This window comes from Microbispora sp. CL1-1 (genome assembly GCF_012034195.1).
In the GTDB taxonomy this organism is placed as follows: domain Bacteria; phylum Actinomycetota; class Actinomycetes; order Streptosporangiales; family Streptosporangiaceae; genus Microbispora.
Genome location: NZ_JAATEK010000027.1, coordinates 1 through 54,913, shown reverse-complemented (window position 1 = coordinate 54,913; position 54,913 = coordinate 1). Strand labels below are relative to the sequence as shown.

60 protein-coding genes are annotated in these 54,913 nt (G+C 69.7%); 37 read left to right on the top strand and 23 right to left on the bottom strand.

Annotated features, from left to right (window positions below; translation table 11 throughout):
* Window positions 1–590: 590 nt before the first annotated feature.
* Window positions 591–2,219, bottom strand: a complete 1,629-nt coding sequence (locus HCK04_RS27145; protein WP_142650228.1) for a cellulose-binding domain-containing protein — start codon at window positions 2,217–2,219, stop codon at window positions 591–593.
* Between the two features lie 742 nt (window positions 2,220–2,961).
* Between HCK04_RS27145 and HCK04_RS27140 the strand changes: the two genes are divergently transcribed.
* Genes HCK04_RS27140 through HCK04_RS27130 form a run of 3 tightly spaced genes read left to right on the top strand, consistent with a single transcriptional unit; the run spans window position 2,962 to window position 5,275 of the window.
* A complete protein-coding gene (locus tag HCK04_RS27140) occupies window positions 2,962–3,213 on the top strand; it encodes a hypothetical protein (protein WP_142650227.1) in 252 nt (83 codons plus the stop codon).
* Between the two features lie 39 nt (window positions 3,214–3,252).
* Window positions 3,253–4,128, top strand: coding sequence for an NUDIX hydrolase (locus HCK04_RS27135; RefSeq protein WP_142650226.1), 876 nt, complete (start codon window positions 3,253–3,255; stop codon window positions 4,126–4,128).
* 46 nt (window positions 4,129–4,174) lie between these two features.
* Entirely contained in the window at window positions 4,175–5,275 is a 1,101-nt protein-coding gene (locus tag HCK04_RS27130; RefSeq protein ID WP_142650225.1) for an ionic transporter y4hA, read from the top strand.
* Window positions 5,276–5,338: 63 nt separating this feature from the next.
* On the opposite strand, the gene HCK04_RS27125 is transcribed toward HCK04_RS27130, so the two are convergent.
* A complete protein-coding gene (locus HCK04_RS27125; protein WP_142650224.1) occupies window positions 5,339–6,019 on the bottom strand; it encodes a TetR family transcriptional regulator in 681 nt (226 codons plus the stop codon).
* A 242-nt stretch (window positions 6,020–6,261) separates the two neighbouring features.
* Here HCK04_RS27125 and HCK04_RS27120 point away from each other — a divergent pair, with 242 nt between their 5' ends.
* The 10 genes from HCK04_RS27120 (at window position 6,262) to HCK04_RS27075 (ending at window position 16,350) form a co-directional block, all read left to right on the top strand.
* A complete protein-coding gene (locus HCK04_RS27120) occupies window positions 6,262–8,619 on the top strand; it encodes a xanthine dehydrogenase family protein molybdopterin-binding subunit (protein WP_142650223.1) in 2,358 nt (785 codons plus the stop codon).
* Between the two features lie 20 nt (window positions 8,620–8,639).
* Window positions 8,640–9,434 (top strand): N-acyl homoserine lactonase family protein, encoded by a 795-nt coding sequence (locus tag HCK04_RS27115; RefSeq protein WP_142650222.1) that lies wholly within the window; start codon window positions 8,640–8,642, stop codon window positions 9,432–9,434.
* 6 nt (window positions 9,435–9,440) lie between these two features.
* Window positions 9,441–10,337 (top strand): FAD binding domain-containing protein, encoded by an 897-nt coding sequence (locus tag HCK04_RS27110; RefSeq protein ID WP_142650221.1) that lies wholly within the window; start codon window positions 9,441–9,443, stop codon window positions 10,335–10,337.
* On the top strand, window positions 10,334–10,882 hold the full coding sequence (locus HCK04_RS27105; protein WP_142650220.1) for a (2Fe-2S)-binding protein: 549 nt from the start codon (window positions 10,334–10,336) through the stop codon (window positions 10,880–10,882). The genes HCK04_RS27110 and HCK04_RS27105 overlap by 4 nt, the downstream gene beginning before the upstream one ends.
* Window positions 10,883–10,967: 85 nt before the next feature.
* On the top strand, window positions 10,968–12,146 hold the full coding sequence (locus tag HCK04_RS27100) for an ABC transporter substrate-binding protein (RefSeq protein WP_142650219.1): 1,179 nt from the start codon (window positions 10,968–10,970) through the stop codon (window positions 12,144–12,146).
* A 101-nt stretch (window positions 12,147–12,247) separates the two neighbouring features.
* The gene (locus HCK04_RS27095) at window positions 12,248–13,123 is read left to right on the top strand and encodes a branched-chain amino acid ABC transporter permease (protein ID WP_168066303.1); all 876 of its coding nucleotides are present in this window, start codon (window positions 12,248–12,250) and stop codon (window positions 13,121–13,123) included.
* A complete protein-coding gene (locus tag HCK04_RS27090; RefSeq protein WP_142650217.1) occupies window positions 13,123–14,055 on the top strand; it encodes a branched-chain amino acid ABC transporter permease in 933 nt (310 codons plus the stop codon). Before HCK04_RS27095 ends, HCK04_RS27090 begins: the two co-directional genes overlap by 1 nt.
* Window positions 14,052–14,819, top strand: a complete 768-nt coding sequence (locus HCK04_RS27085) for an ABC transporter ATP-binding protein (protein WP_142650216.1) — start codon at window positions 14,052–14,054, stop codon at window positions 14,817–14,819. Before HCK04_RS27090 ends, HCK04_RS27085 begins: the two co-directional genes overlap by 4 nt.
* Window positions 14,816–15,541, top strand: a complete 726-nt coding sequence (locus HCK04_RS27080) for an ABC transporter ATP-binding protein (protein WP_142650215.1) — start codon at window positions 14,816–14,818, stop codon at window positions 15,539–15,541. Before HCK04_RS27085 ends, HCK04_RS27080 begins: the two co-directional genes overlap by 4 nt.
* Window positions 15,538–16,350, top strand: coding sequence for a sulfurtransferase (locus HCK04_RS27075; RefSeq protein WP_142650214.1), 813 nt, complete (start codon window positions 15,538–15,540; stop codon window positions 16,348–16,350). The genes HCK04_RS27080 and HCK04_RS27075 overlap by 4 nt, the downstream gene beginning before the upstream one ends.
* An 84-nt stretch (window positions 16,351–16,434) precedes the next feature.
* Here the strand turns inward: HCK04_RS27075 and HCK04_RS27070 are convergent, their stop codons facing one another.
* The 3 genes from HCK04_RS27070 to HCK04_RS27060 form a co-directional block, all read right to left on the bottom strand.
* Window positions 16,435–17,280, bottom strand: a complete 846-nt coding sequence (locus HCK04_RS27070) for an MBL fold metallo-hydrolase (RefSeq protein ID WP_142650213.1) — start codon at window positions 17,278–17,280, stop codon at window positions 16,435–16,437.
* A 72-nt stretch (window positions 17,281–17,352) separates the two neighbouring features.
* Window positions 17,353–17,775 carry a nuclear transport factor 2 family protein gene (locus tag HCK04_RS27065; protein ID WP_142650212.1) on the bottom strand — a complete coding sequence of 141 codons (423 nt, stop codon included), beginning with the start codon at window positions 17,773–17,775 and terminating at the stop codon, window positions 17,353–17,355.
* Window positions 17,776–17,880: 105 nt separating this feature from the next.
* Window positions 17,881–19,299 carry an MFS transporter gene (locus tag HCK04_RS27060; RefSeq protein WP_205830763.1) on the bottom strand — a complete coding sequence of 473 codons (1,419 nt, stop codon included), beginning with the start codon at window positions 19,297–19,299 and terminating at the stop codon, window positions 17,881–17,883.
* Window positions 19,300–19,426: 127 nt separating this feature from the next.
* Here HCK04_RS27060 and HCK04_RS27055 point away from each other — a divergent pair, with 127 nt between their 5' ends.
* Window positions 19,427–20,377, top strand: a complete 951-nt coding sequence (locus tag HCK04_RS27055; protein ID WP_142650211.1) for a sigma-70 family RNA polymerase sigma factor — start codon at window positions 19,427–19,429, stop codon at window positions 20,375–20,377.
* Here HCK04_RS27055 and HCK04_RS27050 read toward each other — a convergent pair.
* The 3 genes from HCK04_RS27050 to HCK04_RS27040 all read right to left on the bottom strand — a co-directional run bounded on the left by HCK04_RS27050 (window position 20,374) and on the right by HCK04_RS27040 (window position 23,162).
* The gene (locus HCK04_RS27050; RefSeq protein WP_142650210.1) at window positions 20,374–21,936 is read right to left on the bottom strand and encodes an FAD-dependent monooxygenase; all 1,563 of its coding nucleotides are present in this window, start codon (window positions 21,934–21,936) and stop codon (window positions 20,374–20,376) included. The two genes, HCK04_RS27055 and HCK04_RS27050, sit on opposite strands and share 4 nt — an antisense overlap.
* Window positions 21,933–22,406, bottom strand: a complete 474-nt coding sequence (locus HCK04_RS27045) for a MarR family winged helix-turn-helix transcriptional regulator (protein ID WP_142650209.1) — start codon at window positions 22,404–22,406, stop codon at window positions 21,933–21,935. The genes HCK04_RS27050 and HCK04_RS27045 overlap by 4 nt, the downstream gene beginning before the upstream one ends.
* 78 nt (window positions 22,407–22,484) lie before the next feature.
* The gene (locus HCK04_RS27040) at window positions 22,485–23,162 is read right to left on the bottom strand and encodes an alpha/beta hydrolase (protein WP_205830762.1); all 678 of its coding nucleotides are present in this window, start codon (window positions 23,160–23,162) and stop codon (window positions 22,485–22,487) included.
* 142 nt (window positions 23,163–23,304) lie between these two features.
* Between HCK04_RS27040 and HCK04_RS27035 the strand changes: the two genes are divergently transcribed.
* Window positions 23,305–24,516 carry an MFS transporter gene (locus HCK04_RS27035; RefSeq protein WP_205830761.1) on the top strand — a complete coding sequence of 404 codons (1,212 nt, stop codon included), beginning with the start codon at window positions 23,305–23,307 and terminating at the stop codon, window positions 24,514–24,516.
* Here HCK04_RS27035 and HCK04_RS27030 read toward each other — a convergent pair.
* Complete coding sequence (locus tag HCK04_RS27030) at window positions 24,513–24,992, bottom strand: hypothetical protein (RefSeq protein ID WP_240971846.1); 480 nt, start codon at window positions 24,990–24,992, stop codon at window positions 24,513–24,515. The two genes, HCK04_RS27035 and HCK04_RS27030, sit on opposite strands and share 4 nt — an antisense overlap.
* A gap of 80 nt (window positions 24,993–25,072) precedes the next feature.
* Here HCK04_RS27030 and HCK04_RS27025 point away from each other — a divergent pair, with 80 nt between their 5' ends.
* Window positions 25,073–25,921, top strand: coding sequence for a PIG-L family deacetylase (locus HCK04_RS27025; RefSeq protein WP_260617418.1), 849 nt, complete (start codon window positions 25,073–25,075; stop codon window positions 25,919–25,921).
* Between the two features lie 37 nt (window positions 25,922–25,958).
* Here the strand turns inward: HCK04_RS27025 and HCK04_RS27020 are convergent, their stop codons facing one another.
* Complete coding sequence (locus HCK04_RS27020; RefSeq protein WP_142650208.1) at window positions 25,959–26,219, bottom strand: hypothetical protein; 261 nt, start codon at window positions 26,217–26,219, stop codon at window positions 25,959–25,961.
* Between the two features lie 280 nt (window positions 26,220–26,499).
* On the opposite strand from HCK04_RS27020, the gene HCK04_RS27015 reads away from it, so the two are divergent.
* The gene (locus HCK04_RS27015) at window positions 26,500–26,745 is read left to right on the top strand and encodes a hypothetical protein (RefSeq protein WP_142650207.1); all 246 of its coding nucleotides are present in this window, start codon (window positions 26,500–26,502) and stop codon (window positions 26,743–26,745) included.
* A gap of 61 nt (window positions 26,746–26,806) precedes the next feature.
* On the opposite strand, the gene HCK04_RS27010 is transcribed toward HCK04_RS27015, so the two are convergent.
* Window positions 26,807–27,757 carry a WYL domain-containing protein gene (locus HCK04_RS27010; protein WP_142650206.1) on the bottom strand — a complete coding sequence of 317 codons (951 nt, stop codon included), beginning with the start codon at window positions 27,755–27,757 and terminating at the stop codon, window positions 26,807–26,809.
* A gap of 60 nt (window positions 27,758–27,817) precedes the next feature.
* On the opposite strand from HCK04_RS27010, the gene HCK04_RS27005 reads away from it, so the two are divergent.
* Window positions 27,818–28,357 carry a DinB family protein gene (locus tag HCK04_RS27005; protein WP_142650205.1) on the top strand — a complete coding sequence of 180 codons (540 nt, stop codon included), beginning with the start codon at window positions 27,818–27,820 and terminating at the stop codon, window positions 28,355–28,357.
* 2 nt (window positions 28,358–28,359) lie between these two features.
* Window positions 28,360–28,974 (top strand): GNAT family N-acetyltransferase, encoded by a 615-nt coding sequence (locus tag HCK04_RS27000; RefSeq protein ID WP_142650204.1) that lies wholly within the window; start codon window positions 28,360–28,362, stop codon window positions 28,972–28,974.
* 191 nt (window positions 28,975–29,165) lie between these two features.
* Here the strand turns inward: HCK04_RS27000 and HCK04_RS26995 are convergent, their stop codons facing one another.
* Entirely contained in the window at window positions 29,166–29,900 is a 735-nt protein-coding gene (locus HCK04_RS26995) for an alanyl-tRNA editing protein (protein WP_142650203.1), read from the bottom strand.
* Between the two features lie 222 nt (window positions 29,901–30,122).
* Here HCK04_RS26995 and HCK04_RS26990 point away from each other — a divergent pair, with 222 nt between their 5' ends.
* From HCK04_RS26990 to HCK04_RS26975, 4 genes are all read left to right on the top strand, one after another.
* On the top strand, window positions 30,123–30,347 hold the full coding sequence (locus HCK04_RS26990; RefSeq protein ID WP_142650202.1) for a hypothetical protein: 225 nt from the start codon (window positions 30,123–30,125) through the stop codon (window positions 30,345–30,347).
* Window positions 30,348–30,379: 32 nt separating this feature from the next.
* Entirely contained in the window at window positions 30,380–32,389 is a 2,010-nt protein-coding gene (locus HCK04_RS26985) for an ABC transporter ATP-binding protein (RefSeq protein ID WP_142650201.1), read from the top strand.
* A gap of 297 nt (window positions 32,390–32,686) precedes the next feature.
* A complete protein-coding gene (locus HCK04_RS26980; RefSeq protein WP_142650200.1) occupies window positions 32,687–33,316 on the top strand; it encodes a polysaccharide deacetylase family protein in 630 nt (209 codons plus the stop codon).
* 51 nt (window positions 33,317–33,367) lie between these two features.
* Window positions 33,368–34,552 (top strand): endo-1,4-beta-xylanase, encoded by a 1,185-nt coding sequence (locus HCK04_RS26975; RefSeq protein ID WP_142650199.1) that lies wholly within the window; start codon window positions 33,368–33,370, stop codon window positions 34,550–34,552.
* A 269-nt stretch (window positions 34,553–34,821) separates the two neighbouring features.
* Here HCK04_RS26975 and HCK04_RS26970 read toward each other — a convergent pair whose 3' ends face one another.
* Window positions 34,822–36,279 (bottom strand): MDR family MFS transporter, encoded by a 1,458-nt coding sequence (locus HCK04_RS26970; protein ID WP_142650198.1) that lies wholly within the window; start codon window positions 36,277–36,279, stop codon window positions 34,822–34,824.
* A 413-nt stretch (window positions 36,280–36,692) separates the two neighbouring features.
* Here HCK04_RS26970 and HCK04_RS26965 point away from each other — a divergent pair, with 413 nt between their 5' ends.
* Complete coding sequence (locus tag HCK04_RS26965) at window positions 36,693–37,784, top strand: molybdopterin-dependent oxidoreductase (RefSeq protein ID WP_260617417.1); 1,092 nt, start codon at window positions 36,693–36,695, stop codon at window positions 37,782–37,784.
* Between the two features lie 47 nt (window positions 37,785–37,831).
* On the top strand, window positions 37,832–38,236 hold the full coding sequence (locus tag HCK04_RS26960) for a hypothetical protein (RefSeq protein WP_142650196.1): 405 nt from the start codon (window positions 37,832–37,834) through the stop codon (window positions 38,234–38,236).
* Here HCK04_RS26960 and HCK04_RS26955 read toward each other — a convergent pair.
* On the bottom strand, window positions 38,126–39,304 hold the full coding sequence (locus tag HCK04_RS26955; protein ID WP_205830760.1) for a hypothetical protein: 1,179 nt from the start codon (window positions 39,302–39,304) through the stop codon (window positions 38,126–38,128). The two genes, HCK04_RS26960 and HCK04_RS26955, sit on opposite strands and share 111 nt — an antisense overlap.
* A 96-nt stretch (window positions 39,305–39,400) precedes the next feature.
* On the opposite strand from HCK04_RS26955, the gene HCK04_RS26950 reads away from it, so the two are divergent.
* Window positions 39,401–40,075: a TetR/AcrR family transcriptional regulator gene (locus HCK04_RS26950; protein ID WP_168066302.1), complete on the top strand. Its 675-nt coding sequence runs from the start codon at window positions 39,401–39,403 to the stop codon at window positions 40,073–40,075.
* Here the strand turns inward: HCK04_RS26950 and HCK04_RS26945 are convergent.
* Both HCK04_RS26945 and HCK04_RS26940 read right to left on the bottom strand, forming a co-directional pair.
* Window positions 40,003–40,224: a hypothetical protein gene (locus HCK04_RS26945; RefSeq protein ID WP_142650194.1), complete on the bottom strand. Its 222-nt coding sequence runs from the start codon at window positions 40,222–40,224 to the stop codon at window positions 40,003–40,005. The genes HCK04_RS26950 and HCK04_RS26945 overlap by 73 nt on opposite strands.
* On the bottom strand, window positions 40,221–40,889 hold the full coding sequence (locus HCK04_RS26940; protein ID WP_142650193.1) for a sigma-70 family RNA polymerase sigma factor: 669 nt from the start codon (window positions 40,887–40,889) through the stop codon (window positions 40,221–40,223). Before HCK04_RS26940 ends, HCK04_RS26945 begins: the two co-directional genes overlap by 4 nt.
* Window positions 40,890–40,989: 100 nt before the next feature.
* Here HCK04_RS26940 and HCK04_RS26935 point away from each other — a divergent pair, with 100 nt between their 5' ends.
* Entirely contained in the window at window positions 40,990–41,475 is a 486-nt protein-coding gene (locus tag HCK04_RS26935) for a peroxiredoxin family protein (RefSeq protein ID WP_142650192.1), read from the top strand.
* A 75-nt stretch (window positions 41,476–41,550) separates the two neighbouring features.
* On the opposite strand, the gene HCK04_RS26930 is transcribed toward HCK04_RS26935, so the two are convergent.
* The gene (locus HCK04_RS26930) at window positions 41,551–42,273 is read right to left on the bottom strand and encodes a hypothetical protein (protein ID WP_142650191.1); all 723 of its coding nucleotides are present in this window, start codon (window positions 42,271–42,273) and stop codon (window positions 41,551–41,553) included.
* Window positions 42,274–42,342: 69 nt separating this feature from the next.
* Between HCK04_RS26930 and HCK04_RS26925 the strand changes: the two genes are divergently transcribed.
* Entirely contained in the window at window positions 42,343–42,987 is a 645-nt protein-coding gene (locus tag HCK04_RS26925; protein WP_142650190.1) for a winged helix-turn-helix transcriptional regulator, read from the top strand.
* On the opposite strand, the gene HCK04_RS26920 is transcribed toward HCK04_RS26925, so the two are convergent.
* A complete protein-coding gene (locus HCK04_RS26920; protein ID WP_142650189.1) occupies window positions 42,984–43,685 on the bottom strand; it encodes a peptidase E in 702 nt (233 codons plus the stop codon). The two genes, HCK04_RS26925 and HCK04_RS26920, sit on opposite strands and share 4 nt — an antisense overlap.
* Window positions 43,686–43,811: 126 nt before the next feature.
* Here HCK04_RS26920 and HCK04_RS26915 point away from each other — a divergent pair, with 126 nt between their 5' ends.
* From HCK04_RS26915 to HCK04_RS26890, 6 genes are all read left to right on the top strand, one after another.
* Window positions 43,812–45,488 carry a TIGR02569 family protein gene (locus tag HCK04_RS26915; RefSeq protein ID WP_168066301.1) on the top strand — a complete coding sequence of 559 codons (1,677 nt, stop codon included), beginning with the start codon at window positions 43,812–43,814 and terminating at the stop codon, window positions 45,486–45,488.
* Between the two features lie 90 nt (window positions 45,489–45,578).
* Entirely contained in the window at window positions 45,579–46,199 is a 621-nt protein-coding gene (locus tag HCK04_RS26910; protein ID WP_142650187.1) for a hypothetical protein, read from the top strand.
* A 570-nt stretch (window positions 46,200–46,769) separates the two neighbouring features.
* Complete coding sequence (locus HCK04_RS26905) at window positions 46,770–47,123, top strand: hypothetical protein (RefSeq protein ID WP_142650186.1); 354 nt, start codon at window positions 46,770–46,772, stop codon at window positions 47,121–47,123.
* Window positions 47,116–47,379 (top strand): hypothetical protein, encoded by a 264-nt coding sequence (locus HCK04_RS26900; protein WP_142619170.1) that lies wholly within the window; start codon window positions 47,116–47,118, stop codon window positions 47,377–47,379. The genes HCK04_RS26905 and HCK04_RS26900 overlap by 8 nt, the downstream gene beginning before the upstream one ends.
* A 55-nt stretch (window positions 47,380–47,434) precedes the next feature.
* Window positions 47,435–47,857: a hypothetical protein gene (locus HCK04_RS26895; RefSeq protein ID WP_205830758.1), complete on the top strand. Its 423-nt coding sequence runs from the start codon at window positions 47,435–47,437 to the stop codon at window positions 47,855–47,857.
* Window positions 47,858–48,141: 284 nt separating this feature from the next.
* Complete coding sequence (locus HCK04_RS26890; RefSeq protein WP_168066299.1) at window positions 48,142–48,282, top strand: hypothetical protein; 141 nt, start codon at window positions 48,142–48,144, stop codon at window positions 48,280–48,282.
* Here the strand turns inward: HCK04_RS26890 and HCK04_RS26885 are convergent.
* Complete coding sequence (locus HCK04_RS26885; protein WP_142650185.1) at window positions 48,279–48,755, bottom strand: NUDIX domain-containing protein; 477 nt, start codon at window positions 48,753–48,755, stop codon at window positions 48,279–48,281. The genes HCK04_RS26890 and HCK04_RS26885 overlap by 4 nt on opposite strands.
* Before the next feature lie 212 nt (window positions 48,756–48,967).
* Here HCK04_RS26885 and HCK04_RS26880 point away from each other — a divergent pair, with 212 nt between their 5' ends.
* Together HCK04_RS26880 and HCK04_RS26870 are read left to right on the top strand one after the other, a co-directional pair.
* A complete protein-coding gene (locus tag HCK04_RS26880; protein WP_142650184.1) occupies window positions 48,968–49,939 on the top strand; it encodes a hypothetical protein in 972 nt (323 codons plus the stop codon).
* A 464-nt stretch (window positions 49,940–50,403) separates the two neighbouring features.
* On the top strand, window positions 50,404–51,729 hold the full coding sequence (locus HCK04_RS26870; RefSeq protein WP_142650183.1) for an ATP-binding protein: 1,326 nt from the start codon (window positions 50,404–50,406) through the stop codon (window positions 51,727–51,729).
* A gap of 98 nt (window positions 51,730–51,827) precedes the next feature.
* Here the strand turns inward: HCK04_RS26870 and HCK04_RS42760 are convergent, their stop codons facing one another.
* Both HCK04_RS42760 and HCK04_RS42755 read right to left on the bottom strand, forming a co-directional pair.
* Complete coding sequence (locus HCK04_RS42760; RefSeq protein ID WP_240971845.1) at window positions 51,828–52,073, bottom strand: HAD hydrolase-like protein; 246 nt, start codon at window positions 52,071–52,073, stop codon at window positions 51,828–51,830.
* A gap of 80 nt (window positions 52,074–52,153) precedes the next feature.
* A complete protein-coding gene (locus HCK04_RS42755) occupies window positions 52,154–52,537 on the bottom strand; it encodes an HAD hydrolase-like protein (RefSeq protein WP_260617416.1) in 384 nt (127 codons plus the stop codon).
* A 347-nt stretch (window positions 52,538–52,884) separates the two neighbouring features.
* Between HCK04_RS42755 and HCK04_RS41410 the strand changes: the two genes are divergently transcribed.
* The gene (locus tag HCK04_RS41410; protein WP_185949039.1) at window positions 52,885–53,520 is read left to right on the top strand and encodes a hypothetical protein; all 636 of its coding nucleotides are present in this window, start codon (window positions 52,885–52,887) and stop codon (window positions 53,518–53,520) included.
* 79 nt (window positions 53,521–53,599) lie between these two features.
* On the opposite strand, the gene HCK04_RS43780 is transcribed toward HCK04_RS41410, so the two are convergent.
* Both HCK04_RS43780 and HCK04_RS26855 read right to left on the bottom strand, forming a co-directional pair.
* Window positions 53,600–53,842, bottom strand: coding sequence for a helix-turn-helix domain-containing protein (locus HCK04_RS43780; RefSeq protein ID WP_168066297.1), 243 nt, complete (start codon window positions 53,840–53,842; stop codon window positions 53,600–53,602).
* 697 nt (window positions 53,843–54,539) lie between these two features.
* On the bottom strand, window positions 54,540–54,913 hold a 374-nt coding region (locus HCK04_RS26855), incomplete at its 5' end, for an RloB family protein (RefSeq protein WP_205830757.1).

The following is a 54,913-nucleotide window of genomic DNA, read 5'->3' as shown; positions in this document are numbered from 1 at the left end:
TGCAAAGCCTCATCGAGCACCGCCCGGGATCGCATGCAACGGGGGATATGTCGAGAACGAGTCGAGGGTGCCGCCCGCGTGACACCGCACCGGCACGACACCCTCAACGTGATGGCGGCCCGGCCGGCCCAGATGGGCGGCGCGTCGCCGTCTGTTCCGCCTGCCGTCCCGAACCGGCAGGCGGAAGCCTCAGCCACGGCTCCGCTGTCCCTTTCGGGAGCACCGCGAGCACATCCGCTCGATGTCAGCCGGGGTCGGCATGCGTCCCCGGATCAAGCGAGGCTCGGCCGGGCACCTCCGGGTCGGCATGATGCGTAGAGCCCCCGCCCACCGTCTGTCCGCGTACGGGATGGTGGGCGGGGCGCCCTGCCGGTGACCCCGGTTACGGCAGGCGGGGCCGGGTCGTGGCCAGCCGCAGAGCGCATGCCACCGCCGGCGACCGAGCCGAACGCGGGACTGCTCCAATGGCTACCGGTCCCGACGTGATCCGCCGACGACGAACGGCTGTCGGCCGACCCGATCTGCCAGCGGCCAACGGCCAACGGCCGGGCCGCTACAACGGCCCGGCCGTACCCTCGGGGGACGACGGGTCAGGACGTGACCGGCCTGCCGCCGAAGGTCACGATGAGGTGGCCGTCCGAGGCGAAGGACCAGCCGAGAGCGCCGGTGTAGGAGGAACACCGGGATCCGTTCGAGCCCGCCCAGAACTGGTTGGAGCTGTCCACGTTGCCGACGGTCTTGTCGTTGGACCCGCTGCCGCTGCGGCAGGAGGTGTTGCCGCGGAAGACCGAGGTGCCGGTGTCGAAGGAGAAGTTGCGCTCGGCGTTGTCGATGCCGGCGTTGTCCGAGATCGTCATCGTGCCGGGGTTGCTGTTGTAGGTGAACCCGTGGTGGCCGTTGCGATAGGCGATGTTGCGCCGGACCACGTGGTTGACGGCGATCTTGTCGCCGCCGAGCTTGTAGCCGTTGCGGTCGCCGTTGCCGGACTGGCCTCCGTTGCTGAGGGTGCCGTTGTTGTAGGCCAGGGAGTCCTCGATCGTGACCGGTCCGATGGCTCCGGTGTCCGTCTTGGTGTAGAGGTCCCAGCCGTCGTCGATGTTGTTGTGGGACACGTCGTAGCGGAAGACGTTGCCCGTGCCGGTGGTGAGCTTGGCGGCGAAGCCGTCGGCGTCCTCGCCGTCGGAGTCGGCGTTGTCATGCGACTCCGAGCTGAGGATGAGGTTGTTCGACGGCCACTGGTCGCGCGGGGTGTCGGAGGCGATCCGCCCGAGCTGCAGCCCGGTGTCGCGGTTGTAGCGGGTGATCGTGCGCTCGACGATGTTGTTGCTGCCGCCGATGTAGATCCCGTTGTCGCCGGCCCGCTCGACCACGATGCCGTACACGTGCCAGTACGAGCCGTTCAGCGTGAGCCCGCGGTTGGACGACGACTCGCTCTGCGCCGAGAAGTTCAGCACCGGAGTCTCGCCGGGGTAGGCGGACAGGGTCTTGCGGGCGTTCGAGGTGCCGTTGTTGCCCGGCGCGATGGTGATCGTCTGCGTGAAGTCGTAGCGCCCGCCGCGCAGGTAGATCGTGCCGCCGGGGGCGACGCGGGTGATCGCCGCGGTGAGGGTCGTCGGGTCCGACTGCGTCCCCGCCGCGCCGTCCCTGCCGTTCGGCGACACGTACAGCGCACCGCTCGACGGCGTGGGCGAGGGCGTGGGTGAAGGCGAGCGCGTGGGCGTGGCGGAGGGCGAGGGCGAGGGCGTGGCGGAGGGCGAGGGTGAGGGTGAGGGCGTGGGGGTCGGCGAGGGTGAGGAGGTGGTGACGGAGCCGGTGCAGGTGACGCCGTTGAGCGTGAACGACGCAGGCTTGGGGTTGGACCCCGACCAGCTGCCGTTGAAGCCGATGGACACCGACGCGCCGGTGGCGATGGCCGCGTTGTAGTCCACGTTCGTGGCCGTGACGTTCTGCCCGCTCTGACTGAAAGTGGCCGACCACCCGGTGTCCACCTTCTGACCACTCGCCGGGAACGCGAACCCCAGACTCCAGCCGTTGATCGCGCTGCCCAGGTTCTGGATCGTGATGGCGGCGGTGAACCCACCCGGCCAGTCGTTGGTCGTATAGGTCACGGCACACCCGGTGGCGGCCTGCGCCGCCGGGGCGACGGCCACACCGGCCAGGGCGACCACACCGGCCAGAGCACCGATAACCCCGGCACCCGTTCTGGTTCTGCTTGTCACAACCGAGCTCCTTGCAGGTCACGCAGGGCCCCTGACCGAGGGAAGACTCCCGACCCCACAAGGCTTTTCGTGCACCCGAACGACATCCACACCCGGACGTCCACACCCAGGAACACCGCACAGCAACGTACGACCCCACCGATCACCGGTCAACGACACCCCATAGCGGCAACCGCGTACACCGGCCCCCACAAGCACAGAAACCACCGGAGACGGCACACCGGAACCCGGGAGCGGGTGAAACGTTCAGGCGAGAACGAGGAAAGCAAGGGCGGCGGCAGCCGCGGGTGGGCTCGAAGGGCCCGAGCGCAGGCACGGCGTTTCACCGGCTGCGCGCCGACGGAGACCTCGGCGCTCGACCCCAGGTCGACACGCTCACCGGGCTGCCGCCGCCACGCCTGCGCCGTCCCCTGCCGGGATCGATGGACCGGCAGGGGACGGCGACGGGCAACGGTCACCGCCACCCGCGCCGATGACGGCGCGAGACGGAGGAGAAAAGTGGGAGGACAACGCCCGCTCCTCCGGCCGCAGGAAGCGGGCGCCTCTCCAGATATGACATCTCCTGATTCTCCGGACAATGGGGGAATCACGAGTGAGGGCTCAAACGCTAACGGGCTAGGGACTCCAGGCCAGAAAGGATCGCTTACCGGTTAATAACGATCGGCCTACGACCCCGTCACGCACTGGCGATCAACAAGGCCCCATGGGTCAACTTCTCTGGAAACGGCCTGACGGGAGAGACATGTCCGGTTGGCACCACTCAGCTCCTCTTCCCCCTGTATGGCCGCCGGACCGGTTCGAGGTCCGCTCGATCCGGCCCGTCCCGGACGGCGAAGCGGCCGATCGCTATCACTTCCCGCAGACCGCCCACGAGGCCGCCACGCGCCTACGGGAAGTACGTTTCGCGACACAGATCCAGGTCGTCCGCATCATGGACGGAGTGACCCTCTTCGATCTGACCGCAGGGGTGGAGGTCCCTCTCGAACACTGGTGACCCTTAGAGCGCCTCGGCAGGCTGCGGCAAGATGGGTGCATGACGGCGAAGGACGGCGACGGCTGGGCCCTGTGCTCACTGGGACACCAGCACTGGGGGCTGTACGGCGCCGCCGGCCTGCTCACCGTGCACCACACGCTCGACGGCATGCCGTACGTGCTGATGCAGAAGCGTTCCTGGTGGAGCCATCACGGCGGGACGTGGGGCCTGCCGGGCGGCGCGCGTGACAGCCACGAGGACGCCATCGCCGGCGCGCTGCGAGAGGCCCGCGAGGAGGCGGCGCTCGACTCCGAACTCGTCCGGGTGCGCGGGCTCTACGTCGACGACCACGGCGGCTGGTCGTTCCAGACGGTGATCGCGGAGGCCGAAGGGCTGCTCGACGCCTCGCCCGCCAACGGCGAGAGCGCGGACATGCGCTGGGTGGCGGCCGACGAGGTCCCGGCGAGGGAGCTGCACCCCGGCTTCGCCGAGTCGTGGCCGAGGATCAGGCCCGCGCTGAGCCCGGTGGTCGTCGTGCTCGACATGGCCAACATCATCGGCGCGCGGGCCGAGCACGGCTGGTGGAAGGACCGGGCAGGCGCCGCGAACCGCCTGCTCAACGAGCTGGTCCCGCTCTGCGAACAGGGCATCGGCGAGATGCCCGAAGGCGTGCCGGCCCTGACCCGGTGGTTCCCGCGCATGGTCGCGGTGCTCGAAGGGGCGGCGACCGGTGCCGCCGACTCCGGGCCGGTGACCGGGGACCTGACGGTCGTGGCGGCGGGAGGCAGTGGGGACGACGCGATCGTGGAGGCGGTGCGCGACATGCGGCCCTGGGAGACCACGCTCGTCGTCACCGCCGACCGCGGGCTGCGCGAGCGGGTGACGGCCCTCGGCGCCGTGGTCGCCGGTCCCCGCTGGCTGCTCAAGCAGCTCTGAGCTGAGACTTTTATACCATTCGTCCCATTTGGGCAGGATAAAGCATGTGATCCTGCTCTTCCGCCGACTGGCCGCCACCTGGACCGTGACCGTCCCGATCCTCGCCGTGGCAGTGCTCGCGCTGGCGTGGGGACGGACCATTCCTCTCGTCGTCGTGGTGATCGCGGCGCTGTTCCTCGCGGTCTCCGTGCTCGCGGCCGTGCACCACGCCGAGGTCATCGCCCATCGGGTGGGCGAGCCGTTCGGGTCGCTCGTGCTCGCCGTGGCGGTCACCGTGATCGAGGTGGCCCTGATCATCAGCCTCACCGCGTCCGGGGGCCCGGCCGCGTCGTCGCTCGCCCGCGACACCGTCTTCGCCGCCGTGATGCTCACCTGTAACGGGATCGTCGGCCTGTCGCTGCTGGTCGCGGCCCTGCGGCGGCGGGTGGCGGTGTTCAACGCGGAGGGGACGGGAGCCGCGCTGGCCACCGTCGCCACCCTGTCCACGTTGAGCCTCGTCCTGCCGACGTTCACCACGAGCAGCCCCGGCCCCGCCTTCGCCCCGGCCCAGCTCGCGTTCGCGGCGCTCGCCTCGATCGCGCTGTACGGCCTGTTCGTGCTCACCCAGACCGTGCGGCACCGCGACTACTTCCTGCCCGTGGAGACGGACGAGGATGGCGGAGAGGCCGCCGAACACGCCAGCCCGCCGAGCACGCGGGCCACCGTGGCCAGTCTGGCGCTGCTGCTGAGCGCGCTGGTCGCCGTGGTCGGCCTGGCGAAGGTCGAGTCTCCCGCGATCGAGACGGCCGTGAGCGCGGCGGGCCTCCCGCAGTCGGCCGTGGGCGTCGTGATCGCGCTGCTGGTGCTGCTGCCGGAGACCCTCGCGGCCGTGCGCGCGGCCCGGCGGGCCCGGGTGCAGGTCAGCATGAACCTCGCCTTCGGCTCGGCCATGGCCAGCATCGGGCTCACCATTCCGACGATCGCCGTCGCGTCGTTGTGGATGAAGGGCCCGCTGCTGCTCGGGCTCGGCCCGACGCACATCGTGCTGCTCGGCATCACCGTCGTCGTGGCGACGCTGACCGTGATGCCCGGCCGGGCCCACCTGCTGCAGGCGTGCGTGCACCTCACGCTGTGCGCCGCCTTCCTGCTCCTCGCGGCGAGCCCGTGAGCCCGTACGCCCGTGAGCCCGTGAACAGCGGAGGGCATGTCCTCGAAGGCCGATCGAGCAGGTCTACCGTACGGGCGTGGTGGTCAGCACCCGGAGCAGGATGTCCACCACGTGCTCGGTGCGTTTGCCCACGAAGGCGGGGGTCCACGCGCGGTACCCCATGCCGGCGAGCATGGTCGCGTCGTGCTCGAGAGGGAAGAAGCACAGCGCCACGATGCTGATCAGCAACTGGTCGGGCTCGACTCCCGGACCGGGCGGCGGCGACAGCGCCGCGAGGAACCCGCGCACGCTGCTTTCGTAGGCGGCCGAATGGCGCGGCTCGGTCGCCCGGCCGCTGCGGGTCATCTCGAGGGCGTCGCGCGCCATCAGCTGCACGAACGTGGGGCGCGCGAGCAGGAACCGCAGATAACCGCCGACCAGCACCTCCAGCCCGCGGCGGAGCCCGTCCTCCTCCTTCAGCACGGCCGTCGCCGCCCTGCCCAGCTCCTCCAGCGCGCGGTTGCGCTCCTCGAACAGCCGGTCGATGACCGCCGCGTACAGGGTCGCCTTGTCGCCGAAGAAGTAGCCGGGCAGCGTGCCCGAGACCCCGGCCGCCTTGCCGATCGCGGCCATGCTCGCCCCGTCGTAGCCCTCCCTGGCGAAGACCTGCTCGGCCGCGTCCAGGATCGCCTGCCGGGACCGGTCGGGATCACGACGCCGCACCTTGCCGTCCACGGCCGACCCATCGCGATTCTTGACGGTCACCCGGGCTCTCCTTTCACAGCGGACGGGGGTGCGCGGCCTCGATCACCCTAACGTGCAGAATTTCCGACACAGCCGGTAGGCTATGTATGCTGTTCCTGTTCGAGCAAACAGGAACGGACTCCGCTGCCGGACTCGCTCCGGTCAAAATCACTGATCAACCCAGATGATCACGACCTCACGAGCATGGCCGGCAGGCGTGACTACAACTATCAGACCGAACTGTTAGATCCTCGGAAGGGGACATGAGCGAGCGGCTCACCGGTTCCGGCCCCAGCGAGCGGGCACTGGGCGCACGCCTGACGCGGCTGGAGGACGCACGGCTCCTCGCCGGCGCGGGGAGGTTCCTCGCCGACGTCACCGTGCCGGGGATGACGCACGCGCACTTCCTCCGCTCGCCCCACGCGCACGCGAGGATCGTCTCCATCGACACCAGCGCGGCCCGGTCGCTGCCCGGGGTGCACGCGGTGCTCACCGCGGCCGAGCTTCCGCACCGGCCGCTGGTCGACTCCGTCGCCGTACCCGGGCTGGTGAAGACCCCGCAACCGGCCCTCGCCTCCGACCGGGTGCGCTACGTGGGAGAGCCGGTGGCGATCGTGCTCGCCGGCAGCAGGGCGGTGGCCGAGGACGCGGCGGAGCTGATCCGGGTCGGCTACGCGCCGCTGCCGGCCGCCACCGACCCGCTCGCCGGACAGCACGGCCGGGCCGAGCCGCTCTTCGAGGACATTCCCGGCAACGTGATCTACGCGGGCAGCCGGACGTACGGGAACGTGGACGACGCCTTCGCGTCCGCCGCACACGTCGTCACCGGGCGGTTCACCACCGGCCGCTTCATCGCCGCGCCGATGGAGACCCGCGGCTGCCTGGCGGACTACGACGCGGCCGGCGACCGGCTGACCGTGCACTGCTCCACCCAGTCGCCCCACCTGCTGCGGCGGAAGCTGGCGCACTGCCTGGAGATGGGCGAGGGCCGGATCAGGGTGCTCGTCCCCGACGTCGGCGGCGGCTTCGGCCAGAAGATCCCGGCGGCCCCCGAGGAGATCGCCGTCGCGCTGGCCGCGCGGGCCACCGGCCTTCCGGTGCGGTGGGTGGAGGACCGGCAGGAGAACATCACCGCCGCCCCGCACGCCAAGGACCAGATCGTCGACATGGAGCTGGCGCTGTCGGCGGACGGCGCGTTCGAGGCGGTCCGCGCACGGATCGTCGGCGACTGCGGGGCCTACTCCTTCAACAGCGCGAGCGCGCTCATCGAGTGCTACCTGTCGGCCGGGCTGCTGCCCGGGCCGTACCGGATCCGCAACGTGGCCTGGGAAGTCACCGCGGTGCTGACCAACAAGTCCCCGATCTCCCCGTATCGGGGGGTCGGCTGGACGGCGAGCCACTCCGCGCGGGAGGTCCTGATCGACCGGGCCGCCCGGCTGCTCGGCCGCGACCCGCTCGACCTGCGCAGGCAGAACCTCGTCCGGGAGTTCCCCTACACCTCGGCCACCGGGATGGACTACGACAGCGGGAGCTACGTCGAGTCCCTCGACAAGGCGGCCGGCCTGATCGGCTACACCGGCCTGGAGGAGCGCCGCGCGGCCGCCCGCGAGCGCGGCCGCTACCTGGGCGTCGGCGTCAGCCCGTACGTCGAGCCCAGCGGCTGGGGCACCGCAGGGGCGCTGCAGTCGTCGTGGTCCTTCGCCTCGCACGACCACGTGCGGGTCACCATGGAGCCGTCCGGCGAGGTGACCGTGGCGGTCGGCACGCCGTCCCAGGGGCAGGGGCACGCCACGGTTCTGGCCCAGGTGGTGGCCGGCGTGCTGGGCGTCGACCCGGCGATGGTGACCGTGCTGGCCGACGACACCGCCGCCGTCCCGATCAGCACGGCGGGCACGAGGGCCAGCCGGACCGCCACGGTCATCGGCGGGGCGCTCACCCTGGCCGCCCGCGACCTGCGGGACAAGCTCGCCCGCCTCGCCGCCGGCCTGTTCGAGTGCGACCCCCGCGACCTGGAGTTCGACCAGGGGCACGTCCGGGTCCGCGGCGTGCCGGCACGGAGCGTGCCGCTGGCCGAGCTGGCCGGCCGGGCGCACTTCGATCCCGCCGTGCGCGAGCACCTCCCCGAGCCCGACCTGGTCGCCAACCGCTTCTACGACCCCCCGGCCACCTACTCCAACGGCTGCGTGGCCGTGGTCGTCGAGGTCGATCCGCTCACCGGCGACGTGGCGGTGGTGGACGCCGCGGCCGTGGAGGACTGCGGCACGATGCTCAACCCCCTCATGGTCGAGGGTCAGGTCCTCGGCGCGTTCGTCCAGGGCGTCGGCGGCGCGCTGTACGAGCACGTCCCCTACACCGCCGACGGCGTGCCGCTGGTCACCTCGTTCACCGACTACCTGCTGCCGACCGCCGCCGAGATCCCCCTCGTACGGCTCGGGCACTGTTGCTCGCCGTCTCCGCTCACCGTCAACGGCAGCAAGGGAATGGGCGAGTCCGGAGTGATCGCGACGCCGGCCGCCGTGGCCTGCGCCGTCGCCGACGCGCTCGCCCCCTTCGGCGTCGAGGTGGACCGCACCCCGCTGACGCCCGCCTACGTGTCCGGCCTGCTGCCCCGCCCCTTCTGATCCCCGACAAGGAGACAACGTTGTTCACGATCGAGCCCATGGTCGTCGCCTACGGACCGCACAGGGAGAAGAGCCGCTTCACCTACATGCACAACGCGGGCGTGGCCATCGACATCCCGTACGTGTCCTGGCTGGTGCGCGGCAAGGACCTCAACGTGCTGATCGACGTGGGCTGCAGCGCCCGGGACTACGCCGAGCACATCCGGCCCAAGGACCGCCAGCTCGTGCACGTCGGCCAGGTCTTCGCCGACGTGGTCGACGTCAAGCCGATCACCGAGCACCTGCGCGACCGCGGCCTGGCCCCGCGCGACATCGACTTCGTCGTCCTGTCCCATCTGGACTGGGACCACTGCATGACGATGGACCCGTTCACGGAGAGCACCGTCTACGTGCAGCGCAGGGAGTGGGAGACCACCCCGTCGCACGAGATGTTCGCCACCTCGTTCGCCCCCAAGGAGCACTACGACAAGATCGCCGAGGGGAACCTGGAGCTCCTCGACGGCACGCACAAGATCGCCGAAGGGCTCGAGCTCATCCTGTCCCCCGGGCACACCTTCGGCGGCCAGTCCGCGATCGTCAAGACGAGCGAGGGCACCTTCGTCATCGCCGGCATGTGCGTGCTGAAGGAGAACTTCTACCCCACCGAAGAGCAGCAGGAGCACTTCAAGGTCATCCCGCCGGGCGGCCACACCGACCTGTTCGAGTCGTACGAGACGATGCTCAAGCTCAAGGAGATCGGCGGCGACAACGTGCTGCCGCTGCACATGTCCGAGGCCTGGGACATCACCCGCATCGGGTCCCCGATCGGAGCCTGACCCCCGATGAGACCCGCCGCCTTCGACTACGTGCGCCCGCGTTCGCTGGAGGAGACGCTCGCCCACCTCGCCGGGAATCGGCACGCCCGGGTGCTCGCCGGCGGGCAGAGCCTCGTGCCGCTGCTCAACCGGCGGGCGGCGCGCCCCGGGACGCTGGTCGACATCAACGCCGTCGCCGGCCTGGACGTCCTGCGGTGGGACGACGACGCGCTCCACATCGGCGCCACCGTACGGCAGCGCCGCGTGGAGCTGGACGCGGACGTGCGCGCCCGGATTCCGATCCTCTCCGAGGCGACGGCGTTGATCGGCAGGATCGCCATCCGCAACCGGGGCACGATCGTCGGCAGCCTGACGCACGCCGACCCGTCCGCGGAGCTGCCCGCGGTGGCCGTGGCCTGCCGGGCCGAGGTGAGCATCGCGTCCGCGGCCGGGCTCAGGACGTGTCCCGCCGGCGAGTTCTTCCTCGGGGCGAACCACACGTCGCTGGCCCTGGGCGAGATGGCGATCGGCGTGCGGTTCCCGCTCCCGCCGCCGCGCACCGGCCAGGCGTGGGTGGAGTACAGCCGCAGGCACGCGGACCTGCCGTTGGTGGGCGTCGCCTGCGAGCTGACGCTGACCGCCGGCGGCGTGATCGCGGACGCCGCCCTCGTCTGCGCCGGGGTCGGGCCGCGTCCGTGGCGCGTGCCCGCGGCGGCCTCGCTGATCGGCGCCGCTCCGGAGGCGTCTGCGGAGGCGTCCGCGGCGTCTCCCGAGGCGTTCCGGGCGGTGGCGAGGGCCGCCGCGGTCCAGTGCGAGCCGTACGGCGACGCCCGCACCGACGCCGCGCACCGGCGGCGGCTGGTGTACGCGCTGACGCTGCGGAGCCTGGAGACGGCCTGGTCCCGGGCGGGTGAGCAGCGGTGACCACCGGTCCCGGGGAGCGTGACGAGCGGATTCTCGTCCGGCTGCGCGTCAACGGCGTGGAGCACGCCGTACGGGCCGAGCCGCGCGAGAGCCTCGCCGAGCTGCTGCGCGAGAAGCTGCGGCTCACCGGCACGCATGTCGGATGCGAGCAGGGGGTGTGCGGCGCGTGCACGGTCCTGCTCGACGGCGCGTCGGTGCGGTCCTGCCTGCTGCTGGCCGTCCAGGCGGATGGGCACGAGGTCACCACCGTGGAGGGCCTCGCCTCCGGCGCTTCGGCCTCCCATCCGCTGCGGCGCGCCTTCACCGACAACCACGCCCTGCAGTGCGGGTTCTGCACCCCCGGGGTGCTGATGACGGCGTACGAGCTGCTCAGCACCCGGCGGGGGCTGTCCGAGCGCGACATCCGCGTCGCGCTGTCCGGCAACCTCTGCCGGTGCACCGGCTACCAGGGCATCATCGCCGCCGTACGGCAGGCGGACGAGCAGTGGGAACGCGACGTTCCCGATCAGCAGCACACCGATCAGCAGCGACCCGATCGGCAGTGACCCGGTCAACAGTGACCCGGTCAACAGCGACCCGATCAACAGCACACCGATCGGCAGCACCCCGATCGGCAGCACTAGGAGAAACATGAAGACAAGGCATGGGCTCGCCGCCGCACTCTCCACCGCGGTCCTGGTGGCCGGCTGCTCGGCCGGCGCGGACTCCGGCGGCGGCGAAGCAAAGACGATCAAGGTCGGCACGCTGTTCTCGGTGACGGGCCCGGCGGCGAACGTCGGCGACAAGATGCGCAAGGGCATCGAGCTCGCCATCGACCAGATCAACCAGCGGGGCGGCATCGACGGCAAGAAGATCGAGTGGAAGTTCTACGACCCGGCCGGCGACACGGCGACGGCGGTGTCGCAGACCCGCAAGCTGCTGACCAGTGACAAGGTCGACGTCGTGGTCGGCGGCGGCAGCGCCAGCGGCATCGCGCTGGCCATGGCGCAGCTCACCGAACCGGCGAAGAAGCTGTTCGTCGCCACCGAGGGCGCCCGCAACATCGTGCAGCCGGAAAGCGCGCACGCGCTGACGTTCAAGGCGACCTTCAACGACACCGTCGTCATCCAGAAGATCATCGAGTTCTGGAGGGCCAAGGGCGTCTCGCGGGTCGCGATGCTGCCCGACACCACGGGCTTCGGGCAGTCGGCGCTGGAGGTGGCCAAGCAGGAGGTCCCCGCGGCCGGCATCAAGATGGACGTCGCGTCCTTCGACACGGGCACCAACGACTTCACCCCCACGCTCGGCAAGCTCGCGGCCGGCAAGCCCCAGGCCTACCTCGCCTGGACCACCGACAGCTCGGGCGTCGCCTTCATCAAGAACGCGCGGGCGCTGGTGCGCGACGACTCGGTGCTGATCCAGCACGGCCACGGCTTCGTGGACGACAGGTACATGCGGCAGGCGGGGGAGGCGAGCGTCGGCACCGTGCTGGCCTCCCCCAAGCTCCCCGTCTACGACCTGCTGCCCGACTCCGACCCGCAGAAGAAGACGATCGGCGACTTCGTCACGGCCTACCAGGCGAAGTACCAGGAGCAGCCCAACGTCTACGCGGGCCAGGCGTACGACGCCATGATGATCACCGCCGAGGCCATCGAGAAGGCGGGCACCACCGACGGCCCGGCGCTGGCCAAGGCGCTGGAGAACCTGGGCGAGTACGTCGGCCTCACCGGCGTGTTCCGGTACAGCGCCCAGGACCACAGCGGCCTCGCCTCCGACGGCGTGACGATGATCAAGTGGGATGGCACGCGCTTCGTGCCCGCCGGGAGCTAGGTCGTGTCCGGCGTGGTTCGCCCGAGCGGAGACCTGGCGGGGGGCCGGACGACCCGGCCCCCGCTCTCCCGCGCCGGGTGGGAGGCCCGGTGGGAGGCCCGGTGACCCTGCTGCTCCAGGTCCTGTTCGCCGGGCTCAGCGTGGGCGCGGTGTACGCGCTGGTGGCCGTGGGCTTCGGCGTGGTCGCCAACGGCACCGGCGCGGTGAACTTCGTGCAGGGCGAGTTCGTCATGCTGGGCGGCGTCATGGCCGGGATCGTCAACGAGTGGCTGCGACCGCCGCTGGTCGTGAGCCTGCTCGCCGCCCTGGCCGTCGGAGTGGCGGCCGGCCTGCTGACGGAGCTGGCGGCCGGTCGTTTCTCCCGCTCCCACAACGCCGACGTGATCACCCTCGCGACGATCGGGCTGACGTTGGTGATCAAGGCGGTGGTCCTGCTGGCCACCGGCGCGCGCACCTACCAGCTTCCCCACTTCCTCGGGGAGGCGCCGCTGCACGTCGCCGGAGCGGTCGTCGACACCCAGGCGCTGTGGAACCTCGCGGTCGTCGTGGTGGTCGCCGCGGCGCTGTCGGCGTTCTTCCGGCGCACCCGCCGGGGCACGATCCTGCGGGCCGCCGCCGACGACCCCGAGATGGTCGCCTCCCTTGGCGTGCCGTTCCGTACGACCGCCCGCTGGGCGTTCGTGCTCGCCGGGGTGCTGGGCGCGCTCGCCGGGGTCGGCCTCGCACCGCTGTCGGTGATGTCCTACGACTCGGGGACCCTGCTCGGGCTCAAGGGGTTCGCCGCCGCGATGCTCGGCGGGCTGGGCAACCTCTACGGCGCCCTGGCCGGCGGGCTGCTGCTCGGGCTGACCGAGGCCGTGGTCGCCGGGTACGGCTCGGCCACCTACAGCGACGCGGTCGCGTTCGTCGTCCTGCTGATCGTGCTGTTCACCCGGCCCACCGGCCTGTTCGCGCAGCGGAAGGCGGTGCGCGTCTGATGGCCGTCTCGCGTGTCCTGTCGCCGCCGGTGGCGACCGGCGTCCTGCTCGTGGCCCTCCCTCTGGTGTTCGTCTCCGACTACGCGCACTCGGTGCTGGTGCAGTTCTGCGTCATGCTGCTCCTGCTCACGGGGCTCGACTTCATCAACGGCCACGCCCGGATGATCTCCCTGGCGCAGGCGGGCCTCTACGGCCTCGGCGCCTACACGGCGGGCATCCTCAGCGCGCGCTCGATCCTGCCGCCGGTCCTGGCCTTCGTGTGCGCGCCGCTGCTGGTCACCGTGGTCGCGCTGCTGATCGGGTCGGCGTCGCTGCGGCTGCGGGCCACGTACTTCACGATGGCCACCCTCGCGGCGGGCTACGTGCTCTATCTGCTGTTCGGCCGGCTGACCTGGCTGACCGGCGGGCCCAACGGCCTGCTCGGCATCCCGCCGCTCGGCGAGGCCGTGAGCGGGACCACCGCGATGTACGTCCTGGCCGCCGCGCTCGCCTTCCTCGGCGTGCTCGTGGCGCACAACGTGGCGTCCTCGCGGGCGGGCCGGGCGCTGCGGGCGCTCGGGTCCTCCGAGCCCGCCGCCGTGGCGAGCGGGGTGCCCGCCTACCGGCTGAGGCTGTTCGCCTTCGGCCTCAGCGGCTGCTACGCGGGGGTGGCCGGAGCCCTGCAGACGTTCCACGACACCTTCGTCAGCCCCTCGTCCTTCGGCTTCTTCACAGCGGTGCTGTTCGTCGTGGGCCTGACCGTCGGCGGCGCGGGCCGTCCCACCGGCCCGCTGATCGGCGCGGCGCTGCTGACCGGCCTGTCCCAGCTCGGCACCGAGTACGCCGGGTTTGAGTCGCTGATCGTGGGCGTGGTGTTCCTGGTGGCCGTCCAGGCGTTCCCCGACGGCGTCGGCGGCCTGACCGCGCGCCTGGCGCCGAGGAGGGCCCGATGAGCGAAGGACTGGTGATCACGGGGGTCTCCAAGAGCTTCGGCGGGGTCAGCGTGCTGAACGACGTCAGCCTGACCGTGCGGCCGGCCATGGTGACCGCGTTGATCGGCCCCAACGGAGCCGGCAAGAGCACCCTGGCCAACATCGTCTCCGGCTTCGAACGCCCCGACCGGGGCAGGATCGAGGTGGCCGGCCGCGACCTCACCGGACAGCGTCCGGAGCTGCGCGCCTCGGCAGGGCTGGCCCGCACCTTCCAGAACCTGGAGATCTTCAAGGGCCTCACGGTGCTGGAGAACGTCATGATGGGCGCGTACGGCCGGGGCGGCAGCGGGCTGGTCGGCGCCCTGCTCGCGCCGCCGGGCGCGCGGCGGGAGGAACGGCGGCTGCGCACGGCCGCCCGCGAGCTGCTGGAGCGGTTCGGCCTGGCCGACTCGGCCGACGTGCCGGTGGAGTCCCTGCCCTTCGGCCAGGCCAAGCTCCTGGAGCTGGCCAGGGTACTCGCCCTCGACCCCCACGTGGTCGTGCTCGACGAGCCGGCCGCCGGGCTGCCCGCGACCAGCGCGCGGATGGTGGGCGAGCAGGTGACCCGCATGGCGCGGGCGGGCGTGGCCGTGCTGCTCATCGAGCACAACATGCAGCTCGTCATGGAGGTCTCCGACCACATCGCGGTGCTCGACCACGGCGAGCTGCTGACGGTGGGCGACCCGGCGGAGGTACGCGCCGATCCCCGCGTCATCGAGGCGTACCTGGGAGAGGGGACACCATGACGGCCGCGCTCACCATCCGCGACCTGCGTGTCGCCTACGGCCGCATCGAGGTGGTCCACGGCGTCTCGTTCGAGGCCGCCACCGGCCGGGTCACCTGCCTGCTGGGAGCCAACGGCGCGGGCAAGACCACCACCATCCGGGGCCTGCTCGGGCTGCAGGCGGACCGCTCCGGCGTGGTGAAGGTCGGCGACACCGACGTGAGCAGGCACGAGGCGCACAAGATGGCCGGGTTCGGCATCGCGTACGTGCCCGAGGGGCGGCGCGTCTTCGCCCGGCTGTCGGTCCGCGACAACCTGCGCATGGGAGCGGCGACCCGCCCCCGGAGCTGGCGGAGCGACGACGAGCTGGACCGGGTGCTCGGCACCTTCCCGGAGCTCGCCGGCCGGCTGGACGCCCCGGCCGGGCTGCTGTCCGGCGGCCAGCAGCAGATGCTCGCCATCGGCCGGGCGCTCATGGCCCGGCCGACCCTGCTCATCCTCGACGAGCCGTCGATGGGCCTGTCGCCCAAGCTCGTCACGCGGATCTACCAGGCGCTGGCCCGGCTGCGCGACGAGGGCCACACCATCCTGCTGGTCGAGCAGAACGCCAAGCTCGCGCTGGACCTCGCCGACCACGCCTACGTGCTGGAGACCGGCCGCATCGCCGAATCCGGCCCGGCCGCCGACCTGTCCTCCTCCACTCGCGTCCGCGACATCTATCTCGGCACAAAGGAGCAATCATGACGTTCATCGGCACCGCCGAGCTCGCGGCCCGGCTGACCGACCCGGGTGTCCGGATCGTCGACGTACGGTGGCGGCTCGACGACCCGGAGGCGGGTGCGCGCGCCTACGCGGACGGCCACATCCCCGGCGCCGTCTACCTGAGCTGGCTGCGCGACCTGTCGGACGAGGACGACCCGGTCGAGGGCCAGCTCGCCACGCCGGAGGCGTTCGCCCGCGTGCTCGGGGCCGCGGGCATCGGGCCGGACACGACCGTGGTCGCCTACGACGACGGCACGATCTACATGGCGGCACGGCTGGTGTGGGCGCTTCGCCAGTACGGGCACGCCGACGCCCACGTCCTCGACGGCGGGCTGCCCGCGTGGCTGCGCGAGGACCGGCCGGTCACCGCCGAGGTGCCCGCGCCCGAGCCTCGTACGTACCCCGTGCCCGGACCCCGGGACCTGCGGGTCACCAAGCACGACGTGCTCGCGGCCCTCGGCACGGGGGACGTCACGATCGCCGACTGCCGGATGGACGAGACCTACCGGGCGGCCGGCGCCCACATCCCCGGCGCGGTCAGGTTCCCGGCGCCGGCCCTCTTCGCCGAAGGCGGCCTCCTGCGCGCCCCGTCCGAGATCGCGGAGCTCGCCGAGCGGGCCGGCATCGTACGGGACCGGCCCACGATCCTCTACTGCGGCGGCGGGGTCTCCGCCAGCGCCGCCTTCCTGGCCCTCCGCGAGATCGGGTTCGATCGGCTCACCGTCTACGACGGCTCGTGGTCGGAGTGGAGCGCCGATCCCGCCACTCCGAAGGAGAGCCACTCCGCCTGATCGCGAGGTCCGTACGGCCGGGGCAGGACAACGCCGCGGCGGCGTTCTCACCGCGTGGTGAGTCCTCGAAGGTCCCCGGTGCGGTCAGCCGGGCCCGACGACCGGGCGGTGCGGGCGTACGCCGGCCTTCCGTACGGGCAGGCGGTAGGTCTCGCCGCGCATGAGGTAGTGGACCATGTGCGACAGCCCCGCTCGCCGGACGTGCTGCTGGAAGTCCTTGAGCGGGGAGGCGAACGCCGCGTAGTCGTCGTAGTGGACGGGCAGGGCCGACTCCGGCTGCATCAGCCCGAGCCACTCCACCCCCTGGGCGCCGTCCATGGTCACGGTGACGCCGAGGATCCGCGTGCCGCCGAGGTGCAGGATGCCGACGTCGATGTCGGGGAAGCGGCGCGGGATCTCCGACAGGCACTCGTCCATGATCGTGTCGCCGCTGATGTGCAGGCGCAGATCGACCTCGCCCGCGTGCGCGAAGTCGAGCACACTTCCCATCACCGGCGGCATCATCGAGTTCACCGGGCCCGGCGCGTGCCGGGCGGGCGTGGCCGTCACGGTGAGCGTGCCGTCCCCGTGGCGCTCGTGGTGATACTCCCACGGCTCCAGGCCGATGGCGCGGACGAAACCCTGGCGGCGCAGCCGGGCCGCCGCGTGTCGGGTGGTGACGATCGGCAGGTCCTTGTCGAGGCCTTTCCTGGCGATCCTGTCCCAGTGGTCGCCGTGCATGTGCGACAGCACGACCAGGTCCAGCGGCGGGAGCTCCGTGATCTCCATCGCCGGCTCCGTACGGCGACGGGTGCTCAGCCCCCAGCCGAGATGGGCCCGCTGCCCCTGGTGCAGGAAGTTCGGATCCGTCAGCACGGTGAAACCGTGAGAACGGATGATCATGGTGGCGTTTCCCACGAAGAACACGGTCGCGTCCGCTGGATCGGGCATGACGCCTCCCCTCTCCCAGGCTTCCAGGCTACGTAAACCACCACAAATCACCCGAAAGCGGGGTGAGGTTAGCTAGTCGATGTCGAGCGAGAATCCGAGCTGGCAGTACAGCTCCAGCAGGTCGAAATAGTGCCGATGGGTGGCCACGAGGCCGTTCTTCGTGTGGAACACCCCGCAGCCGCGCAGGGTGATCCGCCGGCCGCTCGCGTCCGCGACGACGTCCGGCAGCGCGATGGTGCCGGTGTGCGTGCCCGTCATCATCCACTCGTTGAAGCCGGGCTCGGCGTACTCCACCCTGTTCCAGACCGTCATGGCCAGGTCGACGAAGCCCCCGAACAGGTCCTTCCAGTAGCCGATGATCCGATCGCGCCCCTCGCACATGCTCAGAGGGGTGACCAGGACGGCATGCCGGTCGTAGCACGCCGCCAGCCGGTCGAGGTCATGCGCGTTCACCGCGTCCAGCACGCGGTCGGCGAGCTGTCGGCCGTAAGGCATGACGGATCACTCCCCCAGGGCCCCAGGGCGTACACCCCACGGTAACCCCGCCTTGGCAAAGGCCGTCCACAGGGGACGCAACGCCGCCGGACGCGGCACCTGGCCTCACGCGGGCCGGGCCCGTACGGCACGGGCCAGGGCGACGGCGCTCACCGCGCCGGCGGCCGCGGCCAGCGCCAGCCACCAGGCGGTCGCGCCCATGGCCTCCGGACGCGGCGGATCGGCCAGGGCGAGGAACACCGCACCGAACACCGCAACCCCGCTGAGCTGGCCGAACTGCATGGTCGTCGTCAGCAGGCCACTCGCGTCGGCGGCGCGGGCGGGCGGCACGTGGACCAGGGCGTGGGTGAGCAGGCTGGTCGAGACGCCCAGCCCCGCGCCGAGCACCACCAGCGCGGCCCACATCACCGGGTCGCCGGTCGCCGAGACGGCCAGGGCCGCGGTGCCGACGACGCTGAGCGCCAGCCCGGCCGGTGGCAGCAGGTGGTGGATCCGCCCCGGAAGCCTGCGCCAGTGAAAACTGCCCAGCCCGAACGCCGCGGCCATGGGCAGGAACGTGAGCCCGGCACGCAGCGGGCTCTCCCCGAGCACGCCCTGCAGATGCAGGGCGAAGGTGAACAGGAACCCGCCATAGGCGACCATCAGGGCCAGCAGCGTCGTCAGCCCCGAGGGCATGCCGGTCGCCCGCAGCACGTCCAGGTTCAGCAGCGGGTCGCCGCCGCGGGCCGCCGTACGGCGCTGCGCCACGACGAACACGGCGGCGAGCACCACCCCCGCGGCCATCGACGCGTACGTCCACAGGGGCCACCCGGCCTCCCGGCCCAGCACGAGCGGGAGCACGACCAGCAGCGTGGCGGGCAGCGCGAGCGCGAGGCCCCGCAGGTCGAGCCGGCGCGAGCCGCGCGGCCGGTCCGGCGGCGCGTCCGCGGGCACCAGCCGGGGCACCACGACCGTCAGCACGACGCCCACGGGCACGTTCACGAGGAACACCGGCCGCCAGCCGGTGCCGGCCAGGTCGGCGCCGACCAGCACCCCGCCCAGCGCCAGCCCGACGACCGAACCGGCCGAGAGCACCGCGGTGTACGCGCTCAGCGCGGTGGCCCTGGCCCTGCCCGTGAACCTGGTCTGGATCACACTCATGATCTGCGGGACCATGACCGCCGCCGCGGCCCCCTGGACGAACCTGAAGACGATCAGCGTCCCGGCATCGGGCGCGAGCCCGCACAGCAGCGAGCCCGCGGTGAATCCGGCGACCCCGATCACGTACATGCGGCGCCTGCCGTACAGCTCGCCGAGCCGGGCGCCGGTGATGAGCAGGGTCGCGTACGCGATGATGTAGCCGCCCACGACCAGTTGCAGCGCGGCGCCGGACGCCCCCAGGTCGGCGCCGATCCTGGGGATCGCCACGTTGACGATGTAGAGGTCCAGCAGCCCCATGAACTGGCCGGCGAGCAGCACCGCCAGCATCGGCCAGGGCCGCCCGGCACGGGGCGGCGCGGGGCGGACGGTATGGCTGGTTGTCACGTCGTGTCCTTCCGCAGTGGGTTCACCGGTACGTACCGGGGCCGGCCGGAAAACTCATCGGCGACCGATGAGTCCGGCGCGGCGAGGCGGTAGATACCGGTGACGGCCACGCGACGCGGGAGAACACATGTGGAGTGACGAGGAGTTCGAGCAGATCACCGGGCCCTACCGGCGTGAGCTGATGACGCACTGCTATCGGATGCTCGGCTCGGTGCACGACGCGGAGGACCTGCTGCAGGAGGTCATGCTGCGGGCGTGGCGGGCGTCCGGCGACTACGACGAGCGGCGGGCCTCCCCGCGCACCTGGCTCTACCGCATCGCGACGAACGCCTGCCTCACGGCGCTCGAACAGCGCGGGCGCAGGGCCCTGCCGTCCGGCCTCACCGGCCCGAGCGACGACCCGGAGGCGGGACCGCAGCGGCGGCTGCCCGAGGTGACCTGGCTGGAGCCCGTTCCCGACGCGCTGGTGGACCCCGCCGCGCTCGTCGCGTCGCGGGGCGGGGTCCGGCTGGCGTTCGTCGCGGCCCTGCAGCATCTGCCGCCACGGCAGCGGGCGGTGCTCATCCTGCGCGAGGTGCTGGCCTGGCGGGCGAGCGAGGTCGCCGGCCTGCTGGAGACCTCGGTCGCCGCGGTCAACAGCGCCCTGCAGCGCGCCCGCGCCCAGCTCGACCGGGTGGCGCCCGCCGAGGACGACCTGGTCGAGCCGGACGACCCGGCCTGCCGCGACCTGCTCGACCGCTACGTCGCGGCGTTCGAGAAGGCCGACGTCGAGGCCCTGGAGCGGCTGCTGCGGGAGGACGCCGTGCTGGAGATGCCGCCGTTCCTGTCGTGGTTCGCCGGGCGGGAGATGTTCGGCGACTTCATCCGCTGGGTCTGCGCCGCCCGGGGCCCCTGGCGAATGGTGCCGACCCGCGCCAACGGACAGCCTGCGCTCGCGGCCTACGTGGACGGCGGCGACGGCGTCTTCCGGGCCCACTCGCTCCAGGTGCTCACGATCTACGGGGACCGCGTCGCGCGCAACGTCGTGTTCGGCGACCCCGCCCTGTTCGCCGTCTTCTCGCTGCCGCCCATGGTCTAGCGACGTCTCCCGAGGCAGGAGAGGAGCGCCTCGCGCATCTCGGATCGGGTCCTGATCCGTGCCGCGATGACGCCGTCGGGACGGACGAGCAGTGCGCCCGGGTCCCACACCGCGTCCCACCGTTCGCGGTGGGCGGGGTCGACGACGCCGGGGTCGACGGGAACTGCGGCCACGGGAACTGCGGCCACGGGAACGGCGGCGACGAGCTCACGGAGCTCATCGAGGCGGGCCGCGAGATCGCGGACGACCGGCTCCGTGCTGCGGCCGACGAGGCTGAAGCGGGTGGGATCGAGGAGGTCGAGCGTGCTGCGGCCGTCGCCGAGGCGCACATGCGGCATCCGGGTGCCCGGCCGGCCACTCGGCCGGGCGGGGTCCTCGACCGGGGCGCCGCCGTCGTGCCCGTAGTCGTGCCCGTATCGGAAGCCGAGCGCGAGCGCGACGGCGTCGATCTGCTCCGGTGGCGGCGCCTGTCCGGGCCTCTTGCGGGAACGCAGGAGCGCCTGGGCGACGGTCAGCTCGGCGATCGGCCGCCGTTCCGGCTCGTAGGTGTCCAGCAGCGTCTCGGCTGCATCGCCACGGCACACGGCGGCGATCTTCCAGGCGAGGTTGTGGGCGTCCTGCACTCCGGTGTTGCCGCCGAAGCCGCCGTAGGGCGGCATCACGTGGATCGCGTCTCCGACGAGGAACACCGGGCCTGCGCGGAAACGGCCGGCGACGTAGGCGCCGGTCGTCCACCGCGCGGTGTCCTCCATCACCGGACGCAGGTGGGGCAGGCCCGTCGCCGCCCGGATGACCTCGACGAGCCGGTCGTCCAGCTCGCCGGGCTCCAGCGCGGCCCATCCCGGCCGGAGGTAGGTGCCGAGCTGCCAGGAACGGTCGTCCTTGGTGCCGCGGGCGAACAGGAACGCGCCGGCGTCGCGACACATGATCGCGTTGACCTCCCGCCCGCGCAGGGCCGGTGCCAGATCGGCGCGGAAGACCACGCTGACCGACTCCCCCTTGATCTCCTCGCCGCGCAGCGCGATGCCGAGCCGGGCGCGGATGCCGCTGCGGGCGCCGTCCGCGGCGACGAGGAACCGGGCGCGTACGAACCTCTCCTCGCCGTCCTCCCCACGCAAACCGACCGTCACCTGGTCGGCGGTGATGTCCGTCAGGACGGCCGTGGTGCGGAACCGGACCTCCGCTCCCAGCTCTCGCGCGCGTCGCAGCAGGATCGGTTCGAGACGCTGCTGGTCGCACGAGTACGGCACGGTGGGGCTCAGGCCCGCCGCCTCGACCTCGTCGGCCGGGGGCGCGATCCACGTTGCCCACTCTCCCGCCAGGGTCTCGGCGTTCTCGAACCCGCTGTTCGCCTCGCCCGCCGCGCGGACCTCCGCCTCGATGCCCAGGGTGCGATAAAGCTCCATCGACCGGACGTTCACCAGCCGCGCCTTCGGATGCACCGAGGTGCCCGGGTGCCGGTCGACGGCCAGCACCCGCACCCCCTGCCGGGCCAGGAACGCGGTCGCCGCCAGGCCCGCCAGGCCCGCGCCCACGACGATCACATCGACGTCGCTCATGACGACGTCCGCCACGCGTTCGGCTTCCGCTCCGCGGCCGGGCGGGCGGGCGCGTCCGAGGCCAGCGAGGTCACCAGACGATCGAGCTGGTCGGCGAAACGGCGGATCTCCTCCGGCTCCCAGCCGGTGAGATGCGCCGAGAACCGTGCGGTCATCTCGGCCTGGAACCGCGCGCGCTCCCGGCGCCCGGCGTCGGTCACCTCGATCGCGTACGACCGTCCGTCCGAGGCGTCGCCGACGCGATGCACGAACCCGAGCCGTTCCAGCTCCGCGACCGCCCGTGTCACCGACTGCGGTGGAACATCCAGCTCCGCCGCCGCCGCGCTCGGCCGCACACCGCCCTGCGCCGCGAGATTCAACAGGCCGAGAGCCACGGGCCCCGGTTCGGAGGCCGCCGCAGCTCGCCGCTGTATCTGGGCCGCCCGATGCAACGCCCGTACGATCGTCCAGACCGAACTAGTTACTTCCATGAAGGAAGTATATGCCGCGACGGGATCGGGCCACCGGCCCTGTCAGCCGGTCTGGCCAAGGAAGGCCGTGACCTCGCTCTAACCGAGGAAGGCCGTGACCTCGCGGACGAAGGCGTCGGGGGCGGTCTCGTGCACCAGATGCCCGGCCGGGATCGTGACGTGCACGGCGCCGGGGATGCGGCGGGCCATCTCGGCGACCCGGTCCTGCGGGATGTGGCTGTCCTGCCCGCCGCCGATCACGAGCGTGCGGGCGGTGATCCGGCCCAGCCGCTCCAGCCAGGCCGGGTCGGGCTCGTCGATCTGGGGCCTGATCGCCTCGACCATGGCCCAGTCGAACGACAGCGGCCCCTCCGGCCGTACGAGCGGGGGCGGGACACGCGGCACCGGGAGCGGGACGTCCTCCAGGACCAGTGTCCGCACCCGGCCCGGCCGCTCCGCCGCGAGCAGGTAGGCGACGACGCCGCCCATGGAGTGCCCGATCACGTCGACCGGGTCGAGCGACAGCGCGTCGAGGAAGGCGAGGACGTCGTCGCGCATGAGTTCCAGGCCGTAGTCCCCCGGCCAGTCGCTGGCGCCGTGACCGCGCAGGTCCAGGGCGTACACGTGCCGGCCGACGGCCAGCGCGCCGGCCACACCGTCCCAGCCGGCCATGCCCTCGCCCAGACCGTGCAGCAGGATCAGCGGCGGGGCGCCGTCCGGACCGTACGTCCGGTACGCGATCCCGATGCCGTTGGTCTTCACCCTCGCGCTCGCCACTTTGCGACGATAACCCCCGGTAAACCCCTATGGGAGCAACGGGCACAGCAAGTAGCATGTCGCCGAAAACGGGATCACCGTTGATCGTCGGCCGATCCCGCTTGCCGGGTGGCCGGAAGGCTGCTCGTACGCGGGAGGTCAGGTGTCCGCACTGCGGCGCGAGTTCTGGGCGCCGGTCGCGCTCTCCTATGCCACCTTCATCCTCGTCGGCCTGAGCTCCGGCGTGGGCGGGGTGCTGCTGCCGGCGCAGATCGACGACTACGGCCTCGACAAGGCCACGATCGGCACCCAGTTCTTCGCCTTCTCCGCCGGGTTCATGCTGTCGGGCTCGACCGCGGGCCCGCTGATCCACCGCCTCGGCATCCGGGCCTCGCTCCTCCTCGGCGGCGGCACGTTCGCACTGGCCGGTCTCCTCACCGCCGTGCGCCCGCCGTTCCTGGCCTTCCTGGTGATCCAGATCGTGGCCGGATATGGCACCGGCATCTTCGAATCGGTGCTGAACTCCTACCTGACCGACCTGCCCGGGGCGACGACGCTGCTCAACCGCCTGCACGCGTTCTTCGGCGTCGGCGCGCTGCTCGGGCCGCTGCTGGCCACCTGGATCCTGACCTTCCTGCCCTGGACGGCCGTGTGGCTGGTGCTGGCCCTGGTCTGCCTGCCGCTGCTGATCGGCTTCTATCTGACCCTGCCCGCCCGCGAGGCCCCGCCGCCCGCGACCGCCGAGGAGCACGCGGAGCGCTCCGGCCTGCTGGCCACCGCCTCACGGCAGCCCGCCGTCCTGCTGGGCGCGGTGTTCCTCGCCGTGTACGTCGGCCTGGAGATCAGCGTCGGCAACTGGGGATTCAGCTTCCTGGTCGACGAGCACGGGCAGAGCGGCCTGCTGGCCGGATACACCGTCTCCGGGTATTGGCTCGGGCTCACCCTGGGCCGCTTCCTGATCAGCCCGATCGCCACCCGGCTCGGCATGACCGCGACCGGGATGACCTTCCTCTGCCTGGCCGGGGTCACGCTCAGCACGACGCTGGCCTGGCTCGTGCCGGGCGCCGTGATGGCCAGCGTCAGCTTCGTGCTGCTCGGCTTCTGGCTCGGGCCGATCTTCCCCACGACGATGGCCGTGGCGCCCCGGCTCACCGTGGCCCGGCTGGTGCCCACCGCCATCGGGCTGATCAACGGGGTGTCGGTGATCGGCGGCGCGGTGTTCCCGTGGCTCGCCGGGGCGATCGCCCAGGGGATCGGCGCCTGGACGCTGCCGCCCTTCGCCGTGGCGCTGGCCCTGCTGCAACTGGTCATCTGGTGGCTGGTGACCACCCGCATGACCCCGGCCGCGAGCACCGCCGCCTCCTCCTCTAGCTAGCGCCGGCGGCGGGACCTGGTCAGTTCGAACGCCGCGACCGTGGCGAGGCCGTATCCGAGGTGGGGGAGCAGGTCGGACATCCAGCCGCCGACGCCCCACTCGCGCGGGTCGGTGAGCCCGAGCGCGGTCATCGGCGCGCTGCCCGCGACCGCCGCCGCCATGCCCACCCCGGTCGCCGCGGCCGGGAGGCTGACCCTCCGCCGTACGGCGTGGCGGAACAGGCCGTAGGCGAGGCCCACACCGACGCCGGTGAGGATGCCGAGCATGGGCCCGAGCCCCTGCTCCCGGTTGCGGGCGTCCTCCTCCTCGCCGAGGCCGACGTGGAGCCGCTCGCTGACGGCGCCGGCCGCCTGCTCCGGCAGCGAGCTCGCCGGACGGGCGCGCACCGCCATGTCCAGATAGGTGATCGCGTTGAGCACGGTCGTCCCGGCCGCTCCCGCGACCGCTCCCGCCGCCATGTCTCGATAAATGCTCATAGCGGTCGCCTAACCGGGCCGGGCCGCCCCAAACGGCACGCGCCCGCGCGACGTTCAAGGGGCGATATAGGCTCGTCCGGGTGACGGTAAACGACACTCCGGGGGACGGAATGGACCGACAGCTCACCCTCATGGCCGTGCACGCGCACCCCGACGACGAGGTGATCGGCACCGGCGGGATCCTCGCGAAATACACCGCCGAAGGGATCCGTACGGTCCTGGTGACGTGCACCAACGGCGAGCAGGGGGACGGCCCGGGCGGGGTGAAGCCGGGCGAGCCCGGTCACGACGATGCCGCCGTCGCCGAGCGGCGGCTGGCCGAGCTGCACGAGTCGATCGCCCACCTGGGGATCGACCACCTGGAACTGCTGGGCTACCGCGACTCCGGCATGGACGGCTGGGACGGCAACGGCCACCCCGACGCGTTCGCGAACGTCCCGGTCGAGACGGCCGCCGCCAGGCTCGCCACGCTGATGGAGCACTACCGCCCTCAGGTCGTAGTCACCTATGACGAGAACGGCAACTACGGGCACCCCGACCACATCCAGGCCCACCGCATCGCGGTCGCGGCGGCCGAGAAGACCGGTATTCCGGACAAGTTCTACTACGCCGCCGTGCCGCGTGAGGGCATCCGGCAGATGTTCGAGTTCATGCGAGCCAACGGCATGGCGCCGGACGACTTCGAGCTCCCCGACGACTTCGGCACGCCCGACGAGCTCATCACCAGCGTCGTGGACGTCTCGCCGTACGTGGAGAACAAGCTGAAGGCGCTGGCGGCCCACGCGAGCCAGGGCGACAACATCCCCTTCCTGAAGATGCCGCCGGAGGCCCAGCACCAGGCGTTCTCACGCGAGTACTTCATCCGGACGACGTCCCGGGTGGCCGCCCCCGACAAGGAGGACGACCTGTTCGCCGGCCTGCGCGACTGAGCGCTCAGCTCGGGACGCCCTCGCGCATGAGTGCGACCTACCCCTCCTCCAGCGACGGCCGGACCGGGACCGCCGCTGGGTCCGGCCCGTCCTGGCTGACCACGCGGTAGCGCGTGCCGTCGGGCCCGCCGACCGCCGACACGACCACGCCGGTGGCCGGGGGCGTCCCGCGAGTGACGACCTCCCACGTCGCGCCCTGGGCACGGTCGACGATGCCGGTCACCGGGTCGGTGAACATCACACGGCCCGCCGCCATGACGGCGACCTGCCGCAACAGCTCCGGATCCGTCGAGTCCATCGTGATTGGGTACTGTCCGGACGCCGGGGTTCACGGCAAATCGGGGTAATTGACATCACAGTGCACCGGCGCGGCACAGGGGGAACCGCGTGGGCTGCGGTGAGTGAAGTGTGCCTGGCTCGGCAACGGCACCGGCCCTTACGCTTACGGCGAGAACAGAGGGGAGTATCCCTTCGCGACGGCCTCGTCATTACGGCGTGAGCGCCCGGGGCCGCCGGTCCGGCCACAGGATGGGCGGGAGAGACCTCTGGTCAGCTTCGCGCTGCCCGGGAGGCCGTTCGTGACCGAGTTCTTCAAAACCGTGGGCATGGGGGCGTCGATCGTGCCCGTCGCCGTCGCCGTGGTCGTCGTGGCCGCCGGTCTGACCGCTATCTGGGCACCGTCGGCCAAGCGTCAGACCCGCGCGGTCCAGGTACTGAAGATCGTCCTGCGGGTCCCTTCCCCCACGCGACGGTCGCAGGTGCAGACCCCGCCGAAGACCACGGACCTGGGCGAGTTGCCGCCGTTTCCCGGACGGGAGAAGTGACAGTTGGACGCCTCGCGCCGGGGCCGCGAAGTCCCCCGCGGCGGTTTCGCCGGCCGGCCCTTCAGCGATGCCCGAGAAGGCGCCGGCCCAGGGCTTCGGCGGCCTCGCGCAGTTCGGGTGACCCGACAATGCGGAAGGGCGCCCGGATCGCGGTGAGCTGCCGGACGTACCAGTCCGGTTCGTCCGTGCTGCCCACCAGGCGCGTGGTGGTCGCGTCGATCGGCTCGCGGTGGCCCAGGCTGCGCGGGATCCACTCGGCCACGGCCTCGGCGGGCGCGTCGACGACGACCTCCACCTGGTGCCGCCACCCCGCCGACAGATGGTCTTCCAGCATCTCCGCCGGGTCGAGATCGGCCGGAGGGCCGGCCGGCACGTCGAGCACCTCGACGTCCGCCACCTTGTCCACCCGCAGCACCCTGCGGGCGTGCTTCGTGTGCGACCAGCACAGCAGATACCACCGGCCGCGGCGTACGACGACGGCCCACGGATCGACCTCCATGACCCGCTCGTCTCCCGGGCGGATGCGATATCCGAGCCGCAGCCGGCGGCGCCCCGCGCAGGCCTGGACGAGGGCGGCGGTGGTCTCCGGGCTGGGCGGTCTGGCCCCGGGCTCGGGGTGTCTCGTGCTCAGGCTCCGTACGGCCGCGGCCGGCCCCGCGACCGCCTCGGGAAGCACCCGCAGGATCTTGCCGAGCGCGCCGCCCACGGGATCGGCCGCGTCCGCCGAGTCGTGGTGACCGTCGAGCACGGCCATCACCAGCCCGAGCGCCTCGGCCTGCGTGAACATCAGGGGCGGCAGCCGGAGCCCCCGGCCGATGCGGTATCCCCCGTAGGGGCCGCGTTCGGACTCCACGGGGATGCCCGCCTCACGCAGGATGCCGACGTAACGCCGGGCGGCCCGCTCCGAGACGCCGAGCCGCCCGGCCAGCCGTTCCGCCGTGATGCCGGGACTGCTCTGGATCAGTTCGAGGAGCAGGAGCGCCCGCGCCGTCGGGCTCTCGTCGTGCGTCATTCGGCAAACCCGCCATATTCCGGAAGTGGATCGTCCGGAATGCACCGTAGCCTGTGCCGCATGACCGAAAACGTCCTCCATGAGCCGCCGGTCGCCGGTGACGAGATCGACACCTTGCTGGGCTCCCTTGACCGCCAGCGCCGGATCTTCGCCTGGAAGTGCGGCGGGCTCGACGCGGCCGGTCTGCGGGCGACCACCGCCGCGTCGTCGATGACCTTGGGAGGGCTGCTCAAGCACCTGGCGCTGGTGGAGGACGACATGTTCTCGCAGAAGCTGCTGGGGCGACCTCCTGCGCCGCCGTGGGACACGGTGGACTTCGACGCCGACCCCGAGTGGGAGTGGCGCACCGCCACCGACGACACCCCCGAGCAGTTGACGACGTTGTGGCAGGACGCCGTGGCCCGCTCCCGGGCCAACGTACGGCAGGCGCTGGCCGAGGGCGGCCTCGGACGGCTCGCGGTGTACACCAGCTCACGCGGCGAGTCGCCCAGCCTCCGCCGCCTGCTGATCGACATGATCGAGGAGTACGCCCGCCATGCCGGGCACGCCGACCTCATCCGCGAGTCCGTGGACGGCCTGGTCGGAGAGGACCACCCGTAGAGATGAGGCAGGACATCACCGAGCCGATTCCCGCCGATCGACTCGTCGTCGTCCCCGCCGACCAGGCGTCGTGGGACGACCTGGAGGCCGTCTTCGGCACGACGGACTGCCATTGCCAGCGCTACAAGATCTTCACCTACCAGTGGCACTCGGTGTCCGACGCGGAACGCGCCGCGCGCCTGCGCGAACAGACCGGCTGCGGAACCCCCGGCGCCCGGTCGACCAGCGGTCTCGTGGCCTACCTGGACGGTGAGCCGGTCGGGTGGTGTGCGGTCGAGCCCCGTACGGCCTATCCCCAATTGACCCGCACCCGCGTCCCCTGGAAGGGGCGGCAGGAGGACCAGGCCGACGACAGCGTCTGGGCCGTGACCTGCTTCGTCACCCGCAAGGGCTTCCGCCGGCGCGGGGTGACCTACGCGCTCGCGCACGCCACGATCGACTACGCGCGTGAGCGGGGAGCCCGGGCCCTGGAGGCATACCCGATGATCACCAGGCCGGGGGTCGAGATCACCTGGGGCGAGCTGCACGTCGGCAGCCGCGACGTCTTCCTCGACGCCGGGTTCACCGAGGTGAGCAGGCCGACCCTCGCACGAGCCGTCGTACGGATCGACTTCTGACCTGCCGATGTTCGGCGTGCGGCGGGTCGGCGGCGCGCTCAGCTGACCCGGCGGTCGGCAGCGCGGCCGGCCACCGGCCCGGCCGACCGGAGCTCGGCCGGCCGACGGGACGGCCCGGCGATCGGCGGCCCGGTCGGGCGACGATCAGCCGACGGCGCAGCCGGCCGGCGGCTTGGTCCGCCGGGGCGCGGTCAGTCGGCGATCGCGATGCGGAGGCGGCGGAAGCCGCGGCCCTTGCTCTCGATCTTGGCGACCTTGATCCTGCCGATCTGCTTGGTCGAGGCGACGTGCGTACCCCCGTCGGCCTGGGTGTCCAGGCCCACGATGTCGACGATCCGCACCTCGGGGATGCCCTCCGGCACGAGGTTCGTCGCGGTGCGGATGATGTCGGGGATCGCGAACGCCTCCGCGCGGGGCAGCACCCGTACGTCGATCCGGCGGTCGGCGGCGATCTCGGCGTTGCACGCCTCCTCGACCGCCTCCTTGAACCCGGGCGGCACCTCGGGGAGGTTGAAGTCCATCCGCGCGGTCATCGGCTCCATGTTCCCGCCGGTGACCAGGGCTCCGTAGTCGCGGAAGACGACGCCGCACAGCACGTGCAGACCCGAATGCGTGCGCATGAGCGCGGAGCGCCGCTCGTCGGCGACCGCCGCCCGCACGACCGTTCCGGCTGGCGGGATCGGGTCGTCCGCAGCGGGGATGAGGTAGAGGTCGTCGCCCTTGCGTACACCCTCGATGCGGGTCTCGACGCCCTGCCACAGCAGCACGCCGTGGTCCGGCGGCTGGCCTCCGCCGCCCGGATAGAAGGCCGATCGGTCCAGGACGATCCCGTCCGGCGTGGCCTCCAGCACGACGGCCTCGAAGGACCGCAGATCCTGGTCGGTCAGCTCCAGTCGCCTCGTCCGCCCATGCAGATCGAACGTCACCTCACCGAGTCTAGCCACGGTAGGCGAGGCGGGACCGGCCCGAGCACAAGCCGCACGGCCCAGTCAATGCCGTCGGTCAGAACCGGACGAGCCCGGTCGGCGAGAAACGCTTTGACGGAGTGAGTGCTCACTCCGTACGGTCGAGGCATGACGAAACCCCCACCGAACGCCCCTGACGCAGCCCCTGCCGGACGCCGCCGGCCAGGCGCCGAGGGCCCGAGCATGAGCGCCGGGCAACGCCGCGCCGTGAACGTGACCGTTCCGCTTATGGCCGAGCGCGGAGCCGCGGTGACGATCGGTCGGATCGCCCCGGCGGCGCTGTCCGCCCGGTTTCGCCGGCCCGACGCGAACGGCGAACCGATCCTCTTGGCCTCGCCGATCGAGCCCTTCCCGCACGGCGCGTTCGAGCACGCGAAACCGCCGGCCAGGTCTCAGGGCGGTGCTTAGTGGACCGGGGTGGGGGCGGCATCGAATCGGCGATGCGCCGCCTGCCACTCGGGTTGGACGACCCGACCAGCATCGCCGACAGCGGGCTGACCGGCCCTATCGACATTCCGGACACCACGCCGCGCGAACAGCCCAGAGACCTGAGGTCGCGGTGGCGGCGGATCCGGCAGACGGTCGCCGGCACCGCGCGCGGGCTGCCGCGCGTGGTCGGGCTGACATGGCAGGCCAGTCCCGTGCTGACCGTGGTGATCGGCGCGGTCACCATCGTCAGCGGCCTGCTGCCCACCGCCTCGGCGTACATGACGAAGCTGCTGATGGACTCGGTGGTCGAGGGCATCCAGGTGCACGCCCAGCACCGTTCGGACGTCGTCATGCTGACGGTGCCGCTGTTCCCGGGCATCGCCATGACGTCGGTCGCCAAGATCGTCGCAGTGGCCGCGCTGCAGTTCCTCCTCTTCACGGTGACCACGGTCGTCACGTCGCTCACCAACATCGCCCAGCAACTGCTGCAGGAGAAGATGGTGCTCACCATCCGCCACAAGGTGATGGCGCACGCGAGCGACCTGCATCTCGCCTTCTTCGAAGGCTCCCAGTCCTACGACCTGCTGCGGCAGGCCGACCAGGAGGCGCCCAGCCGCCCGCTGTCGATGATGAACTCCGCGTTCGGCCTGGTGAAAACCGTGATCACGTTCTGCACGATGATCGCCATGCTGATCGCGATCAGCCCGTTGCTCGCGGTCGTCGCGCTCGTCACCCCGATCCCCGCGTTCGTCTCGCAGACCCGATACTCCGCCAGGAGCTTCGCGTTCAGCTTCCTCGGCTCACCGATCCGCCGCCGGATGGAGTATCTGGCCGGGCTCGTCACCACCGACACGTACGCCAAGGAGATCAAGCACTTCGGGCTCGGCTCCTATCTCGTCGACCGGTTCCGCCGGCTCGGCCAGGTCTACTACGAACGGCAGCGCAAGCTGATCGGCACCCGCAACGCGGCCGCCGCCGCGTGGAGCATGCTGACGACCCTCACCAGCTCCGGGATCTACCTCTACATCGCGGTGCAGGCCGGCTCGGGCCGGCTCACCCTGGGTGATCTCGCGCTCTACACCGGCGCCGCGACCGCCGTGCAGGGTGCCGTCCAGGGCCTGTTCCTGGGGTTCAGCGGCATGTACGAGAACAACCTGTTCCTTGACCTGCTCTACCGCTTCCTCGGCACCCGCCCGGAGATCCGCAGGCCGGAGCGGCCCCGCCCAGTGCCGGCCGACGTACGGGGTCACGTGCGGTTCGAGGATGTCTCGTTCAGCTACTCCGGTTCCGACGTCAAGGCGCTCGACCGGGTCGGCTTCGAGATCCGTCCGGGCGAGACCGTCGCGGTCGTCGGCCGCAACGGCGCGGGCAAGTCCACCCTGATCAAGCTGCTGTGCCGGTTGTACGACCCGACGGAGGGCCGGATCCTGCTCGACGGCGTCGACATCAGGGAGTACGACCCGGAGGACTACCGGGCCAGGATCAGCGCGATGTTCCAGGACTTCGTGACCTATCAGGCCACCGCGAGCGAGAACATCGGCCTCGGCGACCTCTCGCATCTTGAGGACAGGGAGGCGATCGCGGACTCCGCCGAGCGGGCCGGGATAGCCGAGCGCCTCGAGCGGCTGCCCAGTGGCTTCGACAGTCCGCTCGGCCGGTGGTTCGACCAGGGCGTCAGCCTGTCCGGCGGTGAATGGCAGAAGATCGCGCTGGCCAGGGCGTTCATGCGCGAGTCCGCGATCCTCGTGCTCGACGAGCCGACCTCCGCGCTCGACGCGCAGGCCGAGCATGATCTGTTCACCCGGCTTCGCGCCCTGGCGGCGGGACAGACGACGCTGTACATCTCGCACCGGTTCTCCACCGTCCGCCAGTCCGACCGGATCATGTTCCTGGAGGACGGCAGGCTCGTGGAGGACGGCACCCACACCGAACTGATGCGGCTCGGGGGCGGATACGCCGAGCTGTTCACCCTCCAGGCGTCGGCGTACCTCCACGACGAGGAGGCCGGCCGCCTCCCCTGATCACACCCCTTCTAACCCGAAAGTTTCGGAGGGGCTGCCGGGTGTTTTACGGCGGTCGGGAACCCGCTGGCATGCCTTTCATCAGCCACGACACCGTGTACGCGAGCTTGCGGGCGGTTTTGACCTCTTGACGTAGCACTATCGCGTTCCTATGGTCTGCATTACTTTCGTAATGTCACAGAAACTTTCGGGCGTACGTCGTCTGAAGATGGAGTCATCGTGGTCAACCGAAGCCGTCGCCCACGCAGGCCACGTCTTCTCGCCGCTCCACTGGCCGCGATAGGTCTGCTGCTGGGCATGGCACACCCGGCACTGGCCGACAACCCGACTCCCACGGTCGTCGACTCGGCCCGCGGCGGCGGGCGGTCGGTCAGCTTCACCTTCGACGACGGGCCGAACCCGCCCGACACCCTGCGCCTGCTCGACGTGCTGCGCGAGCACCGCGTGAAGGCGGTCTTCTGCCTCTGGGGCGAGCATGTGCGGCAGCACCCGGAGGTCGTCCGGCGGATCGTCGCCGACGGGCACACGCTGTGCAACCACGGCATGCGCCACGACGACATGGCGACCTGGCCGGCCGAGCGGATCCGCGCCGATCTGCTGGAGACGACCGCCGCCATCCGCGCGGCCGTACCAGGGGCGCGCATCCCGTACTTCCGTGCCCCGTACGGCAACTGGGGACAGACGCCGGCCGTCGCGGCAGACCTCGGCATGCAAGCGCTGGGCTGGCGTCTGGCCATCGGCGACTGGGAGACGCCGGGCACCGCCGAGCTGGTCCGCCGCCTGAGAGAAGGGATCACACCGGGGGCGGTGGTCCTGATGCACGACGGCGGCGGGGACCGAAGTCAGACCATCGCCGCCGTCGACACGGTCATTCCCGCGCTCCGGTCGGAGGGATGGCGCCTGTCGCTGCCCGCCCGCCGGGGCTGACCCGATCGCAGTACCCATCAACCCCCCACTTTCATCCCCCGAGGAGTTCGTGTGCTTCGTTCCGCACTGTCCATCGGCCTCGTGAGCGCCACGGTCCTGCTGAGCGGGGCGGCTCTCACCGGCTCGGCCTCGGCCGAGCCCGGCGCCGCCCCCGCCCCTCCTCCGCCCGGCCCCGGGCACTCCGCGCCCGTCCCCGCGGACTCGCTGCGCGCTCTCGGCGACCGCATCGGCCTGCGCATCGGCACCGCCGTGAACACGGATGAGCTCGGCAGCAACGCCGAATACACCCGGATCACGGCCGAGCAGTTCTCCAGCGTCACCCCGGAGAACGTGATGAAGTGGCAGCTCGTGGAGCCCAACCGCGGCACGTACGACTGGGCCGCGGCCGACCGGCTGGTCTCCTTCGCGAAGAAGAACAAGCAGCTGGTCCGCGGTCACACGCTGGTGTGGCACAACCAGCTGCCCACCTGGCTCTCCTCCGACGGCTTCACCACCACGCTGTCGAACAACGAGGTGAAGGCCGTGCTCAAGAAGCACATCCAGGACCAGGTGAAGCACTTCAAGGGCGACATCTGGCAGTGGGACGTCGTCAACGAGGCGTTCGACGACGACGGCAAGCCCCGCGAGACCATCTGGTACAAGGCGTGGGGCGGCCTCGGCTACATCGCCGACGCCTTCCGCTGGGCACACGAGGCCGACCCCAAGGCCCTGCTGTTCTACAACGACTACAACCTCGAGTTCACCGGGCCGAAGAGCAACGCGGTGTACGACTTCGTCAAGACGCTGAAGGCGCAGCGCGTGCCCATCGACGGCGTCGGCTTCCAGGGCCACCTGGACACCCAGTACGGCTTCCCCGACCTGCAGAACAACCTGCAGCGCTTCGCGGACCTCGGCCTGAAGGTGGCCGAGACCGAGGTGGACGTCCGCACGTTCACCGAGGCCGCGCCGAACGTGAACACCCCGACCAACCCGCTGGCCGTCTACGCCCAGGAGAGCTACTGGTCCCGCGCTCTGAAGGCCTGCCTGGCGGTGCGCGAGTGCATCTCGTTCACCCCGTGGGGCTTCGGCGACACCTACTCCTGGATCCCCGGCTGGTTCGCCGACCCGCAGGAGGGCGCCGCCCTGCTGTATGACGCGGACCTGAAGCCCAAGTCGCAGTACTACGTGATCCAGCAGGACCTCGCACTCGCCGCGGGCGCGCCGCGCCGCGACGGCGGAGGCCCGGGCCGCCCCTGACCGACCCAGCCGGGCCGGCCGAACGGACCGACCCAGCCGAACCGGCCGAACCAGCCGGACTGATCGCATCGGCCGACGGGCACGGGGCCGCACTCCACGAGGCGGCCCCGTGTGCCACATCCCGCCGTACGACGCCTGGCGGCGGCGTCCTCTTCCCCAGGGATATGCCGCCAGGCGCTGTGACCGCCGGATGACCAGATCCGCTCGTTCCGCGATCGCGGGGCGGGCGGATCGACCACAGGCGTCCCTCCGCCAATGTCAGGCCCATCTCAGTGGACGGGCCCCGCCGACTTGACGGCGCTGTCCGCTCGGGCGGGCAGGAGCACGGCGGTGACGACCACGGCCACAGACAGCACGGCGCCGATGACGAAGGCCAGCCGCATGCCGTCGAGGTCGGCGAGCGCCTCCGCGACTCCCGCCGATCGCAGGGCATCGGCTCGCGCGCTCATCACGGTGATCACCAGCGCGGTGCCGAAGGCCGCGGCGACCTGCTGCAGCGTGCTCAGGATCGAGCTGCCGTGGGAGTAGAGGTGCGGGGGCACCGCGCCGAGCCCGAGGGTGAACACCGGGGTGAAGGTCGCGGCCAGGCTCACCATCAGCAGCGCGTGCAGCGCCAGGAGCTGCCAGTAGGGCATGGTCATGGTGACCTGGGTGAAGCCGGCGAGCGCGAGCGCGATCCCGACAGCGCCGGGAATGACCAGGACCCGGCCGCCGAACCGGTCGAACAGGCGGCCGACGGGCGGACCGAGCAGCCCCATCGCGAGACCGCCCGGCATCACGAGGAGCCCGGTCTCCAGGGGGCTGAGCGCGCGGATGTTCTGCAGATACAACGGCAGCAGGATCATCGAGCCGAGCATCGCCATGAAGGACACCGCCATCAGGATCAGCGCGACCGTGTAGGTGCGGTGGCGCAGGGTGCGCAGGTCCATCAGCGGCACGCCGCGCTTCTGCAGCGACATCTGGCGGACGACGAAGACGGCGATGGCGGCCAGACCGCCTCCCACGATCGCGGCGGCCACGCGAACGTTGCCACCCTCGAACCGGCTGAGCCCGTAGACCAGTCCGCCGAAGCCCACGGCCGAGGTCACCACGCTCAGCCAGTCGATCGAGCTGACCTGGGTCTCGCCGACGTTCTTGAGCTGCTTCAGGCCGCGCCAGGTGATCATCCCGGCGATGGGGAGCACCACGGCGAACAGCAACCGCCAGGAGCCGAACTGGAGGATCACGCCCGACACCGTCGGGCCCATCGCGGGCGCGACCGAGATGGCCAGGCTGACGTTGCCCATCACGCGGCCCCGCTCCGACTCGGGCACGACCTGCATCAACGTGGTCATCAGCAGCGGCATCATCACGGCCGTGCCGCACGCCTGAATGATGCGGGCGCCCAGCAGCACCTCGAACGACGGCGCGACGGCGGCCAACGCCGTGCCGAGCAGGAACAGGCCCATCGCGGTGGCGTACGCGCGGCGCGTGGTCACCCTTTGCAGGAACCAACCGGTGATCGGGATCACGGCGGCCATGGTCAGCATGAAGGCGGTCGAGAGCCACTGCGCGGTCTGCTCGGTGATGTGCAGAGCGCCCATCAGCCGCGGGATCGCGTTGATCATGATCGTCTCGTTGAGGATGACCACGAACGTGGCGAGCACCAGCAGCCGGATCACGGCCGGGGTGCGTCTCGAAACCGCGGTCGCGGGTTCGGCTGGGGAATCGACCTGTGCGATGGACATGGCACCTCGATCAAGGGTTGTAGGGGGACGACGTGGTCGCTGCTGGCGTCCCAGCCTGGGCTCCCACAAGGACTTGAGGTTCACGGCAAGCCTGACAGGCGCCACCGACAAAAGATCTTCGCCCCGCCCGTGCCGGCCGGCGCGTGTGCCGGCCGACGGAAAAGGGCCGTGGACCAGCGCCGGCCGGATCTCCCGGCGGCCCGTCATGGTTCCGTAAGCATTCGCGAGGCCGGGCGGCGGTACGGTCGCGATTGTGCTTCCGAATGTCCTTTCCGGCGCGGGCGGCGCGGATCATGGTTCGCCGCCGTTCCGGGAAAAGAGGCCGCGCCATGGTGCGTGATTCCGTCGTTGATTCCGCCGTGAGAGAACGGGCCGAAACACTTCTTCGAAGTGTGCCCGGCCGTTTCGGCAGCGTGCTGCATTCCGAGCGCGTGGCCGCCCGGCTCGGCATGTGGCTCGGGATCAGCTTCACCGTGGCCTTCGTGACCGGCCTGATCAGCCACTTCATGCAGCATCCACCCGGTGGCCTGGCGTGGCCGTCCCGGCCGGTCGGGCTTTATCGGGTGACGCAGGGGCTCCACGTCATCGGCGGGCTTGCGACGGTTCCGCTGCTTTTCGCGAAGCTCTGGACCGTTTATCCGAAGCTGTGGCAGTGGCCGCCGTTCCGGTCGCTCTCCCACGCCATGGAACGCGCGCTCGTGCTCGTTCTCGTCGGGGCTTCGCTATTCCAGTTGGTCACTGGATTGCTGAACATCTCGTACGTTTACCTGTGGCCGTTCTCTTTTCCCGTCGCGCATTACTGGACGGCATATCTCCTGTACGGCGCCCTGATCATCCATGTCGTCAACGAGTGGGCGAAGATACGCGGGAACCTGTGGACGCGGGAGCAGGTCGATCCCCCGGAGACGGTGACGGCGCGGCGCCGCTTCCTCGGCACGGTGGCCGCCGCGTCGGGCCTGACCGTGCTGTTCACGGTGGGCGAGACGTACGCGCCGCTTTCCAGGCTCGCCCTGCTGGCGCCGCGCGACCCGCACATCGGCCCGCAGGGCCTGCCTGTCAACAAGTCCGCCGAGGCGGCGGGCGTGACCACCGTGATCCACGACCCGGGATACCGGCTCACCGTGACCGGCGCGGTGCGCACGCCGCTGTCCCTGGCGTACGACGACCTGCTGCGGCTCCCCCAGCACACCGTGCGGCTGCCGATCGCCTGTGTGGAGGGCTGGAGCGCCGAGGCCGAGTGGTCGGGCATCCGGCTGCGCGACCTCGCCGCCCTGGCGGGCATCGCGCCGGACGCCGTTCTCACGGTCGAGTCGCTGGAGAGAGGCGGGGGCTACCGGTCGAGCGAGGTGCGGCCACCGCACTGGAACGACCCGCTCACGCTGCTGGCGCTGCGGATCGGCGGCGCGCCGCTCGCCCCCGACCACGGCTTCCCCGTACGGCTGATCGCGCCGAACCGGCCGGGCGTGCTGCAGACCAAATGGGTGTCGAAGGTGGTGGCGGCGTGAACGCACCGCGCTTGCCGAGACGCTTGCCGAGACGCTTGCCGAGACGCGTGAACGCACCGCGTCTGCTGGGATACGCGATCGGCGGCGGCCTGGTCCTCACCGGACTCACCGGCCTGCTCGTGGACGCCCGCCACAGCGACCCGCTCGGCTGGGCGCTGTGGTTCGGCGGCTTCGTCGTGGCGCATGACGGGGTGCTCGTGCCGCTCGTCCTGCTCGTCGGCGTGGCCGCCGGGAGGCTGCGTACGCCACCGTGGGTGCGGGCCGGGCTGATCGTCGCGGCCGTGCTGTCGTTCGTCGCCCTGCCGATGGTCACGGGTCTCGGCCGCCGGGCCGACAATCCGTCACTCCTGCCGCTGGACTACGGGCGCAACCTGCTCGTCGTCCTGGGCCTGGTCGCGCTGGTGACGGCGCTCGGCACGATCGCCACGCGGCTGCGGCGCCGCCGCGGTTAGCAGCGCGCTCAGCCGGTGGTTGGTCTCGGTCACGGCGTCGACGAGGTCCCGGTAGGGCTCGTCCCAGGGGTCCTTCAGCCCGAATCCGCGGTGGGGGTTCTCCAGCCAGCTGCACCAGTGCCAGCCCAGGCACCACGGGCGGGCGGCGAACGCCTCGGCCGCCGTCGCGTACCCCTCGCCGCGTTCGCGCTGGTCACGGCAGGACCCCGTACGGCCAGGGCTCATCGTCGTCGGGCACCAGTTGCCGGTGTCGGCGATCAGGACGGGCCGGGTGGTGCGTTCGTGCCACCGTTCGATGCGGTCGAGCGCCGCGTCGAGGTGGCCGGGCCCGGGAGGGGGGAACGTCTGCACCGACAGCACGTCGACGTACGGCGCCATGGCGTCGAGCACCGGCTCGGGCACCCCGGCCCGGGTGCCGTAGCGGTCGCCCAGGATCAAATGGTGGGGATCGTGCCGCCGGATCGCCTCGGTGGCGACGCGATAGTAGGCCTCCGCGATCGCGGGGAGATCCTCGGGCGGGAAGCCGCCGCCCGCCGGGTGCGGCCCCCAGCCGGGCACGTCGACGAGGAAGTAGCCGAGCAGGTTCGGGTCGTCCGGGCGGCAGAGCGTCCTGGCCAGATGGTCGCACCACTCCGCGAAGGCAGGCGTACGGGGATCGCGGTAGGCCGGCGACCCGTTCCACAGCTCGATCTCGGCCACCCGCAGCGACAGCGTGTACGGCAGGCCCGACGCGGCCAGCTCGTCGGGCGGCAGGCCGTCCGAGTGTCCGAGGTCGACGGGGCCGCCCTCCGTGGCGAGACCGGTGCCGCTGACGTACTCCGAGGTCCAGCCGATCGTGTTGAACCCCCACGAGGTCATCTCCGGCACCAGTCCCTCGCGCAGCCAGCGTCCGCGTGACCCGCCATAACGCGTCCGGTAGATCCCGATGTTGTGCGGATAACGCAGGTTGGTGTCGTCCGCGTGGACGACCCCGACGGACAGGAAAGGGGACCCGTCAGGCGTACGCAGCGACCAGCGGTCGCGGCGCTCGATGGTGAAGCGGCCTCCGGCCGCGGGGTCTCCGGTCACAGCGCGCCTCCTTCACGGCTTTTGACGAGACGAGACATCTCGTCTCGCGACGACCATACACGAGACGAGATGTCTCGTCTCCACTACAGTGGACCCATGCCCGCCGATCCCGCCCGCCGCAGCCAGGAGTCCTGGCGGGCGATCCTCGACGCCGCGTACGCCCTGTTCGTGGAGGGCGGCTACCAGTCGGTCACTATGGGCGGCATCGCCGCCAGGGCGGGCGTGGGCAGGCAGACGCTCTACCGGTGGTGGCCGTCCAAGGCGGCGATCGTCTTCGAGGCGTTCCTCGACAAGGTGAGCATCGGCCCGCTCCCCGCCGACGGCCCGCTCCCCGCCGACGGCCCCCTTCCCGCCGACGGCGACCTCGCCACGCTCCTGCGCGCCTACGCGCACGGATTCCTCACCCTGTACGTGGACGGGGCCGGGGGAAGCCGGCTACGGGAACTGATCGGCGCCGCGCAGACCGACCCCGACCTGGCCCGTGCCATGGTGGAGCAGTGGTTCGAGCCCCGGCGGGCACCCGTGCGAGAGGCGCTGCGCGAGGCGCAGCGGGCCGGGCTCGTCCGTGCCGACGTCGATCCGGACACGGCTCTCGACCTCGTCTTCGCGCCGCTCCACTATCGGCTGCTGGTGTCGGGGCAGCCCCTCGACGCCGCGTACGCCGATGCCGTCGTCGACCTCTGCCTCCACGCGCTGCGCTATATCGCGTCGGACACCACGGCCAGCAGGCCCTCGAAATCGTCGTTGCAGGGGCCGCAGGCGCGCAGGTGAACGGCGATCCCCGGGTAGCGCCGCCGCGCGTCGTCCGGGTCCCGGGCCACGAGTTCGACGTACACGTGGAGCAGGTCCAGCGCCTTGTCGCAGCCCACGTCGCGCGGGTCGGTGCGCAGGAACCGGTCCAGCTCGTCCAAACCGTTCATGACCGCCTCGCAGTGCCGATGTCCAGGAAGCCTTGGGCGACGAGCGCGGCGCGCAGCTTGCGCCTGACGTCGAACATCGCCTTGTAGATCGCGTTGCGGTTCGTGCCCAGTTCGACGGCCACAGCGTCCGACGGGACGCCCTGCAGCACGATCGTGACGAAGATGTGGCGCTGCCGTTCGGTGAGCTCCTCATCCACGGCCCGGCGCAGCGCGTCGACCAGGGCGCGCCGCTCGGAGCGTTCGGCCGGGTCGAACTCGAACCGGTCGGGCAGGCGCTCCCAGTCTTCCCCCTCCAGCGGCACCCCCGGATCACGCCAGAAGTGGCGGCCGAGCTTGGCCGACACCTCCAGGACGGCGAACTTGTAGGCCCAGGTGGTGAACCGGCTCTCACCGCGGAACTGACCGAGCTTCGCGATGACGGCCAGCAGGGCATCGGCTGCGGCCTGGTGCGCCATGTCGTCCAGCTCGGGTCCGGACAGGCGCAGTCGCGGGGCACGCCTGCGCACCTCGTTGCCCGCCACGCGCAGCAGGATCGCGTGCAGCCGTTCCACGGCCGCCTCCCGCTCCGCTCCGGCGCCGCCGAGCGTACGCAGCCACTCGGCCGACTCGGCGTCGGCAGAGGCGAGGGTGGCCTGGTGTTGCCCGAGGCCGTGATCGGCCGCCATACGTCCGATGCTATTCGCCCGAACTCGTGAGGTAAGACCTCGCCCCGTGGTGACGCGAAGACAGTGACAACCCGAATTCGATACGACAGGGGGATCGAACATGACGCTACTCAACCCTGGTGACCGTTTTCCCGATCTGGACGTGACCCTTATCGACGGAGAGACCCTGCGCCTGCCCGACGCGCTGGCCGGAAGCTTCGGCGTCGTGCTCTTCTACCGGGGTTCGTGGTGCCCCTACTGCAAGGCGCAGCTGCGCGCCTTCCAGCGGTCGCTGGACGCCCTGGGCGGCGTCGAGGCCAAGGTGGTGGCCCTGTCGGTGGACGACGAGGCCACGACGAAGGACCTGGTCACCACGCTCCGGCTGGACTTCCCGGTCGGCCACAGCGCCGACCCGGACCTGCTGGCTCGCACGACCGGCGCCTTCGTCAACGACGACCCCCGGTACGTCCAGTCGACCGGCTTCGTGCTCGACCCCGCCGGGCGGGTCGTCGTCAGCGTCTACTCCAGCGGCGCGATCGGCCGCCTCGTGCCCGACGACGTCGTCGGCCTGATCCGCTACATCAAGGAGCACTCGCCCGCCGCCTGACCTGCCACCCATGGCGACAGGAGAGACAGAGACCCGGGCAGGCCGGACCGCCACCGGCCTGCCCGGCCGGGCCTCTCAACCGATCGTGACGTCCGAGATGTCGATCGTGATGGGAGCCCAGGAGAGGTCCGCCGTGCGGTCCTCGTTGCGCCGGCGGATGTGCCGCTTGACCGGAACGGGAATGCCGTCCACCACCTCGTGCGCCCGGATGTAGTGCGCCGTCTCCGACCCGCCGGTCACGTCGGGCTGGTAGTCCATCCGCCGCAGCAGCCCGGAGTCGTCGTAGTAGTAGAGCTGCGTCGCGTTGTGCGTGTGGATCGACGGCGGATAGGTGACGCTCAGCACCCGCCACTTCTCGCCGTTCTCGGTCCACGGCTCCACCTCGTGCGCCTCGACCCCCGGCCAGGTGAAGACGTACGGCTCGACGAGGTAGTGCCAGAGGGCGTAGCTGCGGAAATACGCGACCTGACCCACGTTCCACTGCGTGTCCCGCGTGTGGCCGTCGAAGGTGGACCTCGGCTCGGGCAGATCGGCCAGCACCTCGCCGTCCGGGCCGGTGACGGTCACCCGGTCCGCCTCGCGGTCGTACACGACCGTACGGCCGGTCTCGGGGCGGCGATGAACGATGCGCTCCTTCTGGAGGCTCACCTCCACCAGGTCGTCGCCGGCGAAGTCGGGCTGACCCTTGAACTCCCAGAAGGGACCACCGGCGGTGATGCGCGCGGTGAGAATCGACAGGTTCTTCCAGCGTTCGAGTCCGCCGTGCGCCTCCATGACGCGGGCGAGCAGTGCGTCCATCTCTAACTCCTAACTTCACACTGATTGCTCCTAAAGTAGGACCAGTTGCTCCTAGAGTAAAGTTGACCTGTGTCACAGCGAAGCTATGGGGACGGATGCGGCGCCGCCCTGGCGCTCGACGTCGTCGGCGAGCGTTGGGCCCTGCACATCGTGCGGGAGCTGGTCTTCGGCCCGAAGAGGTTTCGCGACCTGCGCAACGCCCTCCCCAACGCCAGCCAGAACGTGCTCAGCCAGCGCCTGCGCGAGCTGGAGAACGAAGGGGTGGTCCGCCGGGTGGAGCTCGGGCCGCCGGTCAGCGCCCGGGCCTACGAACTGACCGACAGCGGCCGGGAGCTCGAACCGGTGCTGATCGAGCTGGCCCGCTGGGGCGCGCGCCGGGCGACACTGGGCGGCGCCGAGATGAGCACCGACGCGTTCATGCTGCTGCTCAAGGTTTTCTACCGGCCGCCCGCCCCGGACACACCGTCCCTGACGGTCCGGCTGGTCGCGGGCGTCGACGCGTTCGACATCATGGCCACGCCGTCCGGGGTGAGCGTGGCCCGCGGCGGACACTCGCAGGCGCACGCGACGGTGCGCGCCGACGTCCGTACGCTGCGGGCCCTGATCTTCACCGGCCTCACGGTGGCGGAGGCGGCCGACGCCGGCGACGCGCTGGTGACCGGTGACACCGACGCGGCCCAGCGGTTCTTCCGGCTCTTCGACAAGGGGCGCTAACGGAGCTGCCGGACCGGGGCGGCGGTTTCCACAGCAGTGCCGTCGGCGGTGGCGGTCACCCGGTGGACAGCGGCGCCGGGCACCCGCGAGACGGCCTCGGTGAGCACTCCGTCGGTGAAGAGGGCGGCCACTCCGTCATCGAGAGCCCAGCCGCCCGGCAGGCTGCCGTCGGCCACCGCGTTCAGGAAGGCAGGCCGCCGGTCGGCCTCCCCGTCGTAGTGGGGGCAGAAGCTTCCGCCGATGAGTCCCAGACCGTCCAGCAGAGGGCTCACCGGGCCGAACGAGTCGGTGAGGCAGGCGTCGAACCAGCAGGCCGCACCCGCGCTGATTCCGCAGAGCAGCACCCCGGCCTCGTACGCCTCGCGCAGCACCTCGTCCAACCCGTGCAGGCGCCAGACGGCGATCAGGTTGGCGGTGTTGCCGCCCCCGACGTACACCACGTCCTGCGACAGGATCAGGGCGCGCAGGTCGCGGTGCTCGCGGCGGAACAGCGAGAGGTGAGTGGGCAGGCAGTCACGGGAGGAGAAAGCGGCGTAGAAGCGGTCGACGTAACCCGCCGAGTCGCCACTGGCCGTCGGAACAAAACAGACCTTCGGGCGCTGCTTGCCCGTGGTCGCGAGGACGAAGTCGTCCAGCAGGGTGTCGGGGTCGTCGGAGAAGCCGCCGCCGAGCAGGACGATTCTTCGGGGGTGAGGCATGAGGCAGTGCTCCTTGTCCTCATCGAGAGCTGACCGGCGGCAACGCCCGCACCTGCGAGCCGAGAGGCGTGGCAGGGGGTGGTATTTCGATTGACACCGGCGCGGGCCCGTGTGGAGGGTGGCGTGGTGTCCGATGATCTCCCGCTGGACGTACGCGCGGCATTCGGGGTTCCGTCCGGTCCCGCGCGGCTGTTGCCCGGAGGTGGCGGCACCTGCTGGCAGGCGGGTGAGCTGGTGTTCAAGCCCGCCCCGCGTCCGGCGGTGGCGTCATGGCTGGCCGAGGTGTTCGCCGATCTGCGCGGTCCGGGTTTCCGGGTGCCCCGGCCCGTACGCGCGGCCGACGGCTCATGGGTCGCCGGCGGATGGGCGGCGTGGACCGTTGTCGAGGGCGAACCCGATCCCGTGACGCGCTGGCCGGAGCTCGTCGCGGCCGGCCGGGCCTTCCACGCGGCCCTCGCCGGCGTCCCCGCCCCGAGCTGGCTGGGGCGCGGCAGAAACCGCTGGGCGGTGGCCGAGCGGGTGGCATGGGACCAGGCCGAGGTCGAGCCGGCGCCGGAACTGTCGGATCTGGTGGAGGCCCTGCGCGCCGCCACCCGGCCGGTACGGCTGCCCAGCCAGCTCGTGCACTGTGACATCGCGGGCAACGTGCTGTTCGCGGATGGGCAGCCGCCCGCGGTCATCGACTTCTCACCCAGCTGGCGGCCAACGGGCTACGCCTTGGCGGTCGCCGCCGTGGACCTGCTGGCCTGGTCGGCCGCACCGCCCGGCATCCTCGACGAACTGGACGGCGAGGACGACATCGACCAACTGCTGCTGCGCGCCCTGATATGGCGCCTGGTCACCGAGTCGCTCGGCCGGCCGGACCCGGACAGCAGGCAGGCGGTCCGCCGCGCCAACGAACCGGTGGTCGAACTGCTGCTGTCACGCGTGTCCGGCCGGCCCATGACCACCGGACCGGCAACCGACGCCGACATCGCCGCCTCGGTCGGCCGCGCGCTGGGCTGCGAGATCACTGGTCTGCGACCGGTCACGGGCGGGCATTCCGTGGCGCGAATCGCCGACCGTGCCGATGACGGTTCCGTATTCGTCAAAGCCGCCGCACCCGCCGAACTTGTCGTGGAGTCGGCGGTGTACGAGGCCCTCGGTGACTACCCGTTCCTGCCGCGGCTGCTGGCGAGCACCCGCGAGCCGATGCCGATGCTCGTGCTGGAAATGCTGGAGCAGGACCACTGGGTCCGCGAGTGGACCGCACCCCTGGTCGCGGCCACCAGGAAGCTGCTCCACGAGGTGCACACGCTGCCCGCGCCGTCCGGCGTACCGGTGTTGCGGGAGATGGCCAATCCCTGGGAGGCCATCGCCGCCGACCCGGCCCGCCTGCTGCGCATGGGCGTATGTTCACGCCGGTGGCTGGCCGAACACCTGGACACGCTCCATGCCGCCGCCGCCGAGGCACCCGTCGAGGGGGACAGCCTGATCCACCGTGACGTACGCGCGGCCAACCTCTGGTGGCATGACGGCCGCTTGGTGCTGGCCGACTGGGCGTCGGCGGCGATCGGCGATCCCTGGCTCGACCACCATCTGTGGCTCGTCGCCCTGCACGCCGAAGGCGGCCCCGCACCGGACACCGACCAGGGCCCGCACGCCACGGCCCACGCCGCGCTGATCGCCGGGCAACAACCCCTGCTCTCCCCGGCGCGCGACGCCAACCCGGCCCTGTTCGACCAACGCCGGCGCCACCTCACCGTCGCCCTCTCCTGGGCCGCCCGCCTCCTGCACATCCCACCCCCACAACCACCGGCCTGACACGCAATGCCGAACCGGGCCGGGTTGGCCGGCTGAGGTCAGGGCGGCCGGGCCGATCTGTCCCACCTACACATCGGAAGGACATCCGCAATGCTCGACTTCGAGGCGACCTCCGGCGGCGTGCCGCTTGACGCGCTCGCCGTCCCCCGCAGGTCGGGCACCGAGCCCTTCACACAGGCCGGGGCTGCGGCAGGTGCCGTCCTGACCGACTTCTGGGCGTGGGCATGCTCCGACCTGATGAGCAATCGACTGCGCGGGGTCCTCGCCGAGTACATCGTTGCGTTGGCCATGGGTGCCGGCGATGGTGTTCGCACGGAGTGGGATGCGGTCGACCTGCGGCTGCCCGGCGGGCTGGACATCGAGGTCAAATCGGCGGCTTACGTACAGTCGTGGAGTCAGCAGCGGCTGTCGCGCATCGAGTTCAATGTCGCCCCCGCCAAGGGATGGGATGCCCGGACGAACACTGTGGCGACGGTGCCACACCGTCCAAGCCGGGTCTACGTCTTCTGCCTCCTGCACCACACCGATAAGGCGACGGTCAACCCGCTCGACCTGGACCAGTGGGAGTTCTACGTCACCCCGACCACGATGCTGGACGCCGCGTTGGGCACCCAGGCACGGGTGTCACTGGCGCGGCTGCAGACCATCACCCCGAGTTCCGTGACGTTCGGCGAGCTCGCAGCCCGCATCACGGAGTGCATGGAGGGTTGAAACGCGACGGGCCGGCCTGTCCCGTATCTAGTCGTCTATCTCGTTGGATGGACTGACGATTGAGCCCTTGCCCGGCTTGGTCGTGATCAAGCCTCTCTGCCCCTACCTTTTTGAATACGTCTGATCGAGATGTGAGGCGAAGGTGGCGCCTCGCCTTCAGGCCCCAGCCGTCGCAGGCTGTCCACCAAAGCTGATGCTCGTGGAACGGACGGCAGGCCAGCGGTCCCTGGGCGGGGAACTGACCCAAGCTGATCGTCCGCCATGGCAGACCATAGGCCAGTACGTGTCAGAGGGGGAGATCTTGGCTCTACCGAAAGTGAGCCACCACTACTGATCATTGGTGCTCCAGGGTTGTCGATCGTCCGACGGCACGCTGAAGCCGACGCCGGAGCTGGAGGCGGGCTCGTCAGCCGGCAGAGGTCTATTCTGACGACGAGGCGCAACCGAATCCGCCAGCCGCGGTCGTAGGAAGTCGGCCCCACCCATGTCGGACCTTTGACCTGCGGTTTCAGGGTGCGAAGGGTTCCGTCATGGCGGTAGCGTGCAGGCGTAACAGCTTGGAGGTCAACGATGCCCACCCCGCATCAAGACAACGAGGCACTGATTCCCCGCCCGCCACTTACCACCGCCGCCCTCAGGGCAGCAGTCGCCCAGATCGCTCCCGCATATCTCAACCAGTTCGTCGACCACCTCGATCAGGCGACAGAGCAGGCGGCGCGCCAGAGCACCGTGGCACCTCTGCAGAACTTCATACAGCAGTGGGGTGAGTTCGTGGCGATACACCGTCGTCCCGCCCTAGCGGCCCGCCTCCGCGCGTTGGAGACGGAAGTCGCCGCCGCGACCGACAGGACCAAACTGGACAGAGCCCTGGCCGAGATCAACGAGATCACAACGTCCGCACGCCAAGAGGCAGTTGGTGACTGACGCCTGGACCTGGGAGTACAACCCCGACGCCGAGCATGTCATTGCCGGGTTTCCCCCGACCGTCATCCTCGAGGTCGAGCGGCTTGCCGACCAACTCGCAATCCTCGGAAGGGATGCGGTCCATGCCGGTAGAGGCCCGTTGCATGGTGGAGGCCTTCGGACACTCGATCTGTACGGCGGCCGCGGCTTCCTCAACTTCATCGTTGCGGAGCATCTGCGCCTTGTGCTGATCGTTCGCGTTACCTGGATGGATTGACGCCACCTCGCGCGCACCACAGCGGGCCCGAACGCTTCCAGCAGACCATGAAAAAATGGCTGCGCGCCCAGCCCGACCAGCCCACTACGATCACCGGCTTACAAACCCTCATCGACCGCTTCACCGACGCCTACAACCACCCCGCACCCACCGGTCGCTGCCGCACCGGGCCACCCCCGCTGCGGCCTACAGCACCCGGCCCAAGGCCCAACCATCCGGCACCCGCGACGGCGACACCCACACCCGGGTCCGCCACGACCGCGTCGACCACACCGGCGTCGTCACCCTGCGGATCAGCGGCCGGCTCCACCACATCGGCATCGGACGAACCCACGCCCGAACCCACGTCATCCTGCTCGTCGACGATCTCCACGTCCGCGTGGTCAACGCCACCACCCGGCAGCTCCTCCGCGAGCTGACCATCGACCCCACCCGCGACTACCAACCCCAGTACACAAAGAAACCCCCGAACCCGTAGGTTCGAGGGTTTCCGATGTCTTGCGACATCACAAGAGCGGAGAGCGTGGGATTCGAACCCACGAGACCGGTCACCCGGCCTAGCGGTTTTCAAGAGCACTACGGTTTCTCCGCCCACACTGGTCCTGACCTGCGGCGCAGCCAGGTGAAAGAAATTGGCCAGCGAAGATCATCCCGCACATATCCCGCGCAGGGCAGGTGGAGTAGTTACAGCTTGACCTGCAAGATCTCCATCGCTTACACCACGTCCGAGACCAGAGTTCTGGTTGACCGGGGACCACATGTATGGATGGGCAGCACCTGGACGTCCTCGATCGCATGGCCCAGATCCATTCCCGCTACACCCCTGACCAGCTGGTCAGGCGCTCGATCACGGTCTCGATGCCGTACATCCTGCCATCGTCCACCACATCAAGGCGGCACTAGCCGATGTACGGCAAGCTGCTCCCCGTGAGGTAGTGGCCGATCCGTAACCGCATTGACCGGTCCATCCGCAGGCCCGTGACCTGATCCCGGGGGACCCATCGGACCTCGCTGGATTCGCTGCTTAAGGTTGGTGCGCCGCTGACGGCGTGAGCGGTGAGCATGATGGAGAACTCTTGCCGGGCCTCACCGTCAGAGGTGTAGAGGATTACATGCCTCGGGTCAGTGTAGGTGCCAACAAGGCCGGTGATCTCGCACAAGACGCCGGTCTCTTCGAGGGTCTCCCGTACGCCGGCCTGCGGGAGGGATTCGCCGAGGTCGATCGCGCCGCCAGGGACGGCCCAGTTGCCGTTGTCGGACCGGCGGATCATCAGCAACTCTCCGGCATCGTAGGTGACAACGACGTTGACGGACGGCACGAGGCTGTTAGGTTCGGGCGCATCGGGGTCGTCATAGAAGTCGATCCGGCGGGCCATGGTTATGACCCTATCGGCCTGGCCGCTCCCACACCGCTCGAAGCTGTCAAAGCAGGCGATGACCACGCCCCCACCATTACACTCCGCTTTTAGGCGGAACAATCTCCCTGGCCGGAGATCCCACTTCGGCCAGCAACGAGCATTATAGTCAATATAATGACTTAAGCCTACAAGCGAGTGGGACGGCGCGAGGGCACGAAGGGTCGAGAGGCATGGATGAGCATAGAGAGAAGGAACCAAGAATCGACTTCCCCCCTCTCGTTAACGGAGTCGATTATCTGCTAAGCGCGATCGAGAACTTCGATGGGAACCCGACTGAGCGAAATCTGAAATACGCGATTTTACATCTTCAAGCAGGTGTTGAAGTGCTCCTCAAATCTCGCCTTATTGTTGATGATTGGAAACTTGTCTTCAGTAAGATAGAGAAGGCCGACCCCGACAGCTACAACAGAGGTGATTTCAAGAGCTGCACGGTAGCAGACGCGGTCGCCCGACTATCCGAGATAGGTATCAACATTCCGGACGACACCCGAGAAGCGATCTCATATTTAAGTCGCCAACGAAATCGACTCCAGCATCTCGGACTCACTGACACTTCGGCGGCCATTGAGGCCCGCGCCGCCGAGGTGTTGAACTTCATGTTGGACTTCATCCGGGAACATCTCCAGCCTGTAGTTAACGACGCCGAGGCCGGCTACCTAGCCAGCCAGATGGACGTCGTCCGGGCCCGCCTGCACCGCATCCAAAGCTTGGTCACCACCCGTATGCGGGCGCTGGCCCCGGAACTGTCACGAGCCCCATGGCAAACGCTCCACTGTCCCCATTGCGGCCAGTGGTCCCTAGTCGTCGACACCGAAGGCGCTATGTGCTTGTTCTGCCGCACCGAGCAGGATAGACAAGAACTTCCGCTCGACTACGTCGCCGTCGTTCTTGATCAGGGTTACCGCGCGTTCCGCAAAGGAGAGCCTTACGCGAACGTATGCCCCGAATGCGGAGAAAACTCTTTGGTCAACGATGTCCGCGTAGCGGCGGCCCCCGACACCCCTCAATATTTCTGCTTCGCCTGCGCCGAAGCATTTAGCGATGTGGACGAATGCGTGCGCTGCGGCCTACCCTTCCGAAGGTTCACAGAAGAAGAAACGCTATGCAGGAACTGCTGGGACGACATAATTGCACGACAATAGGCGCTAAATGCAGCCGGGGAGGGCAAGAGTGAATGGATCAAATCCGGTTTGTGTGGTGAGCGTCTGATCATTGCCAGCCGAGAGGGCCTTCTGATCCGCAGCAAGATCGAAGATGTCTACAGGCGTGCATCGATGAGAGCACTGTTCGTAGAGGGTGTTCGGACTCTCTGATTCCACAGGCGTCCATGGTCATCCAGAGCCGTCGTTAGCAACGCCGTTAGCAAGATCACCCGTCGGTATACTCCTCAGAGCGAGGGGGACGGACATGGGGAAGGTACTGCCGGCGGCTCGCACCGAACTCGGCGAAGTTCCGCCGCCCCTGCGTAAGGCTCAGCTCGTAGTTCGGGCCTCCGCGGACTTCATCGGCGTCATGGTCGTCCTGTCCATCGTCTCCCCCAGAAAGAGGATCACTGCAGCGGCGAAACCGTGGGCGCCGTTGCCTTCAAATCCCTGATGATGGGCTCATGTCCTTGATGCAAGCGCTGCTGCACGCTGCCCCCTCCGAGGTGACGATCGATCAAGTCCGCCGACTGGTGGCGATGGTCGGGCCAGAGGCTCCCACCATCGAGTACAAAGCCGATATGACCAGCAGCATCGCAAAGGCCGTTGCCGCCCTAGCGAACACCTATGGCGGCTTGGTCCTGGTCGGGGTTACGGATGACCGCAAGATCACCGGAGTCAAGGAGAAGACGATCGAGCGGGTCGCCCAGCACTGTCACAGCACCATCGAGCCGCCCTGGGTACCGGATATTGTCCCGGTCCCACTGGATGACGGCTCTGGCAAGTACGTGCTGGTCCTGCGCGTGGTGCCAGGCATTCCACCTCGGCCGCTGCTTGTTGAGGGGGCTGCGCCGATTCGGCACAGTAACACCACCCATCCAGCCAGTTGGCAACAACTAGCCGCTCTGTTCGCCGAAAACGACACGCTTATCCAAGCCGACCCGTGGGTTATCCGGGCGCCTGACCTTCCGCAGGACGGGACGGGCAACGGAGGTAAGGTTGTGGATCTCATTGTCCGCTCCGGCCTCAATATCGCCATCAACCCCAGGGCCGCCTGGCGGCCTTTGGGCGAGCAGCGCGTCGACCAGTTGGCGGAAGCACTCAATCGCTCGTCCCTGGTAGGCGTGCTCACCGACCTAGCGTCGTCCGGCGGCGACGCCACCATCCGGAAGTTCCATCGGCAAGGCCACAACCGGTCCCGCGTAATCAGGCTCCAGTGGCGAGGGCTTCCACCGGAGTGGAAACCCACCGATCCTGTCCCCGTCGAAGCCTTGTTGTCTGCCGAAGTGCCGGGCGGTTATGGCCGGACCGCCACGCATCTATACCTTCATCTCGATGTCGTCACTCGCCTGGGATTCTGGAACGCCCTCAATGAAACCCGCCGGACTTTCGTCAACGGGGGTGAACTGGATATCTCTTTCCCATTCTGGCGAATCGATATCGCTATCCTCGGGAAGCTGATGGATGCGGTAATCGCCGCGCTCGTTGACGAGGGTGTGGTGGGTGCGATTGCCGACCTGGCTCAGGTGGATCCGCTGGCCATTCCGCAGCCGCGAGTCCTGCACATGGTCACCCAGTATCCCGTTTCGGAGATTCTCGACACCAGCGAATTGCGGGTAATTCCCGATGCCGGAAACTCGCATGGCGCGCATCTGCTCGCTGACCCTGGCCTCGACCTTACCGACCTAGACAACCGACGCGAGCAGATCAACACCTGGCTGGTACAGACGGCCCTGGACGCCGGACTGCTAGGAATGGAGCATCGTTTGGGCACTCTCAGTCCTTGGTGAGTCCAACTAGCGTGGTGACCAGTACGAGCTAGGCCATGACGCTCAGGACTGTCCATGCCCCGTCTTCCGGCCCTCATCTAGCAAGCTCTACCGGTTACTCAGTCCATGGCTGTCCAAATCTGTCCAGGCTTGTTGCTACCATTCGCGTTAGCAAGATCAGCCGTTTGCGTGTTGAGGATCTCCATTGCCTGGAGCACATCAGGAACAACATGGTCCGCCTGGTGCTCATCATCGAGCCATCTTCCCCGGTCGATCCAGACCGTGCGAAGTCCGGCCGCGCGTCCGCCGGCGATGTCGGCGACGAGGCTGTCGCCGATCATCCAGCCTCCGGCTTCGAGACTCATGCCGCACCGAGTAGCGGCGATCTCAAACAGTCCGCGGTCTGGCTTACGAATACCCTCGATGCCGGAGAGGGCGTAGGCGTCTACAGCCTCGGCCAGCCCGTCTGCTGGATCTTGCCCAGCTGGTTATCGGCGGTCCCGTTGGTGACGATTGCCACCTTCCAGCCCGAGGCGCGGAGGTGCGACAGCCCGTCCATCACCATGGGGCGACATTGAACGAGGTGGGGCATGCGCTTCCGGTAGCTGCCCCACAGCTCCTCGACCGACTCGGAAAGGGCGAAATAGTCGTGGACCTTGGTGAAGAACGCAGCACGATGCGGGTAGCCCGCCTGATCCAGAGCGATCAACCAGTCAACCGCCTCGTGACTGAGGCGGTACTTCTCGACAAACTCCGCGACCCAAAGGCGGAAGGCTCCGTCGAGGCTCACGAGAGTGTTATCCAGGTCAAAGAGCGCAAGCCGTTGCACGGCGCGCATCATACGAGGAACACGGTCCTCCGGACGCCTAGCGGTTATACCCGGCGAGGTCTACGACCAATTGGGCGAGGACGACAAGCGGAGTGGACGGTGTAGCAGATCGCCGACGAGCTGAGCGTCAAGTGCCATGATCTACGGGTATTTGAAGCAGACCTGGGAAAGGGCGGTGCCGTGGCCGAACACGATCCGGAAGATGATGGCCTGTCCTACCAGACGCGCCAGCTCATCGCGGGCGATCCTCGGGCTGCCCTCGGCGCCTGAGCCCGCGATCGAGGAGACTCTCAGCTAACGCGTAAACGGTACTTGCCTGTGATGTGCGGCCCGTACTGTTCCTGTGCGTGTCTCTCGGAACGCTGGTAGGCGTGCTGGCGCTGATGGTCGGACCTTTTTTTGTGGCCTACTGCTACACAGATGTTGTGAGTAAGCAGCGCCCTCAGTGGACGCAGCCGAAAGCGAGCTTTGCAGGGTGCTTCACTCTTATCGGCTTCGTTGTTCTCGGTCTATGGGCGGCTGGCGCGGCGCGCGACGCCTTGAAGGCCTCTCTGGGAGATTTCCTTTCGGGTGTCGCTGCTGTTGTCCTGTGGTCGCTGATTGTGGGGATAGGGGGCGCGTGGTCAACCACACGGCCTGGTCAAGGTCAGTACTACGCCGACAAGCGGAAGCGCATAGCCGACGAGGTGGGACTGCCCACTGAACAGCAGGCGCTATGTGGCTGCGCTGAGTGGGTACGCCGCGAGGGCGAAGGGGAGCGGTGGACTGCCATCTGGGGAGGCCATTACGCCTGTCGCCTATCAATAGAGGGACACGTGGTCAGCGATGACGACATCCTTGTTGTCGTCATCGGAGAGTGCAACCGGTGTAGCTCACGGGTGTACCGGCAGGCGCTCTCTGATTACGCATGGTCGGCTAGGGACGAGCACCGTGCACAGTGGTGGGACTCGTGCCGGCATGAGGATGTGCGTGTGCGGACCTGAGTGGGACGTCGGTCGATCAGCGACTTATCCGGTAGCCGCGATCACACCTACCGTCTAGCCGACAGCCAGGAACGTTCCGTCACCGAGGAACGTAGTAACCCTTGCGGGTGTTGGCCTTGATGAACTCCATAAGGTGCTCACGGGAGATGAGCTTGCGCGAGCCGATAGCCACCCATTCGATGTCCCCCTGATTCATCATCTGATACAGCGTTGAGTAGCTGATCCCGAGTGCCTTGGCGGCGTCCTTGATGCTGAGTAGCAGTGGCCCTTCGCCCGACAAGAGTGACGGTTTGATCGCTGTGGTCTGCTCGGCCTCGATCACGTCGATCTCGGAGGCAGTCGTCTTCCAAGATCCGAAGTATCCGTAGGGACGATCGCGAGCCGCTGCACACCGCGCACAATACGAGCAGGTAGCGCTTGCGGATGCGGGCCGGCACCCTCGGTTGTCAGCTTGAGGATGCCGGTAAGTCGAATGAATCAGCCGCCGAAGAACAGCGGGTCTGGCATGTAGGGCGCCATCAAAGAAGCCAGGTGGGCCATCGCTGCCAGCATTTTCACCTCCCTCACTCGATCGACTACTCTCTGCAACGATCTCGTGTTCATGCTGGTCAGCGCAACCGATTTCAGCGCTGACGCTCTCGGAGCTGCATCGACCAGCTAGAGTCGCTGCACGTGGAAGAGGAGACCTTCACTATTCGTCGGGAGCTGGCGGAAGCCGACCAACCGCTACCGTCCCAACCTTGCTAACTTGCTGTTCATCATCGGTACGACGCTCTCAGAGCTGGGCCGCTCGGCCAACGCCCCGCCGGCGGAAGAGGAGGCCCTTGCCATCCTGCGCAAGCTCTCATCAGCTACGAAGAGAGAACTAGAGAAGGCTGGTGTGCACCGCTTGCGCTCTGATGACCGCCCCTCCCATCCCACCCAGGCCTGCCCAACCAGCCACAGATGGGCGCGCATGATTGGGGTTAACACATACAGGACCTCCTGTAGCAGCGCTAGATGAAGCGGAGCTGGACAAGTCACCTGGCTGGGTATGTCGAGCCACCGACTTGAGCGCGTAGAAGGTCGACAAGTTGCCACACAGACGCAAAGGGGTTGCGGTCTGCCCACCTGGTCTCCCCACGGTGAGCGTCTTCAAGCATCTGCGCACGCTTCCGGGCGACCTCATACTTGCCTAACAGGCTGACGGCGTCGAAGCTCTTCCCGTCGCGCTTGTAGCAGCACGAGCCCTGTTCCTCTAGCAAGCTGCACGCCCGGTCCGTTGTCAGATAGGCACGCTGGTCCCAGCAATGAAGTATTAACCACAGCTCAAAACAGGGGTTTGAGACAGCACACTTTATACCCTTCTTCTTTGCCAGCTCCAACGCCCTTTGCAGCGTGGGATGCTCAATCG

What these genes read in the sequence shown, in the direction of transcription:
- HCK04_RS26940 (WP_142650193.1), bottom strand. Translation starts at nt 40,889, where the DNA reads ATGGCGGCCGATCACGGCCTCGGGCAACACCAGGCCACCCTCGCCTCT.
- HCK04_RS26935 (WP_142650192.1), top strand. Translation starts at nt 40,990, where the DNA reads ATGACGCTACTCAACCCTGGTGACCGTTTTCCCGATCTGGACGTGACC.
- HCK04_RS27010 (WP_142650206.1), bottom strand. Translation starts at nt 27,757, where the DNA reads ATGACGCACGACGAGAGCCCGACGGCGCGGGCGCTCCTGCTCCTCGAA.
- HCK04_RS26880 (WP_142650184.1), top strand. Translation starts at nt 48,968, where the DNA reads ATGGATGAGCATAGAGAGAAGGAACCAAGAATCGACTTCCCCCCTCTC.
- HCK04_RS27070 (WP_142650213.1), bottom strand. Translation starts at nt 17,280, where the DNA reads ATGCCCGATCCAGCGGACGCGACCGTGTTCTTCGTGGGAAACGCCACC.
- HCK04_RS27080 (WP_142650215.1), top strand. Translation starts at nt 14,816, where the DNA reads ATGACGGCCGCGCTCACCATCCGCGACCTGCGTGTCGCCTACGGCCGC.
- HCK04_RS27065 (WP_142650212.1), bottom strand. Translation starts at nt 17,775, where the DNA reads ATGCCTTACGGCCGACAGCTCGCCGACCGCGTGCTGGACGCGGTGAAC.
- HCK04_RS42760 (WP_240971845.1), bottom strand. Translation starts at nt 52,073, where the DNA reads ATGAGTCTCGAAGCCGGAGGCTGGATGATCGGCGACAGCCTCGTCGCC.
- HCK04_RS26910 (WP_142650187.1), top strand. Translation starts at nt 45,579, where the DNA reads ATGCTCGACTTCGAGGCGACCTCCGGCGGCGTGCCGCTTGACGCGCTC.
- HCK04_RS27100 (WP_142650219.1), top strand. Translation starts at nt 10,968, where the DNA reads ATGAAGACAAGGCATGGGCTCGCCGCCGCACTCTCCACCGCGGTCCTG.
- HCK04_RS26930 (WP_142650191.1), bottom strand. Translation starts at nt 42,273, where the DNA reads ATGGACGCACTGCTCGCCCGCGTCATGGAGGCGCACGGCGGACTCGAA.
- HCK04_RS27090 (WP_142650217.1), top strand. Translation starts at nt 13,123, where the DNA reads ATGGCCGTCTCGCGTGTCCTGTCGCCGCCGGTGGCGACCGGCGTCCTG.
- HCK04_RS27110 (WP_142650221.1), top strand. Translation starts at nt 9,441, where the DNA reads ATGAGACCCGCCGCCTTCGACTACGTGCGCCCGCGTTCGCTGGAGGAG.
- HCK04_RS27030 (WP_240971846.1), bottom strand. Translation starts at nt 24,992, where the DNA reads ATGAGCATTTATCGAGACATGGCGGCGGGAGCGGTCGCGGGAGCGGCC.
- HCK04_RS26945 (WP_142650194.1), bottom strand. Translation starts at nt 40,224, where the DNA reads ATGAACGGTTTGGACGAGCTGGACCGGTTCCTGCGCACCGACCCGCGC.
- HCK04_RS26970 (WP_142650198.1), bottom strand. Translation starts at nt 36,279, where the DNA reads ATGTCCATCGCACAGGTCGATTCCCCAGCCGAACCCGCGACCGCGGTT.
- HCK04_RS26905 (WP_142650186.1), top strand. Translation starts at nt 46,770, where the DNA reads ATGCCCACCCCGCATCAAGACAACGAGGCACTGATTCCCCGCCCGCCA.
- HCK04_RS27020 (WP_142650208.1), bottom strand. Translation starts at nt 26,219, where the DNA reads ATGGACTCGACGGATCCGGAGCTGTTGCGGCAGGTCGCCGTCATGGCG.
- HCK04_RS27055 (WP_142650211.1), top strand. Translation starts at nt 19,427, where the DNA reads ATGTGGAGTGACGAGGAGTTCGAGCAGATCACCGGGCCCTACCGGCGT.
- HCK04_RS26890 (WP_168066299.1), top strand. Translation starts at nt 48,142, where the DNA reads ATGGATGGGCAGCACCTGGACGTCCTCGATCGCATGGCCCAGATCCAT.
- HCK04_RS27120 (WP_142650223.1), top strand. Translation starts at nt 6,262, where the DNA reads ATGAGCGAGCGGCTCACCGGTTCCGGCCCCAGCGAGCGGGCACTGGGC.
- HCK04_RS26950 (WP_168066302.1), top strand. Translation starts at nt 39,401, where the DNA reads ATGCCCGCCGATCCCGCCCGCCGCAGCCAGGAGTCCTGGCGGGCGATC.
- HCK04_RS27075 (WP_142650214.1), top strand. Translation starts at nt 15,538, where the DNA reads ATGACGTTCATCGGCACCGCCGAGCTCGCGGCCCGGCTGACCGACCCG.
- HCK04_RS26885 (WP_142650185.1), bottom strand. Translation starts at nt 48,755, where the DNA reads ATGGCCCGCCGGATCGACTTCTATGACGACCCCGATGCGCCCGAACCT.
- HCK04_RS27085 (WP_142650216.1), top strand. Translation starts at nt 14,052, where the DNA reads ATGAGCGAAGGACTGGTGATCACGGGGGTCTCCAAGAGCTTCGGCGGG.
- HCK04_RS27140 (WP_142650227.1), top strand. Translation starts at nt 2,962, where the DNA reads ATGTCCGGTTGGCACCACTCAGCTCCTCTTCCCCCTGTATGGCCGCCG.
- HCK04_RS27000 (WP_142650204.1), top strand. Translation starts at nt 28,360, where the DNA reads ATGAGGCAGGACATCACCGAGCCGATTCCCGCCGATCGACTCGTCGTC.
- HCK04_RS27050 (WP_142650210.1), bottom strand. Translation starts at nt 21,936, where the DNA reads ATGAGCGACGTCGATGTGATCGTCGTGGGCGCGGGCCTGGCGGGCCTG.
- HCK04_RS26990 (WP_142650202.1), top strand. Translation starts at nt 30,123, where the DNA reads ATGAGCGCCGGGCAACGCCGCGCCGTGAACGTGACCGTTCCGCTTATG.
- HCK04_RS27135 (WP_142650226.1), top strand. Translation starts at nt 3,253, where the DNA reads ATGACGGCGAAGGACGGCGACGGCTGGGCCCTGTGCTCACTGGGACAC.
- HCK04_RS27045 (WP_142650209.1), bottom strand. Translation starts at nt 22,406, where the DNA reads ATGGAAGTAACTAGTTCGGTCTGGACGATCGTACGGGCGTTGCATCGG.
- HCK04_RS26985 (WP_142650201.1), top strand. Translation starts at nt 30,380, where the DNA reads ATGCGCCGCCTGCCACTCGGGTTGGACGACCCGACCAGCATCGCCGAC.
- HCK04_RS26870 (WP_142650183.1), top strand. Translation starts at nt 50,404, where the DNA reads ATGTCCTTGATGCAAGCGCTGCTGCACGCTGCCCCCTCCGAGGTGACG.
- HCK04_RS27005 (WP_142650205.1), top strand. Translation starts at nt 27,818, where the DNA reads ATGACCGAAAACGTCCTCCATGAGCCGCCGGTCGCCGGTGACGAGATC.
- HCK04_RS26980 (WP_142650200.1), top strand. Translation starts at nt 32,687, where the DNA reads ATGGCACACCCGGCACTGGCCGACAACCCGACTCCCACGGTCGTCGAC.
- HCK04_RS26895 (WP_205830758.1), top strand. Translation starts at nt 47,435, where the DNA reads ATGGCTGCGCGCCCAGCCCGACCAGCCCACTACGATCACCGGCTTACA.
- HCK04_RS26920 (WP_142650189.1), bottom strand. Translation starts at nt 43,685, where the DNA reads ATGCCTCACCCCCGAAGAATCGTCCTGCTCGGCGGCGGCTTCTCCGAC.